This window comes from Pedobacter namyangjuensis, from assembly GCF_003313325.1.
Lineage (GTDB): Bacteria > Bacteroidota > Bacteroidia > Sphingobacteriales > Sphingobacteriaceae > Pedobacter > Pedobacter namyangjuensis.
Map to the genome: position 1 here is coordinate 1 of NZ_QMHQ01000004.1, position 57671 is coordinate 57671.

A 57671-nucleotide genomic window follows, 5' to 3' on the forward strand; every position below is an offset into this window, starting at 1 on the left:
CTCCGAAGCGGGATGCAAAGGTAGCAAAAAAACATGTCCGAACAAACAAACACAGGAATTGTTTCGAAGGGAACGCGTAATATGCTGGCCGACAGCGTAAAAAAATTGCCCAACGGAGCAAGCGATAGTTGTTAAGCAATAACAGATATATCAATACAATAGATAAATTAAGATATGATAAGAATTTTATACTCCTAATATTTGCTATTCATAGTATATATAAAATGAAATGTCTGCAAATAAAATATCTAAAGTATTCTTTAACGGAACAATTTCTACATAAAAAATTGCCAAAAAAACGGGAGAGCCTAAACTTTATAAAATAGATAGTTTTTGTCTACCTAACGCTTTTAAGTACGTAGTGACAACAACCCGCTGTTAAAATTTATTAGTTTATATTATTTGTTAAATTAATTTCAGCTAAAATTATTTGCATAAAGAATTCAACTACATATATATACTATATAGAATTTAAAAGTTCGCACATAGCTAGAGAGTAGTCTATGAGATGAAGATGCGTTGATATGTAAGGTGATTGACTGTATACTAGGATTGGATTGGCTCTGAAAATTTGCCATTTAGACAAACCGCTGTAATTAGGCCCGGTGGAAGCGAAAATACTTTGCCAAAGTTAACGCTGGCATTAGCATAGCACATACGGCAAAGATTGTAGCGGACGACGGGACTGTCGTTGCCAAACGCCACGTCACCACAACCTACTTAATATTGACCAATGCTTAACAAAACCAATGTGCAGGCCTGAACAGGCTCTATGTTATGCTGATCTAACATCTTTTCGAATTCGTAATTTTCTGTGCCAGGGTTAAATATAACCCGCTTAGGTTTTGTTTCAAGTATATAGTCGTAATAGGACGGTTGCAAATCGGGACCTATATATAAGGTTACCGTATCTATATCTGTAAAAGGCTGAGCAGGTTTTTGAATTTTTACGCCTGCAACCTCGCCCTGCTTGATACCTATATTAACTATGTCATGTCCTTTAGCGGTTAACATGTGCGCCGCTCTGTAAGCGTATCTATCTGCGTTTGGAGTTGCTCCGATTATTAAAGTCTTTTTCATTCTATAGAAATTGATTGGGCAGAATTGAACAATGATACATAAACTGCTTAATAAAGAAACAGCCTAGTTTAAATTTTGTTTAGGATTGCATTGGCACAATTAACGCCATCTATAGCGGCGGATACAATTCCTCCGGCATAACCAGCTCCTTCGGCACAGGGATACAAACCGCGAACCTGTGGGTGTTGGAATGTCTCTTTATCTCGTGGGATACGAACCGGGGATGATGTACGACTTTCGACACCGACTAAAACTGCATCGTTAGAATAGTAGCCTTTCATTTTTCTTCCGAATAATGGCAAGGCAGCTTTTAAGCTAGATGCCACAAAATCTGGAAGAATATCTTCTAGCATAGCGCTTTTTGTGCCTGGTAAATATGAATTCTTTGGTAAATCTGCCGACAATCTTCCTTCTACAAAATCTACCATTCGTTGTGCAGGCGCTACGAGATTGCCGCCACCAACTTGAAAAGCTTTCTTTTCTATACTATTTTGAAAATCTAGCATTCTTAATGGGTCTGTTCCAGGAACATCATCTAAAGTTATTTGAACTACCGTACCCGAATTAGCAAATGGGTTATTTCTTTTAGATGGGGACCATCCGTTTACTACAATTTCATTTAAATCTGTAGCGCATGGTGCAATTATCCCCCCTGGGCACATACAAAAAGAAAATACGCCACGGGTTTTTACCTGCTCCACCATGCTGTAATATGCCGGCGGAAGAAACTCTGAACGAATATCGCAATGATATTGTGCGCTGTCTATAATCTGTTGGGGGTGCTCTATCCTAACGCCTAAAGCGAATGGTTTTGCTTCTAAAAGGATATTTTTTTTGTGCAGGAGCTCATATATGTCTCTAGCGGAATGTCCGGTAGCTAAAATGACGTCATCAGCTAAAAGTTCTTGTTGGTTGTTTACTACGATACCTTTTATTTTGTCATTTTCGATAATGAAATCGGTTAGTTTAGCATCAAACAATACCTGCCCGCCGGCTTTTATAATGGTTTCTCTTATTGCAGTTATAATATGCGGGAGTTTGTTTGTACCAATATGCGGACGTGCGTCGATAAGAATATCTTCGTCGGCACCATGTTGTACAAAAATTTGCAACACCTTATTTATATCACCTCGTTTGTTGGAACGCGTATAGAGCTTGCCATCTGAATATGTACCCGCACCACCTTCGCCGTAACAATAATTAGATTCTGTATTAACCAAACCTTGCTTGTTAATTGCAGCCAAATCTCTACGACGCTGTTTTACGTCTTTGCCACGTTCTACCACTATAGGTTTTAAGCCAATTTCTATACATTGCAAAGCGGCAAACAAACCGGCTGGACCAGCACCAACTATAATAACAGCTTTTTTATCTGCTACTGATGGATAAATTGAGGCTGATGCTAATTCTGGAGCAGGCTCGTTTATATACACTCGCACCTGCAACCTGTAAATTACCTTGCGTGAACGAGCATCTATAGAACGTTTTAATATTTTGAAAGAATTGATACTTTTTAAATCAGCTTTTAGCGCTTTAGCTATATTTTGAAGAATCAACTGCTGGTTAGCAACATCTTCTGGTGCAAGGGTAATTTCTATATCTTTTTGCATAATGGATGTCAAGTTTTTATCTCGAAACTGCAAATTTAACGATTAGAGTTGTAAGTTATAGGTATTAAGTTGTAAGTTTATTGAACAAACAGTGGCAAGATGTCAGTTTTTTGTCTGTTTTAGTAACAAGGCACAAGTATTGCTATCTAATTTGAAATTAACCTTAAAAAAACAAATAAATTAAAGATGAAAAAAATAGTTTTAGGAGTAGTAGCTCTGATAGTTGTGATAACTGCAATTAGTAGTTGTAATGGTTACAACAACCTGGTTTCGTTAGATGAAACGGTAAAAAATAAATGGAGTAATGTTGAAACACAATACCAACGCCGTTCTGACCTAATACCAAACTTGGTAAGTACCGTAAAAGGGGCTGCTAAATTTGAGCAAGGAACCCTAACTGCAGTTATTGAAGCTAGGGCAAGTGCAAGCAAAATAACTATAGATCCTGATAAATTAAATGCTGAAAATATAGAGAAATACCAACAAGCTCAAGGTCAAATTACCCAAGCTTTAGGTAAGTTGATGGTTTTAACCGAAAACTATCCAGATTTGAAAGCTACCCAACAATTTAGCGACTTATCTGCACAATTGGAAGGTACAGAAAACAGAATTACAGTAGCACGTAAGGATTTTAACGAATCGGTTTTAACTTTTAACACCAAAGTAAGATCGTTCCCAACTAATTTAACGGCTGGTATTTTCGGATTTTCTCCTAAGGCATCATTCCAAGCTGATGCAGGTTCACAAAATGCTCCGAAAGTAGAATTTTAATTAAATTTATAAAGCAAGGGTAATGTTTGTTTGTTTTAAACACGCATTACCCTTTATTTTTACCACAAAATAATGTCTATATTTAGTACAGAAGAGCAAGAGCAAATTGCAAATGCAATTGCAGAAGCCGAAAAAGCAACTAGCGGAGAGATAAGAATTGCCATTGACAAACATTGCCATGGCGGAGCATTTGAGAAAGCAGCTGCTTATTTTACAGAGCTTGGAATGGATAAAACATCTGCACATAATGGTGTTTTAATTTATTTGGCTTACGAAGACCACAAGTTTGCCATCATTGGCGATAGCGGGATAAATAAAGTTGTACCTGAAGATTTTTGGGAAACTACACAAGTGGCTATGAAAGCTCATTTTTCATCTGGAAATTTAGCACAGGGCATAATTGCTGGTGTTTCTTTAGCTGGAGAAAAGCTAGCGCTTTACTTTCCTTACCAAAATGGCGATGTAAACGAGTTGCCAAATGAAATTGTTTACATGTACAAAAACCAAGCAAATTAACAGATGAAGAAAATAATCATCTTAATCCTATCCGTACTCTGTTTACAGCTTGGTTATGCTCAAGAATTTCCGGAGAAACCGAATACGTTGGTAAACGATTATACCAATACGCTTACTGAAGAACAGAAAGGTAATTTGGAGCGCAAACTTGTAGCTTTTGATGACTCTACCTCAAACCAGATTTCTGTCGTGATAATGAAATCGGTCGGCGAGTATGACATTAACGAATACACTTTAGAACTGGGGAGAAAATGGGGTATCGGTAGCGGAAAGAAAAATAACGGTGTAATTTTGTTGGTTGCCATAGGCGATAGAAAGCTGTCTATACAAACCGGCTACGGCCTGGAAGGCGCTTTACCAGACATCTACACTAAAAGAATTATTGAGAACGACATTAAACCCCTTTTTAAAGAAGGCAATTATTACGCTGGTATTGATGAAGGAACAAACTCCATCATATCCTTAGTAAAAGGCGAATACAAAAACGACAATCCAAAAGTTAAACAAAAGGGAAGTAAAGGAATGTCTGGTGCTATTGTGATCATCATCATTATAATTATCGTAATTATTTTACGAAAAGGCGGTGGCGGTGGCGGTAGTGAGGTTATTGGTGGACGAGGTGTTGCCGATGCATTATTCTGGAGCATGCTTTTAGGCGGAGGAAGAAATTCTGGTGGTGGCGGATTTGGCGGAGGCTTTGGAGGCGGAAGTAGTGGTGGCGGTTTTGGAGGTTTTGGAGGCGGAAGTTTTGGCGGTGGCGGAAGTAGCGGAAGCTGGTAAAGACAATCACGATTTAAACTTTAAACTCAACCTTGTTCAAGAATTTAACCTTAATGGAATGTATAGAAAAGATCTCATTACTGCAGAAATAGAAAAATTGGCGCAAGTGCTTGCAAAAATCATGGGTTTAAAAATCGAATTAAAACTTGAAGAAGCTGATGCACTTTTTAAAGAAACACTTGCTAAATCATTCGGCTTAGATAGCAAATTACTTACCGAACCTAACACTTCGGAATTTGAAAAATGGCTTTCCCAATCCGAGTTAAATGCTGAACACCTGAATTCTCTTAGTGATTTTATATTCAGTCAGCTAGATTTCGAGAACAATATCATCCCGTCGCAATTGATGGCCCAGAAACTCAATTTTGTTTACAAAAAGCTTGTAGACGACTTTCAGACCGTTCATTTAATAAATATGGGAAGGCAAAAATACATTGAGCAATATATTTAGATAAAGGAGCAAAGAACAAAGATTAAAGACTTGTATAAATGGAGATTTTAAAGTGGCAAAAACTTGCCTCGAAATATTTAGTTAAGGAAAGATGGGCTACACTTAGAGTAGATACGTGTAAGTTACCTAACGGAGCCGTTAAGGATGATTACTACGTTTTAGAATATCCGAATTGGGTAAATGCTGTTGCGTTAACTAAAGAAAACCAGTTAATATTGGTAAGGCAATATCGCTTTGCAGCAGAAATAATTTCTTTAGAAGTGCCAGGGGGAGTGATTGACGACGGAGAAGATCCGGAAACAGCAATTGTGAGGGAATTAATTGAGGAAACTGGTTATACTTTTGAGAGTTGTGAGCAAATTGCGGTGCTTTATCCGAATCCTGCAACATCAACCAATAAAACATTTACCTATTTATTAAAAGGCGGTGTTAAAACGCATGAACAGCATTTAGATGAGCATGAGATTTTAAATGTTGAACTTTACAGCATTGATGAAGTTAAACAGCTTTTAAAAGATAATAAAATTGAACAATCCTTACATGCGGCTGCATTATTCTACGGGCTGTTGCATTTGTAGAAAATCATAAAACTAAAAAGGCCATTTTTGATTAATCAAAATGGCCTTTTTTATATCTCTTCCGTCGACTAAAGTCGACGGCAATGAAAAGTAAATTCGAAAGATTATACTTATAAAAAAGTCCTGACTTGGAAACCAAATCAGGACTTTAATTTTTTTCTAAACAAATAGGATTTATATTTTTTGCTTCTTAATACCTCAAGAAAATTAACTCATTTTCAGTTTTTTCTGAATGTCGTTAACATAAGCTTTAAACTTCTTGTCTGTCTCAATCAAATCTTCTACAGTTTGGCAAGCATAAATTACTGTAGAGTGATCTCTACCACCAAAAAATGCGCCTATAGTTTTTAGTGATGATTTCGTATGGCTTTTAGACAAATACATTGAAATTTGGCGAGCCTGTACAATTTCACGTTTGCGTGTTTGAGATTTAACCATATCAACCGGAACTTCAAAATACTCACAAACCAACTTCTGGATATATTCCATTGAGATTTCTTTCGAGGTATTTTTGATAAAGTTCTTTAACATCTGCTTAGCCAAAGCCAAATCAATGTCTTTTTTGTTTAACGTAGATTGAGCCAATAATGAAACCATTGCTCCTTCTAACTCACGCACATTATTGTCAATATTATGGGCTACGTATTCCACTACATCAGCTGGCAACTCAATACCATCGGCATACATTTTCTTTTTAAGGATAGCGATACGAACCTCTAAATCCGGCACCTGTAAATCTGCAGACAATCCCCATTTAAAACGACTTAGCAATCTCTCTTCTAATCCAGCTAAATCTTTTGGTGCTTTATCTGAAGTTAAGATGACCTGTTTACCCGATTGGTGTAAGTGATTAAAAATGTGGAAGAAGATATCCTGCGTTTTTTCTTTACCTGCAAAGTTATGTACGTCATCCATGATGATCACGTCCATTGCCTGATAGAAATTAACGAAATCGTTTATCGTGTTATTTTTTAACGAGTCTACAAATTGTTGGCAAAATTTTTCGCAAGAAACGTAAATAACCAATTTATCTGGCATACTACGTTTTATCTCGTTACCAATGGCCTGCGACAAGTGTGTTTTACCCAATCCCACTCCACCGTAAATCATTAGCGGGTTAAAAGATGTGCCCCCTGGTTTAGCAGCTACAGCGTAACCGGCCGAACGAGCCAAGCGGTTACAATCTCCCTCTATATAATTATCAAAAGTATAATTTGGATTTAACTGAGGATCTACATTCAGCTTTTTCAATCCTGGTATAATAAACGGGTTTTTAATATCCTTATTTATCGATACCGGAATTGGCATTGATTGCATTTTTGCTTCTGCCCCATTTCCGTTAGAGGGCATATTAGTTGTGTACGGCGAACCAGTGTTAGATGACTTATCAACAACGATATTATATTCTAATCTTCCTTCGTCTCCCAATTGCTTTTTTACCGTTTTACGTAGCAGACCAACATAGTGTTCTTCTAGCCATTCGTAAAAAAATAAACTAGGCACCTGGATGGTTAAAACTTTCCCTTCTAATTTAAGTGCTGATATCGGTTCGAACCAAGTCTTAAAACTTTGGTTCGGAATGTTATCCTTAATAATTTGAAGACAGTTCTTCCATACTTCGGTACAAGTTTTTTCCATTGTTATTCTTTAATTTGTTGGTTTTCAGTTCTTATAAGGGTATTACGGATGTCCCTTTTCGAGAGTTCGAATATTCAAAAAATTATCAACATTTCACACAAAAATTTCATTTAATTCGTAACTACTTAACAAGCAATTATATATACCACTTAACCTCAATTTTTTATGTTGATAACTATTTATTAACACTGTTTTTAGTATTCTCCGAACACATTTCGCATACAATCTGCTATTTCCCCAAGTGTTGCATATTCTTCTACAGCACTTAAAATAAAGGGCATTAAATTACGCTCAGACTTGGCAGCAGCTGTTAAGTTAGTTAAAGCTAATTTAACAGCTTCGTTGTCACGTTCAGCCTTTAATTTATCTAACTTATCAGTCTGTATTACTCTAATCGATTCATCTATATTTAATACGTCTGTTATTCCTTCTTTTTCCTGTGTAAATTTATTAACGCCTACAATTACTCTTTCGCCTTGTTCAACTTCTTTTTGATATTGATATGATGCATTTGCAATCTCTTGCTGAATGTATCCATTCTCAATCGCGTTAACCGATCCGCCCATTGCATCAATCTTATCTATATAAGCCAAAGCAACCGATTCAATCTCATCTGTTAAAGACTCTACAAAATACGAGCCAGCTAATGGATCTACCGTATCTGTTACACCGCTTTCAAAAGCAATAACTTGTTGTGTACGCAGAGCGATTTTAGCAGCTGCTTCGGTAGGTAAAGACAATGCTTCATCGTACCCGTTGGTATGCAAAGATTGCGTACCGCCCAAAACCGCAGCCATAGCTTGGTTAGAAACCCTAATAACGTTGTTTAGCGGTTGCTGAGCAGTAAGTGTAGAACCACCGGTTTGCGTATGAAATCGCAACATCATAGCTTTTGGATCTGTTGCTCCCAAAGATTTGGTAATATGAGCCCACATTCTTCTGGCAGCTCTAAATTTTGCAATCTCTTCGAAAAAGTTATTATGGCAGTTAAAGAAGAAAGATAATCGCTTTGCGAAGACGTTAATATCCAAACCCTTATCTAACGCGGCATTTAAGTATGCCTTACCATTCGCTAGCGTAAACGCCAACTCTTGCACGGCAGTAGAGCCGGCCTCTCTAATATGATAACCAGATATCGAAATGGTATTCCACTTTGGCACCTCTTTACTACAATATTCAAAAATGTCTGTAATAATGCGCATAGAGGGTTTTGGCGGATAAATATAAGTTCCTCTGGCTGCGTATTCTTTTAAAATATCGTTTTGGATGGTCCCTGAAATCTCTTTTAAATCTGCTCCCTGTTTTTTTGCTAACGCGATGTACATGGCCAATAATATAGAGGCCGTTGCGTTAATCGTCATTGATGTTGTAATATTTTTAAGCTCGATTCCTTCAAATAAAATTTCTATGTCCTTAAGCGAATCTATAGCTACACCAACCTTACCTACTTCTCCTTCTGCCATATCATGATCAGAATCGTAGCCAATTTGTGTTGGCAAATCAAAAGCTACCGACAAACCCATTGTACCTTGGGCTAAAAGATAATGGTAACGTTTGTTAGATTCTTCTGCAGTTGAAAATCCTGCATATTGCCTCATTGTCCATAGCCTACCACGATACATATCTTTTTGTATCCCCCTGGTAAATGGATATTGGCCTGGAACTTCTTCTGAAGACTTTGCCGTGGTATATAAATCTTTTATCTCAATACCAGATGTGGTAAGGTGTTTTTTATCGCTCATAGGTAATTTGATTAGAGATTTTACTAAAACATTTGTTGCATATCTTTCTTAATTAATGCAATAGTTAATTCGTAGGGATTTTCTGAAATAGTAGCCATGTGTTGCAAAATAGTTTTGCTAAGCTCTACTCCATTTACGTTCTGTGGCAAACCCTTTACTGCATTATTAATCATGGCGATGGTATCGTCTTTTAATTTACGCACAACATCCCAAGTTGCGCTGCTTACATAAAGTTGCTGAGTAATATTATGCTGATATTCTGTTTTTATCTCATTAATAATTCCAGCTTGCAAACTTTGTAAATCTATTCCTTGCTGGTGCAAACGAACCAAAAGGTTCGACGGACTAATCCTGTCAACAAAAATGATTAATCGCTCATGTGCTTGTATGCGAACCGGCAAAAGTTGCGCTCTATTTTCTTTATTTAACGCTAAAGTTTTTAAATCAAAAAACTGTTGGATATCGTTTCTTAACACATAATACATTGCAATTAAAGCTGCAAAGATACCCGCACCTAAAACAATAAAGTCTACAAGAATTTGTTTTACATTCATAAAGATTGTTTAAATACGGTAATATTCACGAACCGTTAAAAGCAAAAATGTGCATTATTATTTATATTTGTAACAGATAAATTTATTAAACATGAGTAATACAGTAGAAACCGCCTTTGCGCCCGTATCGTTTACAGAAACTGCCGTTAAAGAACTTTTAAAGCTTAGAGACCAGCAAGAAGTTGCTGAAGATTTTGGGCTACGCGTTGGTGTTGAAGGTGGCGGTTGCTCTGGCATGAGCTACGTTTTAGGTTTCGACCAACAGAAAGAAGGCGACCAGGAGTTTACGATAGATGGAATTAAAATTTTTATGCACAAAGCACACCAAATGTATTTATTGGGTATGCAAATAGATTGGCAAGATGGCCTAAATTCTAGAGGATTTACATTTAGCAACCCAAATGCTGCTAGTTCTTGCGGTTGCGGAACAAGTTTCTCTGTTTAGAAAGAATATTTTGTAACATTTTAAAGGGTCTCGTTGTCTTAACAGCGGGACTTTTTATTTTTATATCCCAATGTTTTTATCTCCATAAAATGACTTATACCGAAAACGTGAGGCTTGCCCTGCAATCAATTAAAAGTAATCGCTTGCGCACTATGTTAACTGCGCTAATTATTGCAATTGGATTATCTGCTTTGGTAGGTATATTAACTACACTTGATGCTGTAAAAGCTAGCATGACCGAAGCTTTCTCTAGCATGGGTGCTAATTCGTTTAATATTAGAAACAGAGGTAGCGGTATTAGAATTGGTAACGGAAAAAGACCAAAACCATTTAAATCTATAAGATATGAGGATGCGGTAAAGTTTAAACAGCGCTTAAATGCCCCTGCAAATGTAGCTATTAGTGTTTTTGCCAGTGGCGGATCTACGGTAAAGTATAAACAAGAAAAAACAAATCCCAATATTAACATACAAGGGTTTGATGAAAACGGCTTAGGTTCTCAAGGATTGGAACTAACGCTTGGGAGAAACTTTAGTGCTTCTGAGGCCTTGGCAAATACCAACATCTGTATTATCGGTAGCGAAATTGCAAAAACCGTGTTCAAAAACGAGAGTCCGTTAGATAAAGTAATAAATGTTGGCAACAACAAGTTAAAAGTTATTGGTGTATTGGCAGAAAAAGGTTCTGGCATGGGGTCAAGCAGTGACAGGGCTGTTTACGTACCGCTTTACAAAGCAAAATTGATAAACTCAAATGCAAATCCATCTTACACTATCACCGTTGCGGTACCTAATAAAGCAATAATGGATAATGTTATTGGCGAGGCAACATCAACCTTTAGAAATATTAGAAAAATTAAGATCAAAGAGCCTAACAATTTTGAGATTACTAAAAGTGATTCTGTTGCGCAAAGTTTAGATGAAAACTTAAAGTACATCGTTTTGGGCGGTATAGCCATTGGTGCTATTACTCTACTTGGTGCTTCAATTGCGTTAATGAATATCATGATGGTTTCGGTAACGGAGCGTACCAGAGAAATTGGCGTTAGAAAAGCTATTGGTGCAAATCCATCGGTTATTAGAAAACAGTTTTTAATTGAAGCGGTTGTAATTTGCTTAATGGGTGGCTTTTTTGGGATAATGCTTGGCGTGGGAATTGGGAATTTGATATCCTTTTCTATGGGTGGAGCATTTTTGATGCCTTGGACATTTATTATCACCGGTTTTATACTATGCGTGATAGTAGGGATTTTCTCAGGATATTATCCTGCGCTAAAGGCATCTAAACTGGATCCTGTTGAGGCATTGCGATACGAGTAAGTATTGAAAATAGCTTTAATTGAAAGTTGTTTTGTTAAAGCAATAGATTGTTTAGCTGAGGTTGCGACAGAATATTTTGAACTCTATCTAACTCTAACGCAGCCTTTAATGCATCGGCATGACGAAGGTGGTGCATATCGCTTCCCATAAAATCTATCATATAATTATCTACCAACTCTTCGGCGGTTTGCTTACACCCTTTGCCATAATATCCTGTTAAGGAAATGGTATTTAACTGCAATAAACAACCTGCATCTTTTATCTGCTGGTAATTATCTGTGTCTCCGTAATAATAAGGGTAACGCTCTGGATGCGCCAAAACGGGCTGATAACCTGCAAACTGAATTTTTGAAATGATGTCGTAAAGGTTGTGTGGAGCATTAATGTACGATAGCTCGAACAAAAGATATTGTTGCGCACCAAAAGTAAGCACCTCCTTCTTCTCCACTTTTTTCTCAAAAGTTTCATCCAAATAGTATTCGGCTGCTGCTTCAACCGTAATATTGATATTATTTTGCGCTAAACCTTCTCTTAAAATATCAAGCGCTTTATTAATTGTATCTGGCGTATTACGAAAATAATCGGCCATAACGTGCGGTGTTGCAACCAGTTTCTGGTAACCTAATTCCTCAAATCTTTTTGCCAATAGTATAGCATCATTGATGTTTTTTGCACCATCATCTATACCGGGAAGGATATGCGAGTGCATATCTGTTTTTACAGCTGAAAAATTAAATTCGGGATCCTTTTTCTTTTTAAACCAATTAAGCAAAACCTACCTCCCTTTATATTGACTGCTAATTAACCCGTTCACTACATTAAAAGCCATAAAATCATTGTTTACTAAAACATCTTTCATTAGAAATATTATTCCGTTTAGCTATATAACGTATTTTTTTAAGCTACAGATGTTCTGGTAAGTTTAAAAAAATCGCGGTTGAATACATTTTACTTTGATAAATTTTATGTAGCAATTTCTCCATTTCATTTTTCAAATCGTATTGTAAATCTTCATGCAATTTTTCAAATTTCCTTAATGTAACCAATACCGCCTTTACAAAGTAAGTTGCAAAAATATCCTCATAGTTTTTTATACTAGAATGAACTTTTCCTTTAAAATCAGTTATGGCATTATTATATAGGAAAATCCTCAATTCAACATCCTCAAGTACTGCTTTCGTAACCCTTAAATTATGATTAACCAATTTGGCCAACTTACGTAAACTTGTTAGCACATCTCTTGCATTTAGGTGCTTATTTTTGCTAAGCAACTGCATCTCTTCCAAAATCGTGCTTTTTATTGCGTCAACCCTATCTTTTAGATCTTCTTCGTTTTCTAACAATAGAAAATGAAGGTGTTCGGTAAGCACTTTATCCTTTGCCACCAAGCGCAATAGCAGTTTGTCTTTTTCTTTTGGTGGCAAAGCCAGAATTTCTAGCTTAAGATTTTTATGCTCACTTAATTTCATCTAAAACGGATTGTCTTTTAAATATTTTTCCCAGTTCCAGGCAGAACTCATCATCTCATTTAAATCCAGCTCTGCTTTCCAGCCTAAAACTTCGTTTGATAATTTAACATCGCCATAGGTTTGTTCCACGTCACCTTCTCGTCTTGCACCTATGGTATAGTTTAATTTTTCTCCAGTTGATGTTTCAAAAGCGTTGATAATTTCTAAAACTGAAGAGCCTTTTCCGGTGCCAACGTTAAATACCTCGTAATTAGCGGTATCGCCTTTTTCTAATCTTTTTATTGCCGAAACGTGTGCTTTTGCTAAATCTACTACGTGAATATAATCTCTAACCGCAGAACCGTCTGGCGTGTTATAATCGTCTCCAAAAACTGTAATAGGGCCACGTTTGCCAATCGCAGACTGTGTGATAAAAGGCACTAAGTTTTGTGGAACGCCAATTGGCAATTCTCCAATTAAAGCAGATTTATGCGCACCTACCGGATTAAAATAACGTAAAACGATTACATTTAAATCTGGCGAAACCGCACAAGTTTCCTGCAAAATTTCCTCTGCAATTTGTTTAGTGTTGCCATAAGGCGATTCTGCCTTTTTTACAGGGGCATTCTCATTAACAGGTAAAGTATCAGGCTGTCCGTAAACTGTACAAGAAGATGAAAACACCAATTTAATTTTGCTATTAAATGCTGTTAAAATATTAATTAAACCGTAAAAATTATTACGATAATATTTTAGTGGATTTTGAACCGACTCTCCTACTGCTTTAGAAGCAGCAAAGTGGATGATTCCATCGATGTCTTGGTTTTCCTTAGCAAACGCAATTACTTCTTGCTCATTACATAAATCAAGTTGCTTAAACGCTGGTTTTTTACCAGTTATCTTTTCAATTTGATCTAAAATTTTTGGATCTGAGTTTGAAAAATCGTCAACAGCAATAACATCATAACCTGCGCTAAAAAGCTCTACAACTGTATGCGACCCAATATAACCTGTACCGCCAGTAACTAATATTTTCATTTGTGTATAGTTTATTATTTAAGACAATGAAGCCACCAAGGAAGAATGCGCTTAGCAGTTTAGCATTATTTATTATAGGTTTTAAAATTTTTATGTTCTTTGTTTGTAAGTGCGTCCTTAGGTAGCGATTTGAAATACTCATAAGTAATTTTTAATCCTTCTGCCCTATTCACTTTGGGCTCCCAATTTAGCAACTCTCTAGCTTTTGTAATATCTGGCCGTCTTTGCTTAGGATCATCCGTTGGAAGTTCTTTGCATACAATCTTTTGATCTGTACCCGTAAGTTTGATGATTTCCTCAGCAAAGTCCATCATCGTTATTTCATCCGGGTTACCAATGTTTACCGGCTGTGCATAATCGCTAAAAAGTAAGCGATAAATTCCTTCAACTAAATCATCAACATAACAGAATGATCTGGTTTGAGTTCCGTCTCCGAAAACGGTTAAATCTTCACCTCTCAGTGCCTGACCAATAAATGCTGGTAAAACCCTACCATCATTAAGTCTCATTCTTGGCCCGTAAGTATTAAATATTCTTACAATTCTGGTTTCCAAACCATGAAAAGTGTGATAAGCCATTGTCATTGCTTCCTGGAAACGTTTTGCTTCATCATAAACACCACGTGGTCCTACCGGATTTACATTACCCCAATATTCTTCTGGCTGAGGATTAACGGTTGGGTCTCCGTAAACTTCTGATGTAGAAGCAATAAGCAGTCTAGCTTTTTTATTACGAGCTAAGCCTAATAAATTATGAATGCCCAATGAACCAACTTTTAAAGTTTGAATAGGAATTTTTAGGTAATCTATTGGGCTAGCTGGTGATGCAAAGTGTAAGATATAGTCCAAATCTCCAGGAACGTAAACAAATTTAGAAACGTCATGATGGTAGAATTCGAAATTCTCCAACTTAAAAAGATGTTCAATATTCTGTAAATCGCCAGTAATTAGATTGTCCATTCCAATTACATGAAACCCTTCCTTAATAAATCTATCACAAAGATGTGAGCCCAAAAAGCCCGCTGCTCCAGTAATTAAAACTCGTTTGGTATTTGCCATTAGTCTATTAATTTTCTGCCTATGCTATTGTAGTAGTAGCCTAAATCTACCATTTTCTGTAGGTCGAAAAGATTACGGCCGTCAAAAATCACTTTGTTGTTTAAAAGACTTTCCATTTTTTCGAAGTCGGGATTACGGAAAACTGACCATTCTGTAGCTATCAATAATGCATCAGCATCATTTAACGCATCGTACTGGTTTTCTGCAAACTTAATTTTGTCTCCCAAAATAGCTTTTACGTTAGCCATGCCTTCTGGATCGAATGCAGTAACCGTAGCCCCATTTTTTACCAATGCATCAATAATATACAATGCCGGAGCCTCTCTGATATCGTCAGTTTCTGGCTTAAAAGCTAAACCCCAAAGTGCAAAATGTTTACCTTTTATATCGTTTTTATAATATTTTAGAATTTTGTCTACCAAAACAGTCTTTTGTCTCTCGTTAACGTTCATTACAGCTTTCAGTATTTGAAAATCGTAATCATAAGTATTTGCAGCTATGGCAAGTGCTTGCACGTCTTTCGGGAAACAACTTCCGCCGTAACCAATCCCCGGAAAAAGAAAACGTTTTCCGATACGATCGTCGGCACCCACACCCTTACGCACCGCATCTACGTCAGCTCCAACAATTTCGCAAAGGTTGGCAATCTCATTCATAAACGTAATTTTTGTAGCCAAAAATGAGTTTGCTGCATATTTTGTCAGTTCTGAGGAACGTTCGTCCATGAAGAAAATAGGATTTCCCTGACGAACGTAAGGCGCATAAAGTTCGGCCATTAACTTTTGAGCTTTCTCACTTCTTGTACCTACAACTACGCGGTCGGGTTTCATGAAATCATCTACTGCTACGCCTTCCCTTAAAAACTCTGGATTAGAAACCACATCTATTTCAACAGTAGTGTTTTCTGCAAAAACTGCCTGAACCTTATCTGCTGTACCAACAGGAACCGTCGATTTGTTGACGATAACTTTATATTCGGTTACTAGTTTAGAAATATCTTTTGCTGCGCCCAAGATATAGGATAAATCGGCTGCACCGTCTCCGCCCGGAGGCGTAGGCAAAGCCATAAATATAATCTGTGCTTCATTTACCGCCAATGCTAAGTCTGTTGTAAAAGATAAACGTCCCTGCGCAATGTTTCTATGAAAAAGAACATCTAAACCAGGTTCGTAAATTGGTACTTGGCCGTTAATCATTTGTTTTACTTTGGCTTCGTTCACATCAACACAAATCACGTCGTTACCTGTTTCGGCTAAACACGTGCCTGTTACTAAACCAACATATCCTGTTCCAACAACAGCTATTTTCATAAATTATCTCTAAAATTTGTTGGAGCGAATATACTAAAACAAAGGTAAATATCGGCTTTACATGCCTAATATTAAACCAAATTAACGTTGCTACATCTTTATTTTTCCTTTATAGAATTTACAAATAGCGCTAATAATCAGAAAACAAAAAATTTATTGTAGCGTTTATGTTATCTTCGCCGTTCTCTTATTACAAAAGTTGCGTTTTATATTTTATTTTATTAAAGTTAATGATGAGAACAAGCGGTTTTTTAAAACTTATTTTATTATACGAATGATATATAAAAATTAGCATTGCAAAATTCGGACACTAATCCATCAACCGGAAATATAATTAGATTTAGGTGTTAATTACCTTAGAAACGTATCAACCTTACAGAACAAACAAAACTTGAACACAATCACACCTCCTTTGATTGAAAATACTAAAAACCATCATCCATCGAATTTGGCCAACATTCCTAAAATATCGATCATTACCGTAAATTTAAATAATTTAGCTGGCCTGCAGAAAACTGTAGAAAACTTGTTGAGCCAAACTTTTAAAGAATTTGAATTTATAATTATCGATGGTGGTAGCAAAGATGGAAGTAAAGAATATATCCAAAATATAAGCGAGCATTTGCATAAGTGGGTAAGTGAACCCGACAATGGCATCTATAATGCAATGAACAAAGGAATAAGGATGGCAACGGGCGAATACATTTGTTTTTTAAATAGCGGAGATATTTTCCTTGAGAATACCACACTAAAATCTGTTCACAGCAAACTAAATGGAAATATCGGTATTTACTATGGAGATATGATTTGGGATGAAATTAAAAGAAAACGACTTATTCCGGCTCCCGCTAAGTTATCTTTTCCATTTTTACTTATACATAGCATTAACCATCAATCGTGTTTTATAAAGAAGTCGTTATTTGACGAAATTTTTTACTACAACGAAGATTTTCAAATTATCTCAGACTGGGAATTTTTAATTTACGCCGTATGCAAAAAAGAAATTCCAACCAAGCATCTTGAAATGACAGTTAGCGTATACGATGCAAATGGTATTTCCAGCCATATTGCTAATCAGAAATCTATTTGTGCAGATAGGCAAATGGTTGTTGACAAGTACTTTCCACTTTTTGACTTTACCGCTAAGGATGTTGCGATTTTGTACGAAAAACGCGGAAAACAGTTTTTGAGAATCAGAAAACATAAGTTTGCCTACAGAACGTTAAAATGGTTTATGAGTTTAATATTGGTTTTTCTTCCAAAAAAACATAATTAATTGCGCATGAAGGTTCTATTTGATCATCAAATGTTTTCTCAACAACGTTATGGTGGGATTTCGAGATATTTTGCAAACATCTATAATTCAATACAGAACACAACAGATATTCAAGCTAGTATTTCTGTATTACATAGCAAAAACTATTACATTAAGGATTTCGACGCAATTTTAAACAACTGGATTGGCAATGTTCTGCTTGCGAAAAAATCAAGAAGCAATAAATGGAATAAACAATATTCCAAATACTTGATAGGCAAAAACAATTTCGACGTTTTTCATCCTACATATTTTAACCCTTATTTTTTAAAACGTCTTAAAAAGCCTTTGGTGGTAACGGTGCACGATATGATTTATGAAGCTATGCCAGAATACTTTCCATCAAATGACCCACTGCCTTATCACAAAAGGCTACTAATGGACAGAGCTGATAAAATAATAGCAATTTCTGAAATAACTAAGGCTGATATTTTAAAATATAGTAATGTTAACGAAGATAAGATTGAGGTTATCTACCATGGCATAGATTTAAGCACACCAAATCATCAGAATGTAGCAAACCTCCCTAAAAACTATATTCTATTTGTTGGAGACAGAGAAAAATATAAAAACTTCCATTTGCTAGCAGAAGCATTTAAAATAGTTTCGCTAAAATACGATGACCTAAAATTCGTTTTAGCGGGTGGAGGTCCGATAACATATGGTGATTCGGAATTTCTACGAAGACACAACATATTGGATAAGACGATACAGCTATCTGCCAGTGATGAGCAATTGAACACCTTATATAAAAATGCAATTTGTTTTGTATATCCCTCTCTATATGAAGGTTTTGGTCTTCCCATTTTAGAGGCATTTAAAAATAATTGCCCAGTTTTGTTAAGTAACTGCAGCTGTTTCGAAGAAATTGCCGGAGATGCTGCACAGTACTTCGAAGGGCAATCTTTAGAAGCACTTGTATCAAAACTAACTTACATTATAGAAAATGAATCGACTAGAAAAGAGATGATTAATTTAGGAGATAAAAAATTGTTAGAATATCCAATAGAGAAATGTGTTGAACAGACTATTGAGCTTTACAAAACTGTTAGTTAGCTAATACTATTTTCGTTCTTATTTATTTCTGCATCGATCTGCGCTAATAAAAAATTCAAATTTTTCATCCGTTCTTCATCGAAATAAGTGAGTTTATGCATATTGATAGACTTAACTAATTCTTGTATGGAGCAATAATTCGTACCATCTACCAATACCCTTAAAATATGCGGCAGTGTATCCGATACAACAGAACATTGCAAGTGTTTCAGTTTACAAACAACTAATTCGTTGTACAAAACCTGAAAAAAGAAATAATTAATGATTTTGTCTTCCGTTTTCCAGTAATTTAATATTAGGTCAAACATCGTCGCAATCATTATGCTACCTCTTTTTGCGAAAATGATGCTATTTAGCATTTTTACTTTATATCGGGGATTCCAACTCCAATAACTCGTATGTGGGCCATCCCAAAAAGATTTATTTGGTTCGTAGTTGCTACGCTGAAATACAAAATAATCTTGTTCGGTGTATTCTTTTGACAATGGCGCTGTGAGCAAAATTGTTGCGTCTAACCAAACGCCACCATAAACATGTAGCAATGCAAGACGTAATAAATCTGAAAAAAACACTCTTGAAAACTTCAATTCGTTTTCATTGTTCCATATAAATTCGGGAAAATCTAAATAATCTGATATTGTTTTATCATTTAAACGCACCACTTCGTAATCGCCTTTATACCTATCAACCGAATCAAAACAGCGCTGTACTACAGGTGGCAAATCAACATCATCGGCCTGTTGGCCCCAGTATTGCCAAATAACTTTCTCACCAATATGCTTTTTAGGATACAACGAGTTTCTCTCAATTTTTCCATCAAAATAATCCACAATTATCGGATGCCAAAATTCCGCAATCCTTTTATGTCTACGAGCTACTATCTGATTTCTAATCAATCCCCAGATTCTATTTGCCAAATATTTAAGGTTTAAGAAATCCTTCCGCTTACTCATAACCTTAATGTCCTGCTTTAGATTGAATAATACAAATACCGAACAAATACCATTTAGTTGTTCCGCTAGCTAACAGTTTCTTTTTAAAAATGCGCATTCCTAAAAATCTATAGCGTATAATAATTCCAGGATCGCCGACTATCTTAACACCGTGTTGCTTTTCAAAATCTCGCTTAAAAACACGTAACGGCTCCATTTTTTTGCTCCGCTCGCTTTTAGCACTTTTATTTAGCATCGTTAATGCAGAGCTAGGGTGATACTTATAGTAATAAATTGCATTTGGTACTGCAACAACTTTATTGGCTTTGCAAACAGCGGTTAGGGAGAAAATCATGTCTTCGGCAATTTGCACATTCTGATCGAACTCAATTTGCTCAGAAATTAAAAATGAAGTTTTGAACAAATATTTAAAGCAATAGCCCTCGCTTCCAACTTTAGCAAGCTTTAACTTATCTTCTTTTGAAACCGCTAAAAACGCTTGTTGATTAGTGTAGGATAAACTCGGTTGCCTTTCATTTATAATTCCGCAAAAAACTACTTCTGCATCATATTTCAACGCCGAAGAAAGCATTTCTTCATAAAAATTAAGACTGATTAGATCGTCCGGATCCATAAAATGAACATACTGCCCCGTTGCATTTTGCAATCCTACGTTTCTGGCAGCAGATACGCCCTTATTTTGCTGGCGAATAAGTTTTACTGGATACTGAGCTGCGATTTTTGCCGTATCATCGATAGATCCGTCATCAACAACTATGATTTCAATGTTTTTATAAGATTGGTATTTGATATTTTCAATACACTGCGACAAATACAAAGCCACATTGTATGCAGGAATAATAACTGAAATGAGTTTTTTATCTTCCATGTAAAATTAATAACCAAACCACTTTTTTATAACATATCTTAATCTTCCTGTTGTTACACCTGGAATTTTGAAGTTGTGTTTTTTAGCGAAATCATGCATTATTTTTTTGGCATGTTTTCTATCTTCACGTCTTTTCTTCACATGAACCGGATCATTGCTCGTCATAATAGAATTTTCCTGATGGCGATACCTATATTCGGCACCAGGCACTACTACCAATTTCTCAGCAAAATAAAGTGCAGGAAGCGAAAACATTAAGTCCTCCATCAGTCTGCCTTCCATAAAACGTAAATTTTGCGCTTTTAGAAAATCTATGTTAAATAAATAACGCCAAACGTAACCAATCTTGCCTACATAAGTAGATTCTAATCTGGTTTTTACCGTTGTGTAAACGACTTTTTCAGGAAACAGTTGTGCTTTTTGCGGTCTAGCTTCATTAATCATTCCACCACAAGCTACGTCTGCGTTGGTTTCACTTAAAGCGGCGTGCATCAAAGTATAATAATCTTCATTAATAGAATCATCAACATCCATAAAATGAACATATTTACCCGTAGTAGCATCTAATCCAGTATTTCTGGCGAAAGAAAGTCCTTTATTTTGTTCCAGTTTAATCAGTTTTACTGGATACTGACTGGCCAGCTCTGCCGTAGCGTCTTTTGAGCCGTCGTCGACTACAATAACCTCTAAGTTTTTGTACGATTGGCCTAAAACATTTTCAATGCAGGTTTTCACATACAGCTCGCCATTAAAAATTGGTATAACTACCGAAATTAAATCTTTTTCCTCCATGATTTTAAAGTTCGAAACTAGATTTATCTGGTAAAATACTGTTAAAAGCTTCTTCTACTCTTGCCATGGTTTGCTCATAGTTCCTCATGTGTTCGTTATCATTTATGCAAACCAGCGAATAAGATTGATCTTTAATAGCCTTAATTGCTTTCTCTGCTTTAAACAATAACGGAAACATTTTGGTATTTTGATAGGTATTGTACGCGTTAAAGTCTGATTTGCAAATTTGCCACGTCCTAAACAGCTCTTGTGTATAATCTTTCGGACTACGGAATCTGTTCACAGACATTGCCGATAACTCCTCGCTTTCTTTCTCCCAAACTTCTTCAAAAGTAGATTTTAAGTACGGCTGTGCATTGTGCGGCGTTCTTAAGGTTATAAACTTATCGTAAAATGATAATCGTTTAGTTAATCTACCTCGGCTACCATAACTTTCATCGTACCATTTATCATGGTCCCGCTTTAAAACTTCTTTTTTATCAAAATGCTTATTAATAATGCGAATATTGTTTTTTAAACATTTGCTCCACAAAGACAAACCAAAATTCAATCTAAAAGCAGCAATATCGTTTGGTAAACCATTTTTAAAAAATCGCTCTTCTGTAATGTTATTAATAATGAAAAAGTCATCATTGAAGTACACAAAGTGTTCGGAGAGTCCCGGAATTTTATGCAAATAAATCTCAATTAAGCTAGAGTTAAATACCGGAAGAAATTTCTCTGGAATATAATCTGAATGATTAACCAGATTTAGCTTTGGGTGGTTGATATTCAGCCAGTCTGGATGCTGTCCGCAAGTTACAAAATGGATCTTCCTTACCCATGGTGCAAACTTTTCTACTCCTCGAAACCAGTACTTTAATAGGCCGTGATCACGAAAGCGAGATTCTGCCACTTCGTTTTTAGTATTATCTATTTTACCCGAATAGGTGGCGAAATCCTCCTTCCATTTCGGATCTTCCATATCTACCCAAGTTACTACAAAATCTATCTCCATAAAGCCGTTTTAGTACTCATCATTCAAAGAATGGATAAAGATATAGAAATTCATTTATATCAATTAAAATACGAAGTAAAATATCATTCCGCTACACCTATCAAAGAAAATATATTGGTGTAGCTACAATTTTGGTAAATTTGAAACCGGTTATGATAATGTAATAGCCCAGAAATCTGAATAACACGCGTAAATGAATCAAGCAGTAGCAAATTTTATAACGGCATTTATTCCAAATAAAGCAAAACGAGAAAAATGGCGTGGCGCTTTGGTTAAAATTAATGTTGGAATGGTTATCAAAAAAGCGCTAGCTGAAATTGTTGCGGGTCTCATTCCACATAAAATGACAAGGAACAGGTGGCGGGGCATTTTACGTTACGGACCTTTTAACGCCATCCGTTTGATGCTAAAAATGCGTAGAAACAAGGCAGTTAAACCAACACATTTTCTCGCTGTTTGTGCTATAGCTAAAAATGAAGGCCCGTATTTTAAAGAATGGATTGAATGGCATCAAAAATTAGGCGTAGAAAAATTTTATATCTACGATAACGAAAGCACCGACAATACTAAAGAGATTTTAGCTCCGTACGCCGAAAGCGGTTTGGTGGACTATATTTTTTGGCCAGGATTAAAACAACAATTAATTACCTACGATGATTGCCTAGAAAAGCATCGATTAGACGTACATTGGATTGCGGTTATTGATATGGACGAATTTATAATTCCCATAAAGGATGAAACCATCCCTAAGTTTTTAGAAAAATTTGAAAACGCGGCAGCTGTAGAAATTAATTGGCTGGTTTACGGTAGCGGAGGCGCAAAGCAAAAGGAAGCAGGCACAATTATGGAGCGTTTTAAAAAACATTCGCTACCAAATCATTATTTAAACCGCCACGTTAAAAGCATTGTAAATCCTCGTCGTGTATTTTCTTTTATCGGTTGCCACGAAGTTGCTCGAATGAACGGCAAAACATTTGATTCTCATGGAATTCCCCTTAAAAAACATTTTAGAGATAGAGAACCGCAGCACGATGTAATTAAAATCAATCACTATGCCGTAAAATCTTACGATGAGTTTTTGCAAAAACGTGCCAGAGGCAGAGCGAGAATTTTAGACATAAGAGGCTTGGATTATTTTGAGGAATATGATTTAAATGATTTGGAAGATAACCAAGATTTTTCAAAAAAATAAAAAAGCCTTATCAAAAATAATTTCCCAGAATATTTCAGAAGGTCGTTATTCCCAGCTTAACTGGACATCGTAATGCATATATCTTTTTAAATTATTATGCTTTAAGATTCCCACATACGTGGGAATGACGATATATCTTTTTTAGCCAGCACCTTATTAATTACTGATTTTTAGCTTAACTCACAGACATTTCTGCTAGTGCTTCTATAAATTTCGGGTGATCGTTGAGGCTTTCTACCAACTGTACATGTTCACCTCCTAAAGCTCTAAATTCTTCGTGATATTCTACCGTAATCTCGTAAAGTGTTTCTAAACAATCGGCAACAAAAGCCGGACTAAATACCAACAAACGTTTTTTTCCCTCAGCAGCTAATCTTTTTAAAACATCTGTAGTATAAGGTTGTACCCAAGGTTCTTTACCTAAACGAGATTGAAAACAAACGGTATAATTTTCTTTTGCAACACCTAATTCCTTGGCCAATAACCTTGCGGTATCATGCCCTTGGGCAGAATAGCAAAATTTATTGGTATCGTTAAAAGTTTGGCAACAATCTGCACTTTTTAAACAATATGCGCTGGTATGGTCGCATTTTAGCAATTGTCTTTCTGGCAAACCGTGAAAACTGAATAACACATGATCGTAAGTTTCAGGCTGATGTTTTCTTGCGTTTTCAGCAAAAATCTCAATCATCTGTTTATTATCATGAAAAGAATTAATGAAAGAAATTGGTGGAATAGTTTGCCACTTACTTACCAGCTCCATTACCAACTGCATTACCGATCCTGTACTTGCCGAAGCATACTGCGGAAACAATGGAATTACCTTAATACTTTCTACCAAACCAGCTTTTAGTTTAGCTAAAGCGTTTTCTATCGACGGGCTCTGATAGCGCATTGCTAACTCCACCTGGTAATCGCTACCCAACTTTTCTTGCAACAGCTTTGCTTGAATCTCGCTATAATAAAGTAAAGGAGAGCCGTTTTCGTTCCAAATTTCTTTATAAAGTTTAGATGTTTTTGGACTACGAAAAGGGACAATAATACCTTTTACTAGTAATGTACGATTGAGTTTCGGAATATCAATTACTCTTTCGTCCATCAGAAACTGATCAAGATATTTTCTTACGTCTTTAGTTTCCGGACTATCTGGTGTACCCAAATTCACTAGTAAAATTCCCTTTTTTGCCATGTTTTGTGCTTAACCAAATTGGTTATTTGGTGTTATTTTTAGAGTTGCAAATATACGTTAAGTAAAAATCTCTTAAAAGGATGCTTAGTTACGAATTAGCAATTAATAGAATAATTACTTTTTTATGATAGGATTAAAGCGATTCCAATTTTGCTTTCACGTCTTCCATTAACCACATCGGGGTTGATGTTGCTCCACAAATGCCAACTTTATCATTCTCGCTAAACCAAGTACTGTCCAGTTCTTCTACGTTAGAGATGAAGTATGAAGATGGATTATATTTTTTGCAAACATCGTACAGAACTTTTCCGTTAGATGATTTTTTACCAGAAACGAATATGATTTTATCAAAGTCGGCTACAAATTTCTCCAACTCTTCATAACGATTAGAAACTTGTCTGCAAATGGTGTCGTTAGCTTTAACATCATACCCCCTGCTTAACAACTCGTCTTTAATTTGGTAAAACTTATCGGTGCTTTTTGTGGTTTGGCTATACAAAGTAAACTTGTTTGGGAGCGCTAAAGTATCTAACTCTGCTATATCCTGAAAAACAATTGCGTTACCATTAGTTTGCCCCTGCAGACCGATAACTTCTGCATGCCCATGTTTACCGAAAATTAAAATTTGCTCGTCATCGTCATACGAGTTTTTAATTCTGTTCTGCAGTTTTAAAACCACCGGACAAGAAGCGTCAATTAGCGTAAGGTTATTGTTAAGCGCCAACTCGTAAGTAGACGGTGCTTCGCCATGTGCTCTAATTAAAACCTTTTCGTTATGTAACTGATGCAATTGCTCATGGTCTATAATGCGCAAACCTTTTGCTTTTAACCGAAGCACCTCTTCATCGTTATGTACAATATCCCCTAAACAATAAAGATAGTCCTCATTATCTAATATATCTTCGGCCATGTCTATTGCATAAACAACACCAAAGCAAAAGCCAGATGATTTATCTATTGTTACGTTTAAATTGTATGCCATTTTATTTATCCAATGTAGATACAAAAATACATAAAAAGAGTTTTAGAATTTAACGCTTAAGATGCTTTTTGCGTTTGTTTTAGTACAGCATTGTCATAATGTTTATTGAACTCGCTTTTTAAAAGCTGTAAACTTACATACTCTTCTGCTTGCCACTTGGTTAAATAGGTTTTCGCTTTTGGCCTACGGCTGTTAAAATAATCTACCAGCGTTACCGCAAAAACGGTTTGAAATTTCTTTTGCGAAGCATTTAAAACTTGCATAATTCCTTTTTCAAAAGCAATTTGGCTAACATGTATAGATCTTATTTTACCTTGCGGAAAAATTAAAACCAGATTTTGCGGATCGTTTAACAACTGGCCTGCATAAGTTAACGTTTCTAACAGATCTTTTCCTTTAGCTTCTGGCGCAAAAGCACCAAAATATTTAAGGTAGCTCGTTTTTTGATAATCTTCGGCAGTAACTAAAACATGAAATTTCTTTTTTAAAACACGTTTGTTAAGTTGAAAAAGCATATATCCATCCCACCAACTAAAACGATTGGCTAATAGCAATATCGCTTCATTAGGGTTAATTGATATTTTGTTGTTGGTAAAAGCACAAAAATTTTTATTAATGATATAGCTGATATACCATGAGTAGAAATTATAGATAAATGCGTTTTTACGAGGGAGATACATTTACGGAAGTTGCAAAAAAATTAAGGTATTTGCAACAAGAAAAATAAGTTAGCTTTTTATGTTTTGTAGCGCAATTTCAGTACAAAAATTGTAGTTAGCTCCTTCTTTTCGCTGTATTACCTGTATACGTTTGTGGTAAGCCCAATTTTACAGCAACAGGTAATGCCACTTCAATAAGGGCTATTTAACTTACAGCAATGCATTTTTTACAGTTAACTTTACATCACGCAAATTTCTACTTGCTTAAAAAAATTGCAACATGCCACGCATACTTAAATTGAAGCAAATGCCTGCGTAAAATAAACCCGATATACGCGGAAAGCGCCGAAAATGAAATGAAGGCCTTGTAGCATTAGCGGGACTAGCCTAACCAATGTAAAATAGGCTTTGATTTTCTATGTTAACTTAAATAAACACGATCTTCCTCGCCATCTACATCCATAACCACATCTACGTGTTCTTTTAAAATGGTAGAAAGCTCGAGCCCTACAAAATCTGTAGCGATAGGGAAAATTTTGTGGCTTCTATCTACCAATACCACCGTACGGATTTTTTTATGCGGTGTATTTAAAAAAACACCCAAACCGTAGGCCAAGGTTTTGCCACTGTTCAACACATCATCTACCAAAATAATAACCTTATTTTTCCAGTCGGCGGGTTCTAAATCTGTTTTAGCAACCAGTTTGCTATTTTGCTTTTCTAAATCTACACGCAGTAAGGTAGATTTAAATGGTGCTATTTTTTGCAAAACTTTTTGCAGGCGAATGGCAAGTTTATACCCTCTATCCCAAATTCCGGCAAGTACAATTTCTTTTTCATTAAGATTGTCTTCTAAAATCTGGTAGGCGATTCTATTTATTTTCTGATCTATTTGTTTCTTATCTAGAATTAAAACCTGAGTATCTGGCATGGCTTGCTTTTATTTTGCTATACAAAAGAACGATTTTAAGCCTCAAAAACAAACACAAAAAAATATTTTACTTTTTTTTGCAACGTTTAGCTACCTATTTGCGTCTAATGATTACAAACCAATAAATATCCCTATTATGAACTTATCAAAGACTTTTAAAAGCAGCATACTTTTATTCTTAGCAACCATACTTTTTAGCGTAAGCGCATTTGCGCAGGCTAGCAAAAATGTTGTTGTAAAATCGTTTAATACCGTAACTATTAGTAGTGGCATGGATTTGTATTTAACGCAAGGCAATACAGAAACGTTAGTTGTAAAAGGTTCTACAGATGCTATTAAAGACGTAATTGTTGAACAAAGCGGAAGTGCAATTAAAATTAGATATAAAGATGGTGTTAACTGGGGCAGAATTTTTAAAGGACAGAGCATTAAGGTTTATGTTAACTATAAAACTTTAAAATCTCTTAGCGCAACAGGTGGTAGCGATGTGTACACAGAAAACACCTTAAAAAGCGATGCTTTATCTTTAACCGCAAGTGGTGGTTCTGATCTTAAATTAACTTTAGCTGTTAAAGACTTAACCCTAACTGTAAGTGGCGGTAGCGATGCCGAGCTAAAAGGAAGTGGAGAAAATATGCAGGCAACCGCAAGTGGTGGTAGCGACATAGATGCTTTTGAATATGTTGTTAGCAATGCCAAAATTCAGGTAACTGGAGGTAGCGATGCTAACGTAAATGTAAGTAAAGCATTAGAAGCAAGTGCAACTGGCGGTAGCGATATCAACTATAAAGGCAATGCAGCTTTAAAGCAAATATCCTCATCTAAAAGTGGCGATATAAAACGCGTTAAATAAAATATTTAGCTTGATGCCAGCTGTAAAAAGAAAATAAATTTTAGTTTAGTTTTTAGTAAAAAAGCCAATACCGCGGATGCGATATTGGCTTTTGTTGTTATTATTAAAATGGATAAATTTTACTTTGAATAAGGATAATACACAAAGTTTGCACCCTCTGGCACTACAACAAAAATGCACATAAATGCATCTGGCTTTTTATAGCTTTTTAAAAAGTGTTCTTTCTTATCGGGATTAATAATTCCTTTTTGCACAAATTCTTCTAAGGTAGAAGCTTGTATTGTCCATTCGGTATTTAACTCTGCTCTGTTTAAAATAATTTCGCCAATATTAACTTCGTGCTGATGAGCAATAAAAATTGGGTAAGATGAAATTCCTTCCACCATAATTTCTACTGCTACCTCTTTAATAGACTCGGCATAAAAGGTTAAGTCTTTTTCTAAACTAACTAGCGGACTAACTTTTTTTGCCTTATTCTCCCCGCCTTCTCCGTTATTTAAATTTAATAATTCTTCAGATTCCATAAACACACTAATTAGCTACTCAATATTTTTTAATTGTAAAAGCACTACATTTTCTACGTGTTGCGTATGCGGAAACATATCAACAGGTTTAATGCGCACAACATCATATTTTTCTTTTAATAATGCTAAATCTCTAGCCTGCGTAGCTGCGTTACAACTCACATAAACTATCTTTTCGGCCTCCATTTCCAATAAGCGTTCTACGACATCTGTATGCATACCGGCTCTTGGTGGATCAGTAATAACCACATCAGGTTTACCATGCTCGCTAATAAAATGAGGGGTTAAAATATCCTTCATATCGCCAGCGTAAAAAATGGTATTATCAATACCGTTTAATGCCGAATTAAACTTTGCATCTTCAATTGCTGTAGGCACATATTCTATACCAACTACTTGTTTTACATTGCCAGCAACAAAGTTGGCTATTGTTCCAGCACCAGTGTATAAATCGTAAACCAATTCATCACCTTTAAAACCAGCAAACTCTTGTGTAATTTTATACAACTCGTAAGCTTGCGCTGAGTTGGTTTGGTAGAAGGATTTAGCACCAATTTTAAACTTTACCGTTTTGCCATTTTCTGTTGGCATTTGCTCAAAAATGTGATCTCTACCCGCATAGGTGATTACTTCTTGATCAAAAATGGTATCATTCTTTTTCTGATTCTCGATGTACAATAAAGAAGTGATCTGTGGGAAAGAAATTTTTAAATATTCCATCAAGCCTTTTATCTGCTCCTGTTCTGCATAAGCAAAAACAACAGCTACCATTATCTCGCCGGTTGAAGAAGTTCTAATGATCAAATTTCTTAAAGCACCTTCGTGATTACGCAAATCGTAAAAACTTAATCCATGTTCTAAAGCATAAGCTCTTACACTTAAACGGATGTTGTTACTTGGCTCTGCCTGCAAATAACAATGTTCAATATCTAAAATTTTATCGAAACGTAAGGGAACGTGAAACCCTAAAGCATTCATCTCTCTGCCCTCTGCTTCAAACTGCATATCGTCGGCGTTTAACCAACGTTTGTTAGAAAAAGTATATTCTAATTTATTACGATAGTATTTATTAACCGCAGAACCTAAAATTGGCTCCATGTGTGCGGTATCTATTTTAGCCAAACGCTGTAGCGCAGCCTCAACATTTTTATGCTTAAACTTTAATTGCGCTGCATAATCCATATGTTGCCACTTGCAACCACCACAAGTACCAAAATGACTGCAAAAGGCCTCTGTTCTTAATTCAGATGGCGTTATTAGCTTTTCGATAATCGCTTCGGCAAAGTTTTTCTTCTTCTTTACCAAACGCACATCAACCACATCGCCAGGAACGGCTTTGTCTACAAAAATTACTAATTCGTCGGCCTTGCCTACCCCTTTTCCCTCTTCTGCAATGTCAATAATGCTTAATCCTGCAATACGGATTGGTTCAGCATTTCTACGGTTTCTACTCATTGCCGCAAATATAATAAAAAGGTATAAGGTTAACGGTTTTCGGGATTAAGGAAAAAACAAATGGAAACGATAAGAATTAAGGAGCAAAGAATAAGGATTACAGTTTGCAACTATAAAAATTTAGCGCATACAGCTCCATTGAGCTTTTATAAACTCGCTATCGATTTAAATAGACGACAAAATGTATTAGCCAAGAACTTTTAGAATTAAGCCAAAAGCACCTTCTAGCCAATTAAAATTCATGTCGAATTGTTCATCAACCATTACCGATATTTCTAACGTTTCCTTGCTCATTTCAATAGGTTTACAATGATAATTACACAAATGTAAGCTATTTTGAACCAAAAACCAAAACGGTATATGTTATTTAAGTGTTAAGTTTGTCATTAACTAGAAAAGCAACGCTTACTGCATTTTTTAGGCGAAAGTCCCGCTATCGCTTCAATTCCCGATGAAAAATCGGGAGATTTTCGCTTTATCGGGTTTAGTGAACTCGGGATTGAACAACGATTTGAGGTTGCATTGATTAGAAAAAAAGGATTGCTCAATTGGTATTTCCCTCTATCCAGATTTGCAATCTTGAGTCAATATCGGCGAATCTGTAATTTGATTACAACTGATGGATAAAATAGCTGGATTAGAAATACAGAGACAGACCTTTGCGATTACAAATCGCGAAGAGCATAAGTAGAAAGGGTGTTATTCTAGCCACAGATTTTGGCTATTCCAGATCTGTAACCCGCAACAAAATGGAAAAATTAGGTTGGTTGTTGAGACGCCAATTGATAATTAAAAAGAATTATAATGCTGCCTTAACCAAGTAAGGCAAAATCTCTTTCTGAAAAGTTACAAAGTTCTTGCGCACATCGGCATCACTTACCGAAGTAAATGCAAATGAGAATACGATGCTCTTACTTGCCTTAAGCAAGAATGCCAATCCACCTCTGCGTGCTGGGTTTTTCTTAAAATGATCTAGTTCTAAGTATGCAGAAAGCAACAAAGCCTCTAGCTGATCTGAAAGATGTTTTAAAAATTCTTGTGAGTTAGCATTTTCGCGTACAAAATCCCAGCCAATAAACTCGTTACAAACCGTGTAAGATAGCCTACAAGTTTTCATCACCAAAGCTTTTAAATGTTCTTCTTCACTAGCAAATTGAACCTTCTGACTTAAAATTTCATGCAAATTCACGTCAAGATAGTCCATTAAAATAGCATCTAAAACCTGTTCCTTACTGTCAAAGTACTTGTAAATAGTAGCCTTAGCAATACGAGCTTTTTTGGCAATCTCGTTTACACTAGTTTTATGGTAACCATATTTTCTAAAAAGCTCTTTAGCAGCTTTAATTATACTTTCTTTAATTTTTTCTGGCTCCATTAATTAACTACGCGTAAAACATTACCAGCAATGATAACATTATATTGTTTTAGGGATGTTTTTGCTGGCGCTTTAACTGGTCCGCCATCAAACAAAGAATATTTAGCGCCAGAAACTGGGTCTGTAGCTGTTAAAGATCCTTCATCAATTACTATTGGTGTTTTTTTCTCCGGGTTAACAGTGCTACATCTATCATAAGCAACGTAAGCGTCTGGTCTGCGGTAAATAATAATGCCGGCTACACCATAACCAGAAAAACTAACAGCACCACCTGGGGAGCTTAACCTGTTTAAGCTCGGATCTGTAATTGGTTTGCTAAAATTAACCGGATAATCGGGTATTAGATTTTGCTCTTTAGCGCAAGAAGCGAAAAGTGCAAATACCAAAAGCAAACCACACAGTTTTTTCATATTATATAATTGCAGTTTTAAACTGTTTTAAAAAACGCACATCGTTTTCAGAGAAAAGGCGTAAATCCTTAATCTCGAATTTTAAATTGGCGATACGTTCTATACCCATTCCAAATGCAAAACCACTATATTTTTTGCTATCGATACCGCAATTTTCCAATACATTCGGATCTACCATACCGCAGCCTAAAATTTCTACCCAACCACTGTACTTACATAATTGGCAACCATCTCCCTTACAAATTGTACAAGAAATATCCATCTCTGCGCTAGGTTCTGTAAATGGGAAATATGATGGTCTGAAACGCACCTTTGTTCCTTCTCCATAAAGTTCCTGTACAAAATAGAAAAGTGTTTGTTTTAAATCCGCGAATGACACGTTTTCATCAACATATAAACCTTCTACCTGATGGAAGAAACAATGTGCTCTCGCAGAAATCGCTTCGTTACGGTAAACGCGACCAGGCATTAACGCTCTAAATGGTGGTTGACCAGCCTCCATCATGCGCACTTGTACAGAAGAGGTATGTGTACGCAAAGCGATATCGCCTTTTTCGCCTCCTTTTTTAATAAAGAAAGTGTCTTGCATATCTCTTGCAGGATGTTCTTCTGGGAAGTTTAAAGCAGAGAAGTTATGCCAATCGTCTTCAATTTCTGGACCTTCAGCTACGCTAAAACCAAGCTTGTTAAAAATTTCTACAATTTCTCTCCTAACCAAAGCTAAAGGATGGCGAGTGCCAACTTCAAAACCTTCGCCAGGTAGAGTCATATCAAAATTAGCGCTAGCAGTTTCCGTTTTAGAGTTTGCGGTTACTTCGTTTAAGGCTTGATATTTTGCTTCTGCAAGTTGTTTAAATTCATTTAAAACTTTACCGAGTGTACGTTTTTCCTCAGGCGAAACTGCCTTAAACTCATCAAAAATATCTTTTATAATACCTTTAGTCCCTAAAAAACGAATGCGGAATTTTTCCAGTTCGTCGGCACTTGTTGTTTCAAAAGAATTGATTTCTGCCGTATACTTTGTAATCTGGTCTTGTAACATGCGCCAAATATACGGCATTTTAAAGAATTATTTTATAGCCTAGCGGTTCAAAAACAAAGTTGAAATGGTTTTATTACAAGGAAATGAACTAGGATTGCAAAAATTCTATTTTAAATTTTTGTTAAAATAATCTACCGATTTATCTAAAATTAATTGCCAATCGTCTGTTTTAGAGAAAACATGGTCGGCACCTGCAACAAAAACAAACTCATTAGGAACCTTCAAACCGTTTAGTTTATCGGTGAAGTTTCTAAAAGTTGTAAAGTCCTGTTTAGGTAAACCTGCCACATCGTTATTTTGAGGAAAAACATTTAATGTTGGAACAGGTCGTTTTTCGTTAGCTACAAATAACGGACTTATATTTTCGTATGCAGTTTTGCTTTCTAAAGAAACTTCGACGCCAGTAAACCTTAACCCTGCTTCAAATAAATAAGGCGGATAAGACTGCCAATTCGGAACATTTGTAAAAACCAAATCCAAAGCTCCAGCCAAATTGGAAACAGCTTTAACTTTATTTGAATTTACATCATTATATGCATAAAGAAGCGATAAAGTAGCACCAGCGCTGTGGCCTACCATTGCAACTCTATTTTTGCTTACCACCCAATTTTGCGCATTAGCTAATGCGTGCTCAACCGCCAAAGCCATATCCGCAACTTGGTCGCTAATTTTAATGCTACTAATTTGTTTTTGGCGTGGTATATTGTAGAGTCCTGCCGAGTTTACCAAACGATAATTAACATTCAATACCGCATAGCCCGAGGCCGCCAGATATTTGGCTTGCGATGCCAACTCCCTTTTATCGCCACCAATAAAACTACCTCCATGAACCAAAATAATTACACTAGTATTTGTTGTACGGTTTGGGGGCAAATAAACATCCATTGTTTGCTTTGGATCTGGGCCATAAGCCACGTCAACTAGCAATGAAGCTTGTGCTTCAGATTTCCACGAGGGCTCAACAGATTTCTTACAAGACGCTAAAAAAAACAATACTAAGGTAACAGCAATTAAATTTGCGCTAAATTTCATGGGGATAATTTTAAGTAGAACGAATTGGGTGTGATTAAATTACACCCAATTCTTTACCAACTTTAGTAAACGCAGCTATTGCTTTATCTAGATGATGTTGATCGTGACCAGCTGAAAGCTGAACCCTAATTCGAGCCTTACCTTGCGGTACAACTGGATAGAAGAAACCGATTACATAAATTCCTTCTTCTAACATTTTAGCCGCAAAAGTTTGTGCAATTTTCGCATCGTACAACATTACAGGTACAATCGGGTGAAAACCAGGCTTAATGTCAAAACCAGCTTCGGTCATTTTTTCGCGGAAATATTTAGTGTTGCTTTCAAGTTTATCGCGTAAAGTTGTAGTACCGCTTAACATATTTAAAACTGCAACAGAAGCACCTGCGATTGCTGGAGCCAAAGTATTCGAGAATAAATATGGGCGAGAACGTTGACGCAACATATCGATAATTTCTTTTTTACCAGAGGTGAAACCACCCGATGCACCACCAAGCGCCTTACCTAACGTACCGGTAATAATGTCAATTCTATCCATTACATTAAAATGCTCATGCGTACCACGACCAGTTTTGCCTATGAAACCAGAGCAGTGTGATTCGTCAATCATTACTAATGCCTCATATTTATCTGCTAAATCGCAAATTTTATCTAAAGGAGCTACCGATCCGTCCATAGAGAAAGCACCATCTGTTACAATAATCCTATGGCGACAATCTTTTGCAGCAATCAACTGTTTTTCTAAATCTTCCATATCCGCGTTTTTATAACGGAAACGTTGCGCTTTACATAAACGAACGCCATCGATAATCGAGGCGTGATTTAGTTCGTCAGAGATAATTGCGTCTTCAGCATTAAACAATGGCTCAAAAACACCTCCATTTGCATCAAATGCCGCCGCATATAAAATAGTGTCCTCGGTGCCTAAAAATTCAGAAATCTTTGCCTCTAATTCTTTGTGTATATCTTGGGTTCCACAGATAAAACGCACCGAAGACATGCCGTAGCCGTAATCATCAATCGCTTTTTTGGCAGCCTCCAAAACTTTCGGATGCGATGAAAGTCCCAAATAGTTGTTTGCACAAAAATTAATTACTTCTGCCCCAGAGCTAACTTTAATATCAGCACCTTGTGGCGTAATTATAATACGCTCACGTTTAAATAAGCCAGCGTTTTCTATTTCTTCTAGTTCTTTTTGTAATACAGGTTTTAAGGTTTTGTACATAATATTTTATTTGATGCAACCAATTGGGAGTAAAATTCGTCACAAATATAATATTTTGCTCGTTAACAAACTTTAACACATTATTTGCGTTAACTTCTACAACTTAAGCAGATATTTATAGCTTTAAACTTTATATGCGTAAAATTTACCTGTTGCTAATGCTCTCATTAGCCATATTTAATTCTTCTGTTGCCCAACAATTTCAAGTAAGCGGAAAAATTACCGAAACTTCTAAGGAACCTGTTGCCTTTGCTTCGGTGTACGTAAAAAATACAAACAAAGGAACATCGGCAAATGCCGAAGGTTTATACACGCTTAATTTAGATAAAGGAACTTATACTTTAATGTATAAGGCTATTGGTTTTAAAACTATAGAAAGGCAGGTTACTGTTAATAGCAATTTGATAGCAGATCAGGTTTTACCATCAGAGAGTTACACTTTAAATAATGTTGTAATTACCTCAAATGCAGAAGACCCTGCTTATAATATTATTAGGCAAGCGATTGCTAAACGAAAAATACACTTAAATGAGGTTAAGGAATATAGCACCAACGTATACATTAAGGGCTCGCAAAAACTAGTTGGCGCACCTAAAAAGTTTTTTGGAAGAGATATACAAAAAACGCTTGATTTAGATACCAACAGAAAAGGCATCTTATACTTATCAGAATCAAGGTCTGTATTTAGTTTTAGAAGACCAAATGATGTGCATGAAGAAATGATATCATCCAAAGTGTCTGGAAGAAATAATGCATTTAGTTTCAATAAAGCATCGGATTTAATCATCAATTTTTACGATAATCTTCTATTTGAAAACAGTGGACTGAGCTCTAGAAGTTTTGTATCGCCCATTGCAGATAATGCTCTTTTCTATTATCGATATAAACTGATAGGGCAAACGGATGAAAATGGTGCAACTATTAATAAAATTGAAGTTATACCACGCAGAAAAAACGATCCGGTTTTTAGAGGTACAATTTATATTGCAGATGAAAGTTGGAGAATTGTAGGTACGGACCTGTACTTAACAGAGGAAGCGGGAATTAATTTCATAGACACTTTGAATGTTAGTCAGCAATTTGAAAAATTTGAAAATGTTTACATGCCTACAACAACTAAATTCCAGTTTAATGGCGATGTAATGAAATTTAAATTTGAAGGCTATTATGTAGGTATTTACAGCGATTACAACTTGAAGCCTAATTTTCCAAAAGGACATTTTACCGCCGAAATTTTAAAGATCACGAAATCGGTTAATAAAAAGGATTCTTTGTACTGGATGAATGCCAGACCAATTCCTCTATCCGATGAAGAAAAGCTTGACTATCATCGTAAGGATAGCATCGCCCTGCGAAAAACTTCAAAACACTATCTAGATTCCTTAGAAAAAGTTAACAACGATTTCAGCTTATCGAAGATTATTTTTACCGGCTACAGCATTAACAATAGATACGACAATAAATATCTTTCATTCGATCCGATTTTACGTTCTGTATTTTACAACACAGTTGAAGGACTGGCAATGAAATACGGCATAACCTATAGAAAGAATTTAGAAGACAGAAAATATTTCAGTATTAGACCAGAGGTGAGATATGGATTTTCAAATCATATATTTACTGGAAACTTATATGCTAATTATTTTTATGATCCATTAAAAAGGGCTTCTGTTAGCGCAAGTTTCGGTACTGAGATATCTGATTTAAATAGATACGGCTCAATGAGCTTACTATCTAACTCAATTAACACGCTTATTTTTGAGCGAAATTTATCGAAATTCTATAAAAAGGAATTTGCTAACATTACCACCACCAGGGAACTTGCAGATGGATTACAAGCGGCCGTTGCGGTAGATTATGCAAAAAACTCAACCCTTCAAAACACTAGCAATTACAGTTTTAGAGATTTAAAGGACGAAGAATTTACCTCAAACAATCCTTTTACCCCAACTGTAGAGACGCCTTTGTTTCCTACACATCGCTCGTTTAATGTATCTGCTTCGCTAACCTACACTATAGGGCAAACTTATATTACCAGACCCGATGGTAAATTTTACCAAGAATCGAAATATCCCCGTTTTCAGTTGATGTACCGAAAAGGCATAAAAAACATCTTCAATAGTGATGTAGATTACGATTTATTGAGTTTTGAAATTTATCAGGAAAGAATTAGTGCAGGCTTATTTGGCTATACATCTTTTGTAGTGGGTGCCGGTAAGTTTTTAAACAACAAAGCTGTTTATTATCCCGATAGCAAACATTTTAGAGGTAATAACTCTACTATCTTTCCACCAAACCTGCGTAAATTCAGGTTTCTAGATTTTTACCAATACTCTACTGATGAGCATTATGGAGAGGCACATATTGAACATAATTTCGCTGGTTTCTTTTTAAATAAAGTTCCGCTTTTGCGTAAATTAAAACTAGAGGAAATAGTTGGCTTCAACTACCTAACTCAGCCAGACAAGAAAAACTACAAAGAACTTTATTTTGGAGTAGAGCGCTTAGGTTTTGGAGTGAGTTATGGTTACTCATTTGATGGTGGGAGAAAGGTAGATCAAGGTTTTAGAATTACTTACGGTTTTTAAAACCTTATTTAACACGGAGGGGAATTAATTAACGCTCAAACTTATAGCTTATAAATTCAACTCAATTTATTATCTTTGCCCCTATTAAACGCCGTTTGCAACGGTATCAATAGCTTATGAAATACAATACCTTACTTTATTACTGCTATTCTCCAATAGCAGATGCAGAACAATTTGCAACAGACCACTTAGCTTTTTGTAAATCTTTAGGTTTAGTTGGCCGTATTATAGTGGCCGAAGAAGGCCTAAACGGAACGGTTTCTGGTACGCCCGAAGCTTGCCAGGCTTACATGTCTAATATTCATGCCGATGAACGTTTTGCTAAAACCGAATTTAAAATTGATGAGGTTGAAGAACTTTCGTTTTTAAAAATGCACTGTCGTTACAAAGCAGAGATTGTACATTCGGGCTTAAGAGATACTTCCATCATCGACCCAAATAAAGCAACCGGCAAATATTTAGAGCCAAAAGAGTTTAGCGAAATGTTAGATAGGGATGATGTTATTGTGTTGGATGTTAGATCTAATTACGAGCACAATCTCGGCAAATTTAAAAACGCCATTACATTAGATATTGAGAACTTTCGCGATTTTCCGGATCAAATTGATGCGCTTGCCCAGTATAAGGATAAAAAAATAATGACCTACTGCACCGGAGGTATTAAGTGCGAAAAGGCATCAGCTTTGCTATTACACCACGGTTTTAATGATGTTTACCAATTGCATGGCGGTATTATCAAATACGGTAAAGAAGCAGGTGGAAAAGATTTTGAAGGTAAATGCTATGTTTTTGATAACCGTATTGCAGTTGACGTAAATTCGGTAAACCCAACGGTTGTATCTGTTTGCTATAATTGTGGCAAAACCACTCCAAAAATGATTAACTGTGCAAATCCAGAATGTAATGAGCACATTACGCAATGCGATGATTGTGGAGAAGAATTGCAAGGTTGTTGTTCTGTTGCCTGTACTACAAATCCGCGTAAACGCCCTTATAATGGAACTGGTTATTATGTAAAAGTACCACAGCCTGTTGCAGTTAAGGAAATTTAAATTCTGTTTTACCAACTAAATTACTGTAGCTTGCCTTAATTGTTTTTCGTAGTTTCGCGAAACAGTACGCTCGTTTTTTCTAAGTTTATTATCTCCATTTTTTATTAGAGAACTTGTTTGTGTAGATGAAAGACAGTTTTTTTAAGTTAGTATTCCTGGTAATTTTATCGTTCGTTTCGAATAACGCATCGAGCGATGAGATTCAAAGCATTGGCGTACCTTACGTACAAAACTATCCTAAATCGGCTTATTTAGCTGGCAACCAAAACTGGTCAATTGCGAAAGATAAGGAAGGCATTATGTATTTTGGCAATGCCGAAGGTTTACTAACTTTTGATGGCAAGTATTGGCAACAATATAAAATGCCGAACAGGCAAATTGTTCGTTCGGTTGCTACATCTGGCGACGGCAAAATTTATACCGGTAGCTTTGGTGAGTTTGGTTTTTGGTCTTATCAGGATAAAAGGCTTACCTATAATTCTCTGGTAAATCTTATTCCGAAATCAAATAAACTTACAGATGAGATTTGGAAAATTTACATTCATGGAAAAAAGGTTCTGTTCCAGTCGTTCTCTACAATATATGTATACGAAAACAACAAAATAAGCATTGTAAAAGCGCCCAACGCTTTACTTTTTCTACACCAGGCCAACAACAAAACCTTTGTTGAAATTTTAGGCAACGGACTTTTTGAATTACAAGGAAACAAACTAGTGGAACTACCCGGAAGTAAAATTTTGGGCATCTCGGGGATTTTATCTGTATTGCCCTACAAAGGCAATTCATTGATAATTGGCACAAGTAAAAACGGTTTGTTTATTTACGATGATAAAGGCTTTACACCTTTTAATACTCCGGCAAATAATTTCCTTAAAACGTATCAATTGAATAATGGTGTACGCATTTTAAACAAGTACTATGCTTATGGTACTATTTTAAATGGATTAATCATCATTGATGAAAATGGGAAGATTGTACAGCGGATAAACAAATCTAGCGGCTTGCAGAATAATACCGTTTTAAGTCTTTACGCAGATAATGAACAAAATTTATGGGCAGGCCTGGATAATGGAATTGATAGAATTGAGTTAAACTCACCACTGTATTTCTATTTCGACAAAATTGGCCAATTCGGGACAGTATATTCTAGCATCATAACGCAGGGTAAAATCTACCTAGGCACCAATCAAGGACTGTTTGTTAGCAATTGGATCCCGCAAAGCGGAAATCTCTTTAACAATTTCGATTTTCGCCTAGTTCCTAATTCTCAAGGCCAAGTTTGGGATTTAAGTGTTATAGATGGACAGCTAATTTGCGGTCATAATGATGGAACATTTAACATTATTGGAGATAGATTCGAAAAAATATCTAACATGAGCGGAGGTTGGACCGTTAAAAAACTTCATTCCAACCCAAACTATCTAATTCAGGGAACTTATACCGGTTTAGTAATTTATGCAAAAGATGCTAGCGGGAAATGGAAATTCAGTCATAAAATAAATGATTTTGGAGAGCCTTCTAGGTATGTGGAACAAGATAGCAAAGGCGATATTTGGGTAAGTCATGCTTATAAAGGTTTGTATAAACTAACCTTAACCCCTGATTTAAAAACTGCAAAAAACATTCAGTTTTACAATGAAACAAACGGATTGCCAAGCAATTATAACGTAAACATGTTTAACGTAGAAAACCGCATTATTTTTTCTTCGGATGCAGGGTTTTTAGTGTACGATGAAATTAGCAACAAGTTTAGCAAGTACGAGGCGTTGAACAAATCTCTGGGCAGCTTTAACGCATCAAATAAAATTATCCCGGCAGGTGCAAAAAAATACTGGTTCATCAATCACGGAAAGATGAGTTTGGTTAACCTGTCTACTCCTGGAAAAATACAAATAGATTCGAGCAGATTTAGCGTATTAGATGGCCGAATGGTTCAGTATTATGAAAACATTAGTCAAATAAGCAATAACATTTATCTTGTAAGTGTAGATGATGGCTTTGTAATTTATAATGCGAACAGCACCGCCAATAAACAGAAAGCATTAAAACTTCCCTCTATTTTGATTAGAAAAGTAGAGGATATTACAGATAAATATGTTTTACTAACCGAAAATGGCAATTTAAACGAGGATATAGAGATTCCATTTGCCAGAAACAATATTCGAATTTCCTATTCCCTTCCCTACTACCGCCAATCGAAAGTTAGGTTCCAGTATTACCTAGAAGGATATTCTAAACAATGGTCTGAGTGGAGTTCGGCTTCTCAAAAAGACTTTACCAACCTTGGACGAGGTAGTTACGTTTTTAAGGTTCGTGCAAAAATCAACGAAGAAAGCATAAGTGAAATAACAGAATTTAAGTTTACCATCTCACCACCTTGGTACGGCAACAACTTTGCTATCGCGATTTATTTGCTGATTGCCGTAGGTGCGTTAATTATCGGTAAGAGAATTTACGAAGGGAAATTGAGACGAGATCAGGAAGCAATCACGTTAAAATTGCAGCAAGAGAAAAATGAATTCCTAAAAAAGGAAACGGAAGCAAACGAAAAACAAATCAGTAAAATCCAGACCGAAAAGCTACAGGCTGAATTGGCTGTTAAAAACAGAGAGATTGCCAACTCGGCAATGAGCTTGGTTTACAAAAACGAATTACTTCAAAAGATAAGTGAAGAAATGACCAAACTTAAAGACGAGAATGGCAAACGCTTATCTGAAGATCAACTGCGTAAAATACAAAAGGTAATAGATGATGGAATGAATGACGAACGTGATTGGAATTTGTTTGAAAGAAGTTTCAATGATGCGCACGAGAGTTTCTTTAAAAAGCTAAAAGCGAACCATCCAGATCTTGTACCAAACGACCTAAAACTTTGCGCCTATTTGCACATGAATATGAGCAGCAAGGAAATGGCATCTCTGCTAAATATCTCTTTAAGAGGAGTAGAAATACGTAGATATCGTTTGCGTAAAAAACTAAATGTTCCACATGATAAAAACCTAACCGAGTTTTTACTGGAAATTTAGGACTACATCATTACCTCTCAAGAGCTAAAAACTTACCACCTAGAGTTCCGTATCATTACGCTTTCAAAACTGTATTTGTAGTAGTGCTAATTTTCTTGTTACAAACCAAAAAACGAGGTTTTTGAACCAAAAATCAAATTATTCTGTGTTATTGAGATAGTAAAAACAAGCACCTTGATGTAGTAATGTTGAGGTAACTACACTTGTTTAAATCGAAACAAAAGCGAACATTAGAGTAATCAATTAAAACAAATATAAATCAGTATGAAAAAAATCTACACAAAGTTTTCTTTGTTGACTTTATTGTGCGTGCTTTTATTAAACGTTGCTTTTGCCCAAAATGTTACAGTTAAGGGTGTGGTAAAAGATGACCAAGGGGTCACCATACCATCGGCTAGCGTAATGATAAAAGGCACCAATGGTGGAGTTCAAACAGACATGGAAGGTAACTATTCAATTAGTATACCAGCTAACGGCACATTAGTTTTCAGTTACATCGGTTTTACTACACAAGAAATAGCTGTAAATAATAGAACCTCTATAAACGTTACCTTATTAATGGCAAAAAATGACCTAGAGCAAGTAGTTGTGGTAGGTTATGGAACACAGAAAAAGAGAGATGTAACAGGGTCTATTGCCAGTGTAAAAGGTTCTGACATAGAGAAATTCAATGTAACTAACCCAATCGCGGCTTTACAAGGTAAGGTTCCGGGTTTAACCATTACAAATTCTGGTTCTCCAGGTGCAAGTCCTACAGTACGTATTCGTGGTATCAACAGTACAAATAGTGCTAATCCACTTTATATTGTTGACGGACAAATGGTAGACAATATTGACTTTTTAAACCCAGCTGACATTGAAAGTATTGACTTATTACGCGATGCTTCTTCTGTAGCAATTTATGGTTTAAGAGGTGCTAACGGTGTAATTGCAATTACAACCAAAGTTTCTGCTAGAGGAAAAACCACTGTTAATTTTCAAAGTACTTTCGGTATACAAAGAGTTACAGATAGAATTGACGTTACAGATGCTGAAGGATTTAAAAAATTGTACTCTGCTCAGTTAGCAAACTTAAACGCGGCACCTCAGGATTATACTAATTATAACGCCAATACCGACTGGCAAGATTTAATTTTGCGTAATGCAGCTATTAATACTAACTCGCTAAGCATTAGTAACAGTGGCGAAAAAAGTACTACACTAATTAACATTGGTTACAACGATCAAGATGGAGTAGTTAAGTACAATAACTTCAAGAAATTCATTGCTCGTTTAAATGAAGAAATAAGAATTACAGATAAAATAAAAGTTGGTGGTAATTTTACAGGTTTTCATTGGAGAAATAATCCATCACAAGCAGGTTTAAACAATGCTATTTGGGCGGCTCCTATTGTTGCCGTGCAAAGCCCTAATGGTTTGTATAATACTATGCCATTGTTTCAAAGAGCACAAGTTGGTAATGCAATGTATGCTTTAGAAAGAAACAGAAATACAGATATCAACAGAGGATATAGAATAAATGGTAGTTTGTTTGCAGAAGTTAAGTTCTTAAAAGACTTTACCTTTAGATCTTCAGTGTATACCGACTTAGGTTTTAACAATTCTAGAAGTTACTCGCCACTTCCTTTCACAGTAGTTAATTTGGGTGAAGGAGCTGCACCTACAGAAACTTTTTACGATACAAACGTAAGAACTACCGTGGGACAAAGCGCAAACGAATATCGTTCATATCAACAAGATCATGCAATAACTTACGATAAAGAATTTAAAGGTGGGCATAAGATTACGGCTGTTGGAGGTTTCTCTTCTTGGTTCTCATCGAGCACTACACTTTCTGGTTCTCGTAGAGACACTACTCTAAATGTGCCAAACGATCCAAACCTTTGGTATATAAACATTATAAATGCTAACAATCCAACCTTTAATAGTGGTGGTGGTGGCGAGCAATCTAACGCCGGCTTCTTTTTAAGAGGTAGTTATGCTTTCCAAAACAAGTATTTATTAAACGCAACTGTTAGGAGAGACGGTAGTTCAAAACTTCCGCAAAGCAACAGATGGAAAACATTTGGTAGCGTTGGTTTAGGATGGGTTGCTAGTGAGGAATCATTCTTTAAAGATAATATTAAGGGTATAGACTTCTTAAAAATCCGCGGTTCGTGGGGTAAATTAGGTAACTCTAATGGGTTGGGAAGTAATCTATTTCAAGTTGGTTTATCTAACGCAAACACTGCAATTTTTGGCGATAATATTTATACAGCTGTTACAAACGCATATAGGCCAGATCCGAATCTTAGGTACGAAACTGTTCAAGGAATTGACTTAGGTTTAGAAGTTAAAGCATTAAATAATCGTTTGAGTGCAGAAGTTGGCGTTTATAACAAAACTACTACCGATATATTGACATCATTTCCATTGATTGGATCTTTGGGCAGCGAAACTTTCTATACCAACTTAGGAAAAATCACCAACAAAGGTATCGAGGTAATGTTAGGTTGGAACGATAAAATTGGTGATGACTTTACTTACAACGTGAATGCGAACTTTGCTTACAACAAAAACTTTGTAAATTCATTGGGTAACACTACAAATTTCCAAATCCAAGGAAATGGTGGCGTTAACATTACAGAAACTGGAAGGTCTATCGGTTATTTCTATGGATATCAACAAACTGGCATCTATCAAAACACTGCAGATATTGCTCAAAACGGCAGTTTTGCAGATTCGCAACCGGGTGATATCAAATACGCGGATTTAAATGGCGATGGTTTAATTACCCCTGCCGATAGAACTTATTTAGGCACTCCTTTCCCTCCTTATAGTTATGGATTAAGCTTATCAATGGGTTACAAAGGTTTCGATGCAACTATTGAAGGACAAGGTGTAGCAGGAAACAAGATTTACACGCAACGTAGAACTGCTAATTTTGCTGTTTTAAACTACGAAAGCAACAGACTTAACGCTTGGACAGGTGCTGGATCAACTAACGTAGAGCCAATTCTAAATAATGCTAGGTCTAATAACTTCTTGTTCAGCAGCTATTATTTAGAAGCTGGTGATTATTTCAGATTAAGAAATGTACAAGTGGGTTATACTTTCGCACCTAACGCTTTAACTAAAGTTGGTGTTAACAAATTGAGATTGTTCTTAAGTGGTCAGAACATTAAAACTTGGAGCAAAGTTAGCGGATATACTCCAGAGGCTCAAGTTGGAAGCATTTTAGGTGGTGGTGCAGATAACGGCGTTTACCCTGTACCAGCAGTTTATTCATTTGGCTTAAATGTAACTTTCTAAGTTGTTAATCATTATTTAATATAAATAAAATGAAAATATTTAATCACACTAAAAGATATGTTGGCATAGCAGTACTTTCAGCTACACTACTATCAATTAATACGGGTTGTCAAAAATTTCTTGACACAAACAAACAAGGAGAATACATCAAAGAAGATTACCCCTACCCTCTAGGATCAGGTGTATATGATCAATTCTTATTTGGCGCATACAAAGATTTGAGGTCCTATGATGTACACGTGGACGGTTTTATGGTTGCTACTAGTATCAGAAGCGATGATGCAGATAAAGGCAGTACGCCATCAGATGGTGGGGCCGATGTAATCTCAATGGATAACTTCCCGGTTTTACCGAGCAACGGAAGATGTAATGCATTATGGACTGGCTATTATGCATTAATTAATAAGTGTAATATTGTACTAGATCAAATTGAAACTAACCAAGAGTTAGTGGCTACAGAAGCAGTTAAAATTCAATCTCAGGCCGAAGCTCGATTTATCCGTGGCTATGCCTATTTCATGCTTGTTCGTCTTTTTGGAAAAGTTCCTTTGGTTGAAAGCCTATCTACAGTTGCAGGCTCAAACATTCCGCAAAGCACACCAGAGCAAATTTATACTTTCATAGAAAGTGATTTAAACTTTGCTGCTGCGAACTTGCCTTTAGCTTGGGATAAGAAATTTGTTGGGCGTGCAACAAAAGGCGCTGCAAACGGAATTTTAGCAAAGGTGTATCTAACACAAAAGAAATGGTCAATGGCTATGGCTTCAGCAAATGCGGTAATGGTTTCTGGAAAATATGATTTATTAACTCCATACACCAAAATTTTTGGAGAAAGTGGAGAAAATAGTTCAGAGTCGGTTTTCGAAATCCAAGCAACTGCAAGCGCTTCTGTACAAACGGCTAACGGACTTCAAAATTCTAGCCATCAAGGCGTACGTGGTTCTGGTGTATGGAATTTAGGCTGGGGTTGGAATACACCAAGCACTATATTAGAGGCAGCTTACGAGCCAAATGATCCTCGTAAAACAAGAACAATTCTTTACACAAGTACGGGTACAACTCCTGGTATTACAGTTTACGGAGAAACTACGCCGCTAGGTCTACCAAACCCTAGATACAACCACAAAACACATTCTAGTCCGTCTTACAGAGCAGCTGTTGGCCATAACTTTGGTTATTGGATGAATGTTAGAATTTTGAGATATGCAGATGTTGTTTTAATGTATGCAGAAGCTGCAAACGAAGTTGGTGGCACTGCCAATGCAAATGCTGCTTTAGCGGCAGTAAACAGTGTGAGAGCAAGAGCTAGAAAAGATGCACCTGCAGGAGCACCAGCTGGTATTTTACCAGATGTTACTACTACAGATCAAACTTTATTAAGAGCGGCTATACAGCACGAAAGAAGAATAGAACTTGCTATGGAGCATGATCGTTTCTTCGATATCGTTAGATGGGGAGTTTCTCAAGCTGCAATGGTTGCTGCAGGCAAAACAAATTTCTCTGCCAGTAGAGATAATTTATTGCCTATACCGCAAACTCAAATAGATTTGAGTAAAGGTGTACTTAAACAAAACGACGGTTACTAACCTTAAAAAACAGAAAGATGAAATTTTCGAATTTATATAAATACGCAATGTTGGGCCTTATAATTGGCTCAACAACCTTATCTTCTTGTGATAAAGATGATAACCCTAACAATTTGCCAGATGTTAGCGCAGAAGATTACGCTGGGACAATTGACGGTTTTAAAAGCACCGATGAGATTTATCCAAATAACTTGGTAGCTTACTTTAATTTCGACGACACTTACGCCGAAAAGATTAGCGGAGTTACGCCAACTTTAGCAGCTGGAAACAGCTTTGTAGCTGGAGTTAAAGGTAAAGCGGTTAACTTAAATGCTGGTTACTTATATTATGGAACACAATTAGCCGCTTTAAAAACGGATGTGTTTAAAAGTTTTACCATTAGCCAATGGATTAAAATTTCCAATAATGGTTCTAAAAGAACGATGCTGTTAACTATTGCAAGACCTGGGCAATTACAAGGCAATATAAACATCAATTTAAACACTCAAGCTAGACCAGCGTCGAATATCGATTTTCTTGGTATTCAGCCAATATTTTCAGCAGTTGCTGGCACACAAGATAATGCAAATGCTACATTATCTCCTAAAATAGGTCCAGATAATTGGGTTCACTTCGTATTATCTTATAACGGTTTAACCGGAAGATTTAACATGGTGGCTAACGGAGTTAACATTGGTAGCTATAGTGATAGAGGTGTTGGAAACAGTCTTTTCAAATCTTACGAGCCAAGCGAACTTATATTTGGTGCCAATTACAATTTAGTCCCTGGCAAAACTGTAAATACAGACGTTGCTTATGCAGCGATGACAGGGGTTATCGATGAAGTGAGAATTTATAATAGGTTTATTCCTGATGCAATCATTAAATCAATGTATCAGTTAGGCTTAGCAAATAAATAATTAAATTAACTACAGTACCTCACTTTGCAGGTACTGTAGTTTTATCAAACCATCCCCTTGTGAAGCTGACTCAACATACAAATATCAGACTTAAGACAATTAAAACTCTTGCGGTTACACTCCTCTTTTTTTTAGGCATTGCCTGCAAAAAAAACAAATCTACCGGCGATCTTTCAAACGATACTTCACTTTCATTTACCGTAAACAACACCAATAACGGCACCTTAAAATACACTGGTTTAAATTTAAAACCTGCAATAAAATTTAGCTTTACAGAAGCTATAAACACAAATACCGCATCTAGCGGGATAATCCTAAAAGACCAATCTGGCTTTACAGTGCAAACTGCAAACGCTTTTCAAGATGGCGATAAGACATTGGTGGTAACTCCACAAAGTGATTTAAAATCATTCACAAACTACACACTCGCTGTAACTAATGATTTAAAATCTTCCTCTGGCGGAAGATTAATCAACCCTGTTAACATCAGCTTAACAACAGGATTAGAGAACAGCGATAAATTCAACAGAATAACAGACGATGAGTTGTTGACTTTAGTGCAACAGCAAACCTTTAAATATTTTTGGGATTTTGGCCACCCAACAAGTGGCATGGCAAGAGAACGAAACACATCCGGCAATACAGTAACTACAGGTGGTTCAGGTTTTGGAGCAATGGCAATTGTAACAGGTATCCATCGTGGGTTTATTAGCAGAGCTGATGGATTAGCAAGAATGCAAAAAATAGTCGATTTCCTAAAAAACAAAACCACTCGATATCATGGTGCTTTTCCGCACTGGATAAATGGGGAAACTGGTGCTACTTTACCATTTAGCGCTAAAGATAACGGCGCAGATTTGGTAGAAACATCGCTACTAATACAAGGATTGATTACTGTAAGACAATATTTTAGCAATTCCACCGTAGCCGAAACAAACCTGCGTAATGATATTACCCAATTATACAACGATGTAGAATGGGCTTGGTTTAGAAAAGACAATAGTAATACCCTATACTGGCATTGGAGCCCAACAAATGCTTGGGATATAAACCTGCCAATACAAGGTTGGAACGAATGTTTGATAACTTATGTTTTAGCGGCATCTTCGCCAACTTCATCTATCCCGAAATCGGTTTACGATCAAGGTTGGGCACGTAATGGCGCTATGAAAAATGGCAATACTTTTTATGGTATTCAACTACCGCTAGGCACAGCTAATGGTGGCCCCTTATTCTTGTCTCACTACTCGTTTTTAGGTATCAATCCTATTGGATTAGCCGATGCGTATGCTAATTACGAAACGCAGAATAAAGCTCACGCTAAAATAAATTACAATTATTGCGTAGCCGATCCAAATAAATTCGGCTATAGCGCCGATAATTGGGGCTTAACAGCAAGTGATATACAGAATGGTTACACAGCAAGTTCGCCAACTAACGACAGGGGCGTGATAGCGCCAACCGCGGCACTGGCATCTTTCCCCTACACACCTACAGAATCTATGCAGGCACTAAAATTCTTCTATTATAAACTAGGCGACAAAATATGGAAGGATTATGGTTTTGTTGATTCGTTTAGCTTAAGTGAACCTTGGTTTGCAAGTTCGCACTTAGCAATTGATCAAGGTCCGATTATTATCATGATAGAAAATCACCGTAGTAAACTACTTTGGAATTTATTTATGAGTGCGCCTGAAGTAAAAACCGGAATGAAAAACTTAGGATTTACCAGTCCGAATCTTTAAAACACACACCATGAAATACATACTTACTTTATCCCTTCTCGTTTTTTTAGCCGGTTGTTCTGCGCAGAAACATAAAGATGCCATTACTACAAACAAAAAGTTAAGCGATGACGAATTGCTTACAATCGTTCAAAAAAAAACCTACAAATACTTTTACGAGGGTGCCGAACCTACTTCTGGTTTAGCGAGAGAACGCTATCATAGCGACGATATATACCCTCAGAACGATAAAAATATTATTGCTACAGGTGCAAGTGGCTTCGGTATTATGGGAACAATTGTAGCCATAGAACGTAAATTTATAAGCAGAGCGCAAGGCTACGAGCATTTAAAAAAAGGAATAGATTTTTTAGCTAAAGCAGAGCGATTCCATGGCGTTTGGCCACATTGGATACTCCCATCTGGAAAAGCAAAAGAGTTTGGTAAAAATGATGACGCAGGTGATTTGGTAGAAACTTCTTTCCTTGCACAAGCTTTGGTTTGCGTTCGTCAATATTACGCTAACGGAAACGCTGAAGAAAAAGCTTTAGCAAAAAAGGCCGATGAACTTTGGAAAGGCATAGAATGGGATTTTTATAGACAAAACAACCAAAATGTATTGTATTGGCATTGGTCGCCAAAATCTGCTTGGAAAATGAATTTTGCCATCACCGGATATAACGAATGTTTAATTACCTATGTTTTGGCTGCCTGCTCTCCTACTCATGGTGTACCTGCAGAAGTGTATCATCAAGGTTGGGCAAAAAGTGGAGCCATAAACACTAATTTATCGCTTTATAATCACCCTGTTAAGTTAAAACACAATGTTGTTGGTGAAAGTGTTGGACCACTTTTTTGGGCGCATTATTCGTACTTAGCATTAAACCCAAACGGACTTAAAGATAAATACGCCGATTATTGGCAAGAAAATAAAAGCCATACCTTAATAAATTACGATTATGCCATTGCCAACCCTAAAGGTTTTAAAGGCTACGGCAAAAACTCTTGGGGTTTAACGGCTAGCTACTCTGTTAAAGGTTATGCAGCACATATGCCCGATGAGGATTTTGGTGTAATCAGTCCTACCGCAGCACTTTCATCATACCCATATGCACCTAAAGAAAGCATGCAAATGATAAGGCATCTGTATGAAAATTTAGGAGATAAAGTTTGGGGCGAATTTGGTTTTTATGATGCGTACAGCGAAACGGCAAATTGGTTTCCTAAACGTTACATCGGTATAGATCAAGGCCCAATTGTGGTAATGATAGAAAATGGCCGTACTGGTTTAATATGGAACTTGTTTATGAGCGCTCCAGAAATTCAACAAGGTCTAACCAAATTAGGTTTCACTTACAAGAAATAATATAACACACGTAAAATGAAAAGAATAATCTCCTTAATTTTTTTAGCGGCTATTTGTGCCAGTCCATTAATTGCACAGCAGAAAAAAGCTGTAAATCCAGCACAGCAGAAAATGGATAGTTTTATCACTGCGTTAATGGCTAAAATGACTGTCGACGAAAAAATAGGGCAGCTAAACCTCCCAAGTTCTGGCGATATAACTACTGGTCAGGCGAGCAGTTCTGATATTAGCAAAAAAATAAAAGCCGGCCAAGTTGGTGGTTTGTTTAATATCAAAGGCGTAGATAAAATTAAAGCGGTGCAACAAATTGCTGTAGAAAATAGCAGACTTAAAATACCTTTGCTTTTCGGAATGGATGTTATTCACGGCTATCACACGGTTTTTCCAATTCCTTTGGGCATCAGTGCTACATGGGATATGGATGCGATAAAAAAATCGGCCAGAATTGCAGCTACTGAAGCAAGTGCAAGCGGCATTAACTGGACTTTTTCACCTATGGTGGATATTTCTAGAGATCCAAGATGGGGGCGAATTTCAGAAGGTAGTGGCGAAGATCCATACTTAGGTTCTCAAATTGCGAAAGCAATGGTAACTGGTTATCAAGGTAAACTTCAGGCAAACAACGAAATTTTAGCTTGCGTAAAACACTATGCACTTTATGGTGCTGGAGAAGCTGGGAGAGATTATAATACGGTTGACATGAGTCGTGTGAGGATGTACAACGAATATTTACCTCCGTACAAAGCAGCTGTAGATGCTGGTTCCGCAAGTATCATGGCGTCTTTTAACGAGGTTGAAGGCATTCCTGCTACAGGAAGCAAATGGTTAATGACCGATGTTTTACGTAAAGAATGGGGCTTTAAAGGTTTTGTTGTTACAGATTACACCGGCATTCCAGAAATGATAGAACACGGCATGGGCGATTTGCAAACAGTTTCTGCATTGGCCTTAAATGCTGGTATAGATATGGATATGGTAGGCGATGGTTTCCTTAACACCTTAAAAAAATCTCTAGCAGAGAAAAAAGTAAGCATGGATCAAATTAACCGTGCTTGCAGATTAATTCTAGAAGCAAAATACAAGTTAGGCTTATTTACAGATCCTTATAAATTCTGTGATCCAACCAGAGCCGAAAAAGAAGTTTTTACGCCAGAAAATCGCCAGGTAGCAAGAGAAATTGCGGCAGAAAGTTTTGTGTTGTTAAAAAACAGCAACAATACTTTGCCTTTAAAAAAATCAGGTACAATTGGATTAATTGGGCCATTATCTGATAATACCGCAAATATGTACGGCACTTGGAGCGTAGCTGCATTGTTAGATAAATCTGTAACGGTTTTACAAGGATTGAAAAATGCGTTGGGTAACGACGCTAAAATTTTAACGGCTCGCGGTTCTAACTTTTTGGCAGATTCGGTAATGGAGCATCGTTATGTAAACGTTCATAATCCAACCTACAAACGCGATTCGAGAACCGAAGCAGCCTTGATAAAGGAAGCGTTGGATGTTGCTAAAAAATCTGACGTAATTGTTGCCGTAATGGGCGAAGGATCTGAGTTTAGTGGCGAAAGCAGCAGCGTAACCAGTATTGATCTTCCAGAAACGCAAAAAAACTTATTAAAAGAATTAGCCAAAACAGGCAAACCTGTGGTACTGGTATTGTTTACCGGCAGACCATTAGCTTTAAAATGGGAAAATGAAAATTTACCAGCTATTTTAAATGTTTGGTTTCCGGGCAGCGAAGCTGGAAATTCTATTGCCGACGTTTTGTTTGGCAACGTAAATCCGTCTGGAAAATTAACCGCAACTTTTCCTCAAAACGTTGGTCAGGTGCCACTTTATTACAGCCATAAAAACACCGGCCGACCAGAAGCTGGTAAATTCACTAAATTCCGTTCAAATTATTTAGATGTTACTAACGATCCACTTTACCCGTTCGGTTTTGGTTTAAGCTATACCAATTTCAGCTTTAGCGACATCAAACTAAGTTCAAATACCTTAACAGCCGGAAAATCGATTACCGCTACAGTTAAATTAACCAACAATGGCAAATATGATGGTAAGGAAGTTGTACAACTGTACACAAGAGATTTAGTGGGAAGCATTACCAGACCCGTTAAAGAATTAAAAGGTTTCCAAAAAATTAGTTTAAAAGCTGGCGAAAGCAAAGATGTTACCTTTACCATTACCGAAGAAGATTTGAAGTTTTACAACTCTAACTTAAAATTTGTAGCCGAACCCGGCGACTTTAAATTATTTATTGGAGGAAACTCTAGAGATGTTAAAGAAACCAGTTTTAAATTAGTAAAGTAAAAATCAAGCCCTAAGGCGAACAATATAGTTCAATAAAATATGAAAAGAATATCATTAATCTTCGCGTTTTTCTTCATTATCTCTTCAGCATTTGCGCAGGATTTATCTCTATATAAAAAGGAGAATTTTGTAGTGGGTGCCGATACAATGAAGTATCGTATTCTTTATCCTGAAAATTTCGATGCAAATAAAAAATACCCGATTATGTTTTTTTTACATGGCCGAGGTGAAAGTGGTAATGATAATCAGAAACAATTGGCTAACGGCGGAAAGTTGTTTTTAAAAGATGATTTTAGAAAGAATACCCAAGCAATTGTTATTTTTCCGCAATGTGCCGAAACCAGCTATTGGGCTAATGTAGATATCGATGTTGTTAGCGACAAAAGGTTTTTCACCTTTATTAAAGGCGGTGCGCCAACAAAATCAATGGATTTGTTATTGAAACTAACCGACGAATATGTAAATAAACCTTTTGCCGATAAGAGCAAAATCTATGTTGGTGGCCTTTCTATGGGCGGTATGGGAACTTTCGAACTTCTAAGACGCAAGCCAAAAATGTTCGCCGCTGCGTTTGCTATCTGCGGTGGCGATAACCCGGCTAATGCTAAAAAATACAAAAACGTTCCCCTATGGATTTTCCACGGCGGGTTGGATGATGTTGTAAACCCTCAGTTATCTTATAGCGTTTACCGCGAGTTGCGTAAATTGGGCAATACACCAAAATTTACCATTTATCCTAAGGCAAACCACAACAGCTGGGACGCTACTTTTGCAGAACCGCAGTTGTTACCTTGGCTATTTAGCCATAGTAAATAAGGTTTATTACTTTTTAAAGTCATGCCAAATTCAGCATGAGCGGTAAGAAAAAGTTATTAGTTTACTTTGAAAAGCAGTGTTCGGCATCTTATCGGATCAGCAAGTCCTGCCATCCGCTTTACTCTCCCGATGTAAAATCGGGATTCGTGCTCGCTCTTGTCAGGTTTAGTTTACTTAGGCAGTCCTAAGTAACATAGACCCGACATAAACGAAAAGCCCGGAGCGAAGTGCAACGGAGTGAGGACTTGAAATGATGGCGGGACAGAAGTAAAAAAGCAGCACAGGAATTGCTCTTCAAAAACGTTAAATAAAAAAGGCTTGAAGAAATTATCTCCAAGCCTTTATATTTTTCTTAATAAACGCTTTTGTTAGCGCATTACGCAAATGCTATTCTGCCATGTTGTGATAAACGGCCTGAACGTCATCGTCCTCTTCCAATTTATCGATCAATTTTAAAACATCCGCGGCCTGCTCTTCGGTAACCTCATGATGAGATAACGCGATACGCTCCAACTTCGAGCTTTTCAATTCGATCCCTTTTTCCTCTAATGCTTTTTGCAATGATCCGAAGTTTTCGAAAGCACCTTGCGCAACCGCAATATCGTTTCCTTCTTCATCAGATTCTACATAAAGTTCCTCTAAACCAGCATCAATCAATTCGAATTCCAATTCTTCCAAATCCAAATCTTCTGCAGGTACAAATCTGAAAATTGATTTACGGTTAAAAACGAAATCCAACGAACCTGTTTTACCCAGCGAACCATCGGTTTTGTTAAAATAACTACGAACGTTTGCAACCGTACGATTAGTATTATCGGTAGCTGTTTCAATTAAAACTGCTACACCATGTGGCGCATAACCTTCGTAAACAATTTCTTCGTAGTTAGCCATAGATTTATCAGAAGCACGTTTTATGGCTGCTTCTACCCTATCTTTAGGCATATTTACCGCTTTGGCATTTTGCATAGCGGTACGTAAGCGAGAGTTGGTTTCTGGATGAGGCCCAGACTCCTTTACTGCCATTACAATATCTTTACCAATACGCGTAAACTGAACGGCCATTTTAGCCCAACGCTTAAACTTTCTCTCTTTTCTAAATTCGAATGCTCTTCCCATTTTTTATTATTTTGAGTTAGCGATAAGCGGAAAGCGAAAAACGCAGACACTTAACGCCAAACGTTTTTATTTCTTTAAATTATTTAACATATCTTCCGTCATTTTAGCCAAATCAAATTCTGGCTTCCATAACCAATCTTTTTTTGCAAAACTATCGTCAATAGACTTTGGCCAGCTGTTAGCTATTTCCTGTCTCGGATCGTTTTCAGTATAATTTAACTTAAAATCAGGAATATGCTTTCTAATTTCTGCCGCCAAAACCTCTGGCGTAAAACTTACGCCGCCAAAATTGTAACTAGATCTAATCGAAATCTGATCGGCTGGTGCATCCATTAATTGAATAGTTCCCCTAATGGCATCGTCCATATACATCATAGGCAATTCTGTAGTAGCCGACAGAAATGAAGAATAGCTTCCCTTTTTTAATGCTTCGTGAAAAATGTGTATTGCATAGTCGGTAGTACCGCCACCGGGTGCGGCTTTCCAACTAATTAATCCAGGGTAACGGATACTTCTCACATCTAAATTATATTTTTGGTGATAATACTCGCACCAGCGTTCGCCCGCTAATTTACTAATGCCATAAACCGTATTGGGATCCATGGTACAAAATTGTGGTGTGTTTTCTTTTGGCGAGTTCGGGCCAAAAACAGCTATCGAACTTGGCCAGTAAACTTTTGCGGTTTTGTAAACTAAAGCTAAATCTAGCACGTTTAACAAGCCATTCATGTTTAAATCCCAAGCCAGCTTCGGATTTTGTTCTCCTGTGGCAGATAATAACGCTGCTAATAAATAAACCTGTGTTGGTTTATATTTCTGAAAAATGTCTTTCAGCGTGTCTTTTTCTAACACGTTTACAAACTCAAATGGCCCTGCATTTTTAGTTTCGTAATCTGGTCTGCGTATATCGCATGCAACAACATTATCATTGCCATAACCTTTACGTAAAGCGGTTACCAATTCGGTTCCAATTTGGCCGTTAGAGCCTAAAACAAGTATTTTCTCAATCATACAATTTTGGATTGCAACAAAGTTAAAAAAATGCTACAAACCTTATCATCCGCTTGCAATTAATTGTGTAAACTAATTTTTACAAAAGGCTAAATGTTGTAAAACCCTACCTAAGTGTATATTGTACAATATTTGCATTTGTAGCGTTTATAAATAAGTGTGTTAACAATACATCTTCACATTTTTTATTTACTTTAAAGGCACAAAACAAATAATGTAATTTATATGGACAGAAGAGAAGCCGTAAAAAGCGTTGCTTTTTTAATTGGCGGAGCCTTATCGGCTACTACAATAGCCACTTTATTCGACAGTTGTAACGAACCCGGAAAAAGTGGAGTTTTATTTACCGACAACCATGGAAAACTAGTTACAGAACTTGCTGACATCATCATCCCTACTACAGCAAAATCGCCAGGTGCTAAAGCTGCCAATGTTGGTCCGTTTATTACCATGATGGTAAAAGATTGCTACCCCGACGATGCTCAAAAAGCATTTGTAAAAGGATTAGATGATTTGGAAGCTAGCGCTAAAAAAGATTTTGGCAAATCATTCCTAGAAATTTCTGTTAAAGAACGCGAGCAATTGGTTACCAAAGTTAGAGACCAAACTGTTGCAGCGCAAAAAGAAGAAAACGATAAAATTGCTGAAGCCGAAAAGCTAGAGCAACAAACTAAAGGTGCAAGGCCTGAAAAGGAAAAGGCCGGCAACCCAATGGCTTTTAAAGAAGGTCCAAAAAAGGCACCTCAATTTTTTGCTATCGCGAGAGATTTAACCATGCTTGGTTTCTTTACGTCTGAAATTGGTGCAACCAAAGCATACGAATTTGTAGAAATACCTGGCCGTTATGATGGTTGTGTAGATTTAAAACCTGGTCAAAGAGTTTGGGCATAAACAATATTATCATTAAAAAATGAATTTAAATACTAAAGCAACAGCGCAAAATACTTATGATGCGATTGTAGTTGGATCTGGAATTAGTGGTGGTTGGGCTGCTAAAGAACTAACAGAAAAAGGACTAAAAGTGTTAATGCTAGAGCGTGGCAGAAACATAGAACATATAAAAGATTATACCACGGCAATGAAAAAGCCTTGGGAGTTTGAGCACCGTGGAAGGTTAACTGAAGCGCAGAAAGAAACACATCCAGTTCAAAAAAGAGATTATCCTTATCAAGAATATAACGAGAGCTTTTGGGTTAACGATTTAGAATGCCCTTATACCGAAGTTAAAAGGTTTGATTGGTACCGTGGTTTCCACGTTGGAGGTAAATCTTTAATGTGGGGTCGCCAAAGTTACCGCTTAAGCGATTTAAATTTTGAAGAAAATGCAAAAGATGGCCACGGTGTAGATTGGCCAATCCGTTATAAAGATATAGCGCCTTGGTACGATTACGCAGAGAAATTTATTGGTGTAAGTGGCGAAAACGAGAATTATCCTCACTTTCCCGATGGACATTTTCTACCGCCGATGCAAATGAACTGCGTAGAGAAATCTGTAAAAGAGCGCATCGAGAAAAAATATAACAGAAGCAGAATCTTAACCATGGGCCGTACAGCTAATTTAACTGTAGCACATGGTGGAAGAGGAAGTTGCCAATACAGAAATTTATGTAGCCGCGGTTGCCCTTTTGGTGCTTATTTTAGTACGCAGTCATCTACTTTACCCGCAGCAGTGGCTACCGGCAACTTAACACTAAGACCATT

At 36.6% G+C, this 57671-nt stretch carries 51 protein-coding genes (1 of these 51 running past the window's edge); 23 read left to right on the forward strand and 28 right to left on the reverse strand.

Annotation, left to right across the window (positions count from 1 at the left end):
• Positions 1–720: 720 nt before the first annotated feature.
• Together DUT69_RS15645 and DUT69_RS15650 are read right to left on the reverse strand one after the other, a co-directional pair.
• Complete coding sequence (locus tag DUT69_RS15645; RefSeq protein WP_113654209.1) at positions 721–1080, reverse strand: CoA-binding protein; 360 nt, start codon at positions 1078–1080, stop codon at positions 721–723.
• A 68-nt stretch (positions 1081–1148) separates the two neighbouring features.
• On the reverse strand, positions 1149–2690 hold the full coding sequence (locus DUT69_RS15650; RefSeq protein WP_113654210.1) for an NAD(P)/FAD-dependent oxidoreductase: 1542 nt from the start codon (positions 2688–2690) through the stop codon (positions 1149–1151).
• A gap of 186 nt (positions 2691–2876) precedes the next feature.
• Between DUT69_RS15650 and DUT69_RS15655 the strand changes: the two genes are divergently transcribed.
• The 5 genes from DUT69_RS15655 to DUT69_RS15675 all read left to right on the forward strand — a co-directional run bounded on the left by DUT69_RS15655 (position 2877) and on the right by DUT69_RS15675 (position 5786).
• Positions 2877–3461 (forward strand): LemA family protein, encoded by a 585-nt coding sequence (locus tag DUT69_RS15655; RefSeq protein WP_113654211.1) that lies wholly within the window; start codon positions 2877–2879, stop codon positions 3459–3461.
• A gap of 72 nt (positions 3462–3533) precedes the next feature.
• Entirely contained in the window at positions 3534–3977 is a 444-nt protein-coding gene (locus tag DUT69_RS15660; RefSeq protein ID WP_113654212.1) for a TPM domain-containing protein, read from the forward strand.
• 3 nt (positions 3978–3980) lie between these two features.
• A complete protein-coding gene (locus tag DUT69_RS15665) occupies positions 3981–4757 on the forward strand; it encodes a TPM domain-containing protein (RefSeq protein WP_113654213.1) in 777 nt (258 codons plus the stop codon).
• A 58-nt stretch (positions 4758–4815) separates the two neighbouring features.
• On the forward strand, positions 4816–5208 hold the full coding sequence (locus DUT69_RS15670) for a hypothetical protein (RefSeq protein ID WP_162796332.1): 393 nt from the start codon (positions 4816–4818) through the stop codon (positions 5206–5208).
• Positions 5209–5246: 38 nt separating this feature from the next.
• The gene (locus DUT69_RS15675) at positions 5247–5786 is read left to right on the forward strand and encodes an NUDIX hydrolase (RefSeq protein WP_205314288.1); all 540 of its coding nucleotides are present in this window, start codon (positions 5247–5249) and stop codon (positions 5784–5786) included.
• 207 nt (positions 5787–5993) lie between these two features.
• Here the strand turns inward: DUT69_RS15675 and dnaA are convergent, their stop codons facing one another.
• The 3 genes from dnaA to DUT69_RS15690 form a co-directional block, all read right to left on the reverse strand.
• A complete protein-coding gene (gene dnaA, locus DUT69_RS15680) occupies positions 5994–7424 on the reverse strand; it encodes a chromosomal replication initiator protein DnaA (RefSeq protein ID WP_113654215.1) in 1431 nt (476 codons plus the stop codon).
• A 194-nt stretch (positions 7425–7618) separates the two neighbouring features.
• Entirely contained in the window at positions 7619–9166 is a 1548-nt protein-coding gene (locus DUT69_RS15685; protein WP_113654216.1) for an acyl-CoA mutase large subunit family protein, read from the reverse strand.
• A 23-nt stretch (positions 9167–9189) separates the two neighbouring features.
• A complete protein-coding gene (locus tag DUT69_RS15690) occupies positions 9190–9720 on the reverse strand; it encodes a DUF7935 family protein (RefSeq protein ID WP_113654217.1) in 531 nt (176 codons plus the stop codon).
• Between the two features lie 91 nt (positions 9721–9811).
• On the opposite strand from DUT69_RS15690, the gene DUT69_RS15695 reads away from it, so the two are divergent.
• Together DUT69_RS15695 and DUT69_RS15700 are read left to right on the forward strand one after the other, a co-directional pair.
• Positions 9812–10165 carry a HesB/IscA family protein gene (locus DUT69_RS15695; protein WP_113654218.1) on the forward strand — a complete coding sequence of 118 codons (354 nt, stop codon included), beginning with the start codon at positions 9812–9814 and terminating at the stop codon, positions 10163–10165.
• Between the two features lie 89 nt (positions 10166–10254).
• Positions 10255–11484: an ABC transporter permease gene (locus DUT69_RS15700; RefSeq protein ID WP_113654219.1), complete on the forward strand. Its 1230-nt coding sequence runs from the start codon at positions 10255–10257 to the stop codon at positions 11482–11484.
• A gap of 34 nt (positions 11485–11518) precedes the next feature.
• Here DUT69_RS15700 and DUT69_RS15705 read toward each other — a convergent pair whose 3' ends face one another.
• From DUT69_RS15705 to DUT69_RS15725, 5 genes are all read right to left on the reverse strand, one after another.
• Positions 11519–12193 carry a tyrosine-protein phosphatase gene (locus DUT69_RS15705; RefSeq protein WP_240186739.1) on the reverse strand — a complete coding sequence of 225 codons (675 nt, stop codon included), beginning with the start codon at positions 12191–12193 and terminating at the stop codon, positions 11519–11521.
• A gap of 193 nt (positions 12194–12386) precedes the next feature.
• The gene (locus DUT69_RS15710) at positions 12387–12953 is read right to left on the reverse strand and encodes a hypothetical protein (RefSeq protein ID WP_113654221.1); all 567 of its coding nucleotides are present in this window, start codon (positions 12951–12953) and stop codon (positions 12387–12389) included.
• The gene (gene galE, locus DUT69_RS15715; RefSeq protein WP_113654222.1) at positions 12954–13970 is read right to left on the reverse strand and encodes a UDP-glucose 4-epimerase GalE; all 1017 of its coding nucleotides are present in this window, start codon (positions 13968–13970) and stop codon (positions 12954–12956) included.
• A gap of 65 nt (positions 13971–14035) precedes the next feature.
• Entirely contained in the window at positions 14036–15028 is a 993-nt protein-coding gene (locus tag DUT69_RS15720; RefSeq protein ID WP_113654223.1) for a UDP-glucuronic acid decarboxylase family protein, read from the reverse strand.
• Complete coding sequence (locus DUT69_RS15725) at positions 15028–16338, reverse strand: UDP-glucose dehydrogenase family protein (RefSeq protein ID WP_113654224.1); 1311 nt, start codon at positions 16336–16338, stop codon at positions 15028–15030. Before DUT69_RS15725 ends, DUT69_RS15720 begins: the two co-directional genes overlap by 1 nt.
• A gap of 391 nt (positions 16339–16729) precedes the next feature.
• Between DUT69_RS15725 and DUT69_RS15730 the strand changes: the two genes are divergently transcribed.
• Both DUT69_RS15730 and DUT69_RS15735 read left to right on the forward strand, forming a co-directional pair.
• Positions 16730–17614: a glycosyltransferase family 2 protein gene (locus DUT69_RS15730; RefSeq protein WP_113654225.1), complete on the forward strand. Its 885-nt coding sequence runs from the start codon at positions 16730–16732 to the stop codon at positions 17612–17614.
• A 6-nt stretch (positions 17615–17620) separates the two neighbouring features.
• Positions 17621–18709 carry a glycosyltransferase family 4 protein gene (locus tag DUT69_RS15735; RefSeq protein ID WP_113654226.1) on the forward strand — a complete coding sequence of 363 codons (1089 nt, stop codon included), beginning with the start codon at positions 17621–17623 and terminating at the stop codon, positions 18707–18709.
• Here DUT69_RS15735 and DUT69_RS15740 read toward each other — a convergent pair.
• Genes DUT69_RS15740 through DUT69_RS15755 form a run of 4 tightly spaced genes read right to left on the reverse strand, consistent with a single transcriptional unit; the run spans position 18706 to position 22319 of the window.
• Positions 18706–19626: a capsular polysaccharide synthesis protein gene (locus DUT69_RS15740; RefSeq protein WP_162796333.1), complete on the reverse strand. Its 921-nt coding sequence runs from the start codon at positions 19624–19626 to the stop codon at positions 18706–18708. The genes DUT69_RS15735 and DUT69_RS15740 overlap by 4 nt on opposite strands.
• A gap of 40 nt (positions 19627–19666) precedes the next feature.
• Positions 19667–20530, reverse strand: coding sequence for a glycosyltransferase family 2 protein (locus DUT69_RS15745; RefSeq protein ID WP_113654228.1), 864 nt, complete (start codon positions 20528–20530; stop codon positions 19667–19669).
• Positions 20531–20536: 6 nt separating this feature from the next.
• Positions 20537–21322, reverse strand: a complete 786-nt coding sequence (locus tag DUT69_RS15750) for a glycosyltransferase family 2 protein (protein WP_113654229.1) — start codon at positions 21320–21322, stop codon at positions 20537–20539.
• Between the two features lie 4 nt (positions 21323–21326).
• Complete coding sequence (locus DUT69_RS15755; protein WP_113654230.1) at positions 21327–22319, reverse strand: stealth family protein; 993 nt, start codon at positions 22317–22319, stop codon at positions 21327–21329.
• A gap of 193 nt (positions 22320–22512) precedes the next feature.
• Between DUT69_RS15755 and DUT69_RS15760 the strand changes: the two genes are divergently transcribed.
• Positions 22513–23511, forward strand: a complete 999-nt coding sequence (locus tag DUT69_RS15760; protein WP_205314289.1) for a glycosyltransferase family 92 protein — start codon at positions 22513–22515, stop codon at positions 23509–23511.
• A 175-nt stretch (positions 23512–23686) separates the two neighbouring features.
• On the opposite strand, the gene hemH is transcribed toward DUT69_RS15760, so the two are convergent.
• The 4 genes from hemH to DUT69_RS15780 form a co-directional block, all read right to left on the reverse strand.
• Positions 23687–24700 (reverse strand): ferrochelatase, encoded by a 1014-nt coding sequence (gene hemH, locus DUT69_RS15765; RefSeq protein WP_113654231.1) that lies wholly within the window; start codon positions 24698–24700, stop codon positions 23687–23689.
• 133 nt (positions 24701–24833) lie between these two features.
• Entirely contained in the window at positions 24834–25682 is an 849-nt protein-coding gene (locus tag DUT69_RS15770; RefSeq protein WP_113654232.1) for a 4-hydroxy-3-methylbut-2-enyl diphosphate reductase, read from the reverse strand.
• Between the two features lie 56 nt (positions 25683–25738).
• A complete protein-coding gene (locus DUT69_RS15775) occupies positions 25739–26362 on the reverse strand; it encodes a lysophospholipid acyltransferase family protein (RefSeq protein ID WP_113654233.1) in 624 nt (207 codons plus the stop codon).
• A 400-nt stretch (positions 26363–26762) separates the two neighbouring features.
• On the reverse strand, positions 26763–27272 hold the full coding sequence (locus tag DUT69_RS15780) for a phosphoribosyltransferase family protein (RefSeq protein WP_113654234.1): 510 nt from the start codon (positions 27270–27272) through the stop codon (positions 26763–26765).
• 136 nt (positions 27273–27408) lie between these two features.
• Here DUT69_RS15780 and DUT69_RS15785 point away from each other — a divergent pair, with 136 nt between their 5' ends.
• On the forward strand, positions 27409–28125 hold the full coding sequence (locus DUT69_RS15785) for a head GIN domain-containing protein (RefSeq protein WP_113654567.1): 717 nt from the start codon (positions 27409–27411) through the stop codon (positions 28123–28125).
• Positions 28126–28244: 119 nt separating this feature from the next.
• On the opposite strand, the gene DUT69_RS15790 is transcribed toward DUT69_RS15785, so the two are convergent.
• The 8 genes from DUT69_RS15790 to kbl form a co-directional block, all read right to left on the reverse strand.
• Positions 28245–28649, reverse strand: coding sequence for a hypothetical protein (locus DUT69_RS15790; protein WP_113654235.1), 405 nt, complete (start codon positions 28647–28649; stop codon positions 28245–28247).
• A gap of 15 nt (positions 28650–28664) precedes the next feature.
• The gene (gene rlmD / locus DUT69_RS15795) at positions 28665–30104 is read right to left on the reverse strand and encodes a 23S rRNA (uracil(1939)-C(5))-methyltransferase RlmD (protein ID WP_113654236.1); all 1440 of its coding nucleotides are present in this window, start codon (positions 30102–30104) and stop codon (positions 28665–28667) included.
• A gap of 186 nt (positions 30105–30290) precedes the next feature.
• Positions 30291–30398: a phenylalanyl-tRNA synthetase subunit alpha gene (locus DUT69_RS15800; RefSeq protein WP_113654237.1), complete on the reverse strand. Its 108-nt coding sequence runs from the start codon at positions 30396–30398 to the stop codon at positions 30291–30293.
• A 505-nt stretch (positions 30399–30903) separates the two neighbouring features.
• Entirely contained in the window at positions 30904–31479 is a 576-nt protein-coding gene (locus tag DUT69_RS15805) for a TetR/AcrR family transcriptional regulator (RefSeq protein ID WP_113654238.1), read from the reverse strand.
• Positions 31479–31889 carry a Rieske (2Fe-2S) protein gene (locus DUT69_RS15810; protein WP_113654239.1) on the reverse strand — a complete coding sequence of 137 codons (411 nt, stop codon included), beginning with the start codon at positions 31887–31889 and terminating at the stop codon, positions 31479–31481. The genes DUT69_RS15805 and DUT69_RS15810 overlap by 1 nt, the downstream gene beginning before the upstream one ends.
• Before the next feature lies 1 nt (position 31890).
• The gene (gene pheS / locus DUT69_RS15815) at positions 31891–32931 is read right to left on the reverse strand and encodes a phenylalanine--tRNA ligase subunit alpha (RefSeq protein ID WP_113654568.1); all 1041 of its coding nucleotides are present in this window, start codon (positions 32929–32931) and stop codon (positions 31891–31893) included.
• 105 nt (positions 32932–33036) lie between these two features.
• A complete protein-coding gene (locus tag DUT69_RS15820) occupies positions 33037–33963 on the reverse strand; it encodes an alpha/beta hydrolase (RefSeq protein WP_113654240.1) in 927 nt (308 codons plus the stop codon).
• A gap of 34 nt (positions 33964–33997) precedes the next feature.
• Positions 33998–35185, reverse strand: coding sequence for a glycine C-acetyltransferase (kbl, locus tag DUT69_RS15825; RefSeq protein ID WP_113654241.1), 1188 nt, complete (start codon positions 35183–35185; stop codon positions 33998–34000).
• A 134-nt stretch (positions 35186–35319) separates the two neighbouring features.
• Here kbl and DUT69_RS15830 point away from each other — a divergent pair, with 134 nt between their 5' ends.
• The 10 genes from DUT69_RS15830 to DUT69_RS15875 all read left to right on the forward strand — a co-directional run bounded on the left by DUT69_RS15830 (position 35320) and on the right by DUT69_RS15875 (position 53843).
• Entirely contained in the window at positions 35320–37773 is a 2454-nt protein-coding gene (locus DUT69_RS15830; RefSeq protein ID WP_113654242.1) for a DUF5686 and carboxypeptidase regulatory-like domain-containing protein, read from the forward strand.
• A gap of 116 nt (positions 37774–37889) precedes the next feature.
• Complete coding sequence (gene trhO / locus DUT69_RS15835; protein WP_113654243.1) at positions 37890–38825, forward strand: oxygen-dependent tRNA uridine(34) hydroxylase TrhO; 936 nt, start codon at positions 37890–37892, stop codon at positions 38823–38825.
• Between the two features lie 125 nt (positions 38826–38950).
• Positions 38951–41851 (forward strand): triple tyrosine motif-containing protein, encoded by a 2901-nt coding sequence (locus DUT69_RS15840; RefSeq protein ID WP_113654244.1) that lies wholly within the window; start codon positions 38951–38953, stop codon positions 41849–41851.
• Between the two features lie 264 nt (positions 41852–42115).
• The gene (locus DUT69_RS15845; protein WP_113654245.1) at positions 42116–45142 is read left to right on the forward strand and encodes a SusC/RagA family TonB-linked outer membrane protein; all 3027 of its coding nucleotides are present in this window, start codon (positions 42116–42118) and stop codon (positions 45140–45142) included.
• Between the two features lie 29 nt (positions 45143–45171).
• Positions 45172–46728, forward strand: coding sequence for a RagB/SusD family nutrient uptake outer membrane protein (locus tag DUT69_RS15850; protein ID WP_113654246.1), 1557 nt, complete (start codon positions 45172–45174; stop codon positions 46726–46728).
• Between the two features lie 17 nt (positions 46729–46745).
• Positions 46746–47627 (forward strand): LamG-like jellyroll fold domain-containing protein, encoded by an 882-nt coding sequence (locus DUT69_RS15855; RefSeq protein ID WP_113654247.1) that lies wholly within the window; start codon positions 46746–46748, stop codon positions 47625–47627.
• Between the two features lie 59 nt (positions 47628–47686).
• The gene (locus tag DUT69_RS15860) at positions 47687–49372 is read left to right on the forward strand and encodes a glucoamylase family protein (RefSeq protein ID WP_240186740.1); all 1686 of its coding nucleotides are present in this window, start codon (positions 47687–47689) and stop codon (positions 49370–49372) included.
• 10 nt (positions 49373–49382) lie between these two features.
• Positions 49383–50717, forward strand: a complete 1335-nt coding sequence (locus DUT69_RS15865) for a glucoamylase family protein (RefSeq protein WP_113654248.1) — start codon at positions 49383–49385, stop codon at positions 50715–50717.
• A 15-nt stretch (positions 50718–50732) separates the two neighbouring features.
• Positions 50733–53027 carry a beta-glucosidase BglX gene (gene bglX / locus DUT69_RS15870; protein ID WP_113654249.1) on the forward strand — a complete coding sequence of 765 codons (2295 nt, stop codon included), beginning with the start codon at positions 50733–50735 and terminating at the stop codon, positions 53025–53027.
• Positions 53028–53066: 39 nt separating this feature from the next.
• Positions 53067–53843 carry a carboxylesterase family protein gene (locus tag DUT69_RS15875; protein ID WP_113654250.1) on the forward strand — a complete coding sequence of 259 codons (777 nt, stop codon included), beginning with the start codon at positions 53067–53069 and terminating at the stop codon, positions 53841–53843.
• A 387-nt stretch (positions 53844–54230) separates the two neighbouring features.
• Here DUT69_RS15875 and DUT69_RS15880 read toward each other — a convergent pair whose 3' ends face one another.
• Complete coding sequence (locus tag DUT69_RS15880) at positions 54231–54959, reverse strand: YebC/PmpR family DNA-binding transcriptional regulator (protein WP_113654251.1); 729 nt, start codon at positions 54957–54959, stop codon at positions 54231–54233.
• A 66-nt stretch (positions 54960–55025) separates the two neighbouring features.
• A complete protein-coding gene (locus DUT69_RS15885; protein ID WP_113654252.1) occupies positions 55026–55970 on the reverse strand; it encodes an NAD-dependent epimerase/dehydratase family protein in 945 nt (314 codons plus the stop codon).
• A gap of 225 nt (positions 55971–56195) precedes the next feature.
• On the opposite strand from DUT69_RS15885, the gene DUT69_RS15890 reads away from it, so the two are divergent.
• A complete protein-coding gene (locus DUT69_RS15890; RefSeq protein ID WP_113654253.1) occupies positions 56196–56861 on the forward strand; it encodes a gluconate 2-dehydrogenase subunit 3 family protein in 666 nt (221 codons plus the stop codon).
• A 19-nt stretch (positions 56862–56880) separates the two neighbouring features.
• Positions 56881–57671 carry the 5' end (the start) of a GMC oxidoreductase gene (locus DUT69_RS15895; RefSeq protein ID WP_113654254.1) on the forward strand. The gene runs 910 nt beyond the window's last position, so 791 of the gene's 1701 nt are visible here — the first part of the coding sequence; the start codon lies at positions 56881–56883; its stop codon lies off the right edge, out of view.

Bases quoted from the DNA above. Each gene is read 5' to 3' on its own strand.
- DUT69_RS15645 (WP_113654209.1), bottom strand. From the start codon at position 1,080: ATGAAAAAGACTTTAATAATCGGAGCAACTCCAAACGCAGATAGATAC.
- DUT69_RS15650 (WP_113654210.1), bottom strand. From the start codon at position 2,690: ATGCAAAAAGATATAGAAATTACCCTTGCACCAGAAGATGTTGCTAAC.
- DUT69_RS15655 (WP_113654211.1), top strand. From the start codon at position 2,877: ATGAAAAAAATAGTTTTAGGAGTAGTAGCTCTGATAGTTGTGATAACT.
- DUT69_RS15660 (WP_113654212.1), top strand. From the start codon at position 3,534: ATGTCTATATTTAGTACAGAAGAGCAAGAGCAAATTGCAAATGCAATT.
- DUT69_RS15665 (WP_113654213.1), top strand. From the start codon at position 3,981: ATGAAGAAAATAATCATCTTAATCCTATCCGTACTCTGTTTACAGCTT.
- DUT69_RS15670 (WP_162796332.1), top strand. From the start codon at position 4,816: ATGTATAGAAAAGATCTCATTACTGCAGAAATAGAAAAATTGGCGCAA.
- DUT69_RS15675 (WP_205314288.1), top strand. From the start codon at position 5,247: ATGGAGATTTTAAAGTGGCAAAAACTTGCCTCGAAATATTTAGTTAAG.
- dnaA (WP_113654215.1), bottom strand. From the start codon at position 7,424: ATGGAAAAAACTTGTACCGAAGTATGGAAGAACTGTCTTCAAATTATT.
- DUT69_RS15685 (WP_113654216.1), bottom strand. From the start codon at position 9,166: ATGAGCGATAAAAAACACCTTACCACATCTGGTATTGAGATAAAAGAT.
- DUT69_RS15690 (WP_113654217.1), bottom strand. From the start codon at position 9,720: ATGAATGTAAAACAAATTCTTGTAGACTTTATTGTTTTAGGTGCGGGT.
- DUT69_RS15695 (WP_113654218.1), top strand. From the start codon at position 9,812: ATGAGTAATACAGTAGAAACCGCCTTTGCGCCCGTATCGTTTACAGAA.
- DUT69_RS15700 (WP_113654219.1), top strand. From the start codon at position 10,255: ATGACTTATACCGAAAACGTGAGGCTTGCCCTGCAATCAATTAAAAGT.
- DUT69_RS15705 (WP_240186739.1), bottom strand. From the start codon at position 12,193: ATGCACTCGCATATCCTTCCCGGTATAGATGATGGTGCAAAAAACATC.
- DUT69_RS15710 (WP_113654221.1), bottom strand. From the start codon at position 12,953: ATGAAATTAAGTGAGCATAAAAATCTTAAGCTAGAAATTCTGGCTTTG.
- galE (WP_113654222.1), bottom strand. From the start codon at position 13,970: ATGAAAATATTAGTTACTGGCGGTACAGGTTATATTGGGTCGCATACA.
- DUT69_RS15720 (WP_113654223.1), bottom strand. From the start codon at position 15,028: ATGGCAAATACCAAACGAGTTTTAATTACTGGAGCAGCGGGCTTTTTG.
- DUT69_RS15725 (WP_113654224.1), bottom strand. From the start codon at position 16,338: ATGAAAATAGCTGTTGTTGGAACAGGATATGTTGGTTTAGTAACAGGC.
- DUT69_RS15735 (WP_113654226.1), top strand. From the start codon at position 17,621: ATGAAGGTTCTATTTGATCATCAAATGTTTTCTCAACAACGTTATGGT.
- DUT69_RS15745 (WP_113654228.1), bottom strand. From the start codon at position 20,530: ATGGAAGATAAAAAACTCATTTCAGTTATTATTCCTGCATACAATGTG.
- DUT69_RS15750 (WP_113654229.1), bottom strand. From the start codon at position 21,322: ATGGAGGAAAAAGATTTAATTTCGGTAGTTATACCAATTTTTAATGGC.
- DUT69_RS15755 (WP_113654230.1), bottom strand. From the start codon at position 22,319: ATGGAGATAGATTTTGTAGTAACTTGGGTAGATATGGAAGATCCGAAA.
- DUT69_RS15760 (WP_205314289.1), top strand. From the start codon at position 22,513: ATGAATCAAGCAGTAGCAAATTTTATAACGGCATTTATTCCAAATAAA.
- hemH (WP_113654231.1), bottom strand. From the start codon at position 24,700: ATGGCAAAAAAGGGAATTTTACTAGTGAATTTGGGTACACCAGATAGT.
- DUT69_RS15770 (WP_113654232.1), bottom strand. From the start codon at position 25,682: ATGGCATACAATTTAAACGTAACAATAGATAAATCATCTGGCTTTTGC.
- DUT69_RS15775 (WP_113654233.1), bottom strand. From the start codon at position 26,362: ATGTATCTCCCTCGTAAAAACGCATTTATCTATAATTTCTACTCATGG.
- DUT69_RS15780 (WP_113654234.1), bottom strand. From the start codon at position 27,272: ATGCCAGATACTCAGGTTTTAATTCTAGATAAGAAACAAATAGATCAG.
- DUT69_RS15785 (WP_113654567.1), top strand. From the start codon at position 27,409: ATGAACTTATCAAAGACTTTTAAAAGCAGCATACTTTTATTCTTAGCA.
- DUT69_RS15790 (WP_113654235.1), bottom strand. From the start codon at position 28,649: ATGGAATCTGAAGAATTATTAAATTTAAATAACGGAGAAGGCGGGGAG.
- rlmD (WP_113654236.1), bottom strand. From the start codon at position 30,104: ATGAGTAGAAACCGTAGAAATGCTGAACCAATCCGTATTGCAGGATTA.
- DUT69_RS15800 (WP_113654237.1), bottom strand. From the start codon at position 30,398: ATGAGCAAGGAAACGTTAGAAATATCGGTAATGGTTGATGAACAATTC.
- DUT69_RS15805 (WP_113654238.1), bottom strand. From the start codon at position 31,479: ATGGAGCCAGAAAAAATTAAAGAAAGTATAATTAAAGCTGCTAAAGAG.
- DUT69_RS15810 (WP_113654239.1), bottom strand. From the start codon at position 31,889: ATGAAAAAACTGTGTGGTTTGCTTTTGGTATTTGCACTTTTCGCTTCT.
- pheS (WP_113654568.1), bottom strand. From the start codon at position 32,931: ATGTTACAAGACCAGATTACAAAGTATACGGCAGAAATCAATTCTTTT.
- DUT69_RS15820 (WP_113654240.1), bottom strand. From the start codon at position 33,963: ATGAAATTTAGCGCAAATTTAATTGCTGTTACCTTAGTATTGTTTTTT.
- kbl (WP_113654241.1), bottom strand. From the start codon at position 35,185: ATGTACAAAACCTTAAAACCTGTATTACAAAAAGAACTAGAAGAAATA.
- DUT69_RS15830 (WP_113654242.1), top strand. From the start codon at position 35,320: ATGCGTAAAATTTACCTGTTGCTAATGCTCTCATTAGCCATATTTAAT.
- trhO (WP_113654243.1), top strand. From the start codon at position 37,890: ATGAAATACAATACCTTACTTTATTACTGCTATTCTCCAATAGCAGAT.
- DUT69_RS15840 (WP_113654244.1), top strand. From the start codon at position 38,951: ATGAAAGACAGTTTTTTTAAGTTAGTATTCCTGGTAATTTTATCGTTC.
- DUT69_RS15845 (WP_113654245.1), top strand. From the start codon at position 42,116: ATGAAAAAAATCTACACAAAGTTTTCTTTGTTGACTTTATTGTGCGTG.
- DUT69_RS15850 (WP_113654246.1), top strand. From the start codon at position 45,172: ATGAAAATATTTAATCACACTAAAAGATATGTTGGCATAGCAGTACTT.
- DUT69_RS15855 (WP_113654247.1), top strand. From the start codon at position 46,746: ATGAAATTTTCGAATTTATATAAATACGCAATGTTGGGCCTTATAATT.
- DUT69_RS15865 (WP_113654248.1), top strand. From the start codon at position 49,383: ATGAAATACATACTTACTTTATCCCTTCTCGTTTTTTTAGCCGGTTGT.
- bglX (WP_113654249.1), top strand. From the start codon at position 50,733: ATGAAAAGAATAATCTCCTTAATTTTTTTAGCGGCTATTTGTGCCAGT.
- DUT69_RS15875 (WP_113654250.1), top strand. From the start codon at position 53,067: ATGAAAAGAATATCATTAATCTTCGCGTTTTTCTTCATTATCTCTTCA.
- DUT69_RS15880 (WP_113654251.1), bottom strand. From the start codon at position 54,959: ATGGGAAGAGCATTCGAATTTAGAAAAGAGAGAAAGTTTAAGCGTTGG.
- DUT69_RS15885 (WP_113654252.1), bottom strand. From the start codon at position 55,970: ATGATTGAGAAAATACTTGTTTTAGGCTCTAACGGCCAAATTGGAACC.
- DUT69_RS15890 (WP_113654253.1), top strand. From the start codon at position 56,196: ATGGACAGAAGAGAAGCCGTAAAAAGCGTTGCTTTTTTAATTGGCGGA.